The organism is Mycolicibacterium wolinskyi (assembly GCF_002101965.1).
Classification (GTDB): Bacteria; Actinomycetota; Actinomycetes; order Mycobacteriales; family Mycobacteriaceae; genus Mycobacterium; species Mycobacterium wolinskyi.
Genome location: NZ_LQQA01000006.1, coordinates 166,685 through 222,367, shown reverse-complemented (window position 1 = coordinate 222,367; position 55,683 = coordinate 166,685). Strand labels below are relative to the sequence as shown.

The window sequence follows — 55,683 nt, the reverse complement described above, 5'->3', positions numbered from 1 at the left end:
CGCCGCGATGAAGCCGATCGCCAACAGCTTCGGGCCGGTCGCACTGCCACCCACCGATCCGCGCTACGTCGACGGCGGACCGGGTTCGCAGGTGCCCAGCGTCTCGGGCCTGGACGAGAACGCCGCCCGTCAGCGGCTGCGCGACGCCGGCTTCCAGGTAGCCGACCAGGCCGCCATGGTCAACAGCAGCTCGCGCTACGGCACGGTCGTCGGCACCAACCCGAGTGGGCAGACCATCCCCGGCTCCATCGTCACGATCCAGCTGAGCAACGGCATCGCGCCGCCACCGCCGCCGCCTCCGGTCGGCTTCCCGGGCGGTCCGCCGCCCGAGATCGGCCAGACGGTCGTGAACATCCCCGGTCTGCCGCCCATCACGGTGCCGGTTCTCGGGCCGCCGCCACCGGCGCCGCCTCCGCCGCCGTGATCAGCCTTCATGATCACCGCGTCGCGATGTGCAGTTGCCCACGCTGACGCTGCGAGAATCGGTCAGCCACAGCATGTGGCAGTAGGCTGCGTGCATGTCAGCCGCATCGGTAGTCAAGAAGACAGCCGCCGTCGCCGCCGGCTCACTGGTGGCCGGGGTCGGCTACGCGTCCCTGATTGAACGCAACGCGTTCGTGCTCCGGGAGGCGACCATGCCGGTACTGGCGCCGGGCTCATCGCCACTGCGTGTGCTGCACCTCAGCGATCTGCACATGCGCCCGGGCCAGCGCCGCAAGCAGGCCTGGTTGCGCGACCTGGCGCGCCTTGAGCCCGATCTCGTCGTCAACACCGGTGACAACCTGGCGCACCCCAAGGCCGTGCCTGCCGTGGTGCAGTCACTCGGCGATCTTCTCTCGGTGCCCGGCCTGTTCGTCTTCGGTAGCAACGACTACTTCGCTCCGCGGCTCAAGAATCCGCTGAACTACGTGACCAATCCGCAGCACCGCGTACACGGCGAGCCGCTGCCCTGGCAGGACCTGCGGGCGGCGTTCACCGAGCGGGGCTGGCTCGACCTCACCCACACACGTCGCGATGTCGACGTCGCCGGTCTGCACATCGCGGTCGCCGGCGTCGACGACCCGCACCTCAAGCGCGACCGCTACGACACCATCGCGGGCAAGGCCAATTCCGCCGCGAACCTGACCTTGGGCCTCACGCACTCCCCCGAACCGCGCGTGCTCGATCGCTTCGCCGCCGACGGCTATCAGCTGGTGCTGGCCGGGCACACACACGGCGGCCAGCTGTGCCTGCCGTTCTACGGCGCGATCGTCACCAACTGCGATCTCGACCGGTCGCGGGCCAAGGGCGCGTCGCGCTGGGGCGCCAACATGCAGCTGCACGTCTCGGCCGGCATCGGCACGTCGCCGTTCGCCCCCGTGCGGTTCTGCTGCCGCCCGGAGGCGACCCTGCTGACCCTCGTCGCCGCGCCCACCGGAGGCGGCCACGTCGGGACCCGCGCCGGGCAGTCCTCGCCGACCGTATCGGCGCGGTGAGCGCACAGGCCTCCAACATCAGCGTCGACGCCGCCCGCCCTCAGCCACGACAGTGGGTCGACAACGCGGTACGGCTGATCGAGGCCGACGCCAAACGCAGCGCCGACACCCACCTGCTGCGGTATCCGCTGCCGACGGCGTGGTGCGACGGCGTCGACGTCGCGCTCTATCTCAAGGACGAATCCACCCACATCACCGGGAGCCTCAAGCACCGGCTGGCGCGGTCGCTGTTCCTGTACGGGCTGTGCAACGGCTGGATCGGCGAGAACACGACGGTGATCGAAGCGTCGTCGGGCTCGACGGCCGTCTCCGAGGCCTACTTCGCGGCGCTGCTCGGCCTGCCGTTCATCGCGGTGATGCCGTCGTCGACCAGCGCGTCGAAGATCGCGCTCATCGAAGCCCAAGGTGGCCGTTGCCATTTCGTCGCCGAATCGTCCCAGGTGTACTCCGAGGCGCAGCGCCTGGCCGAGGAGACCGGCGGGCACTACCTCGACCAGTTCACCAATGCCGAACGCGCAACGGACTGGCGCGGCAACAACAACATCGCCGAGTCGATCTACGAACAGATGCGTCTGGAGAAGCATCCGATTCCGGAGTGGGTCGTGGTCGGGGCGGGCACCGGCGGCACGAGCGCGACGATCGGCCGCTATATCCGCTACCGCAGGCATGCGACGCGGCTGTGCGTCGTCGATCCCGAGAATTCGGCCTTCTTCCCCGCGTATGCGCAGGGCCGCGACGATGTCGTCACGGGCGCGTCCTCGCGTATCGAGGGCATCGGCCGTCCGCGAGTCGAGCCGTCGTTTCTGCCCGACGTGGTGGACCGCATGATCGCGGTTCCCGACGCCGCATCGATCGCGGCGGCACACCACGTCAGCGCGGTGCTGGGCCGCCGGGTGGGACCGTCGACCGGCACCAATCTGTGGGGTGCGTTCGGATTACTGGCAGAGATGATCGAACACGGCCGCAGCGGGTCGGTGGTGACCCTGCTGGCCGACAGTGGCGACCGCTACGCGGACACCTACTTCGACGCCGAGTGGCTCGCGAGCCAGGGGCTCGACCCCTCCGGGCCTGCCGCGGTGCTGTCCGAGTTCGAACGGTCGGGCGCCTGGTCCTGATCGGCCGTCAGGAACAGCCACAATGCGGCGACGGCGAAGAACCCCAGGTAGATGGCGGCGCCCAACGCGGTCATGTCTAGCTCCAGTCGTTTTCCGATTGATGGTCGTTCGATGAACGTTTGGTTGAACTCAGTGTGTACAACACCACCGACACCCTCGTTCAATCCCGATCCGCCGCACGTCGCAGCGTGAGCTACGCCGCGGCGCGGATGCCGAGCCGTCGAGCCGCCGACTAGGTTCTCGGATATGGACCTCCGCCGCCCGGTGGTGTGGCTGGTGCCGTTGGTCGTCGCCGTCATCCAGGTGCTCGGCAGCACGGGGATGCGCCACCGCGGGCCCGACCCACACTGGGTCCCGCTCAATTGGTTCGGTTATCTGCTGCTGATCGCCGGGCCGCTGGTCCTGCTGGCCCGCATCCGCCACCCGTACCCGGTGCTGCTTGCCGTGCTGGCCATCACGATGGCCTACCTGCTGGCCGGGTTCGGCCCCGGCCCGGTGTTCTTGTCGGTCGTGGTGGCCTTCCTGCGCGCCGCCACCGTCGGCCCGCGATGGTGGACCTACCCGCTGCCGGTGCTCGGCTGGGTGGCCGCGTGGCTCGTGCCGTGGCTGCGCGGCATCCCGGGTCCTCCGCTGGAGGCGGTCGGCGCGTTGGGTTCGTGGCTGCTGGTGCTGATCGCGATCGCCGAGGGACTGCGGCAGCGCCGTTCGGTGCTCGTGGCGCGCCGCCAACGCCGCGATGCGATGGCCCTGCAGGCCCGGTCCGAGCAGCAGCGCCAGGCTTCAGCGGCCCGGCTGGCCATCGCCCGCGAGTTGCACGACGTGCTCGCCCACAGCCTGTCGATGATCAACGTGCAGTCATCGGTGGCCCTCGAGCTCCTCGACGAACAGCCCGAGCGGGCCGGACCCGCACTGGCTGCGATCAAAGAGGCCAGCCGCCAAGCCATTTCGGATGTGCACTCCCTGGTCGCAGCGCTCCGCACCGAAGGCGGCGAGCCTACCGCACCCACACCGGGCATCGCCGATCTCGATGCTCTACTGGCGCCCGCCCGGGCAACCGGGCTGACGGTCGCGACCACGGTTCACGGTGACCCGCGACCCCTGCCCGCGGTGATCGACGTCGCGGCCGCGCGCATCGTGCAGGAATCGCTGACGAACGTCGTCCGCCACTCCACGGCGGCCCACGCGGAGGTGACGGTCTCGTATGAGGCTGCGCAGCTGCGGGTTTCGGTGGACAACGACGGACGTCCGCTCAACGACGGGCCATCGGAGGGCGGCAGCGGCATCACCGGTATGCGTGAACGCGTCAAGGCACTCGGTGGCACGTTCACCGCACGGCGGATTCCCGGTGGCGGCTTCAGCGTGCGAGCGACGTTCCCTCTCGACGAAAGCGACACTTTCCCATGACGATTCGCGTGATTGTCGCCGACGACCAGGCTTTGGTCCGCGCCGGTTTCGTGGCACTGCTCGACGCGCAGGACGGTATCGAGGTGGTCGCCGAGGCCGCGACCGGGGCACGGGCGCTTGCGGCCGCCATCGAGCTGCGGCCCGACGTCGTCCTGATGGACATTCGGATGCCGGAGATGGACGGCCTGGCCGCGACCCGAGCCATCGCCGACGACCCCGCATTGACCGACGTTCGCGTGGTCGTGCTGACGACGTTCGAGCTCGACGAGTACGTGTTCGAGGCGATGCGCGCGGGCGCCAGCGGGTTCCTGGTCAAACACACCGAGCCGGCCGAGCTTGTGCGAGCGGTCCGTGTCGTGGCGGCCGGCGACGCGCTGCTTTCGCCGTCGGTGACCCGGCGCCTGGTGGCCGAGTTCGCCGCGCACGCCAAGATCCCGGCCGCCCCGGCCCTGCCGGATCTGACCGCACGCGAGCGCGAGGTGATGACCCTGGTGGCCGAAGGGCTGACCAACTCCGAGATCGGCGAACGCCTGTTCATGAGCCCGGCCACCGCCCGGACCCACGTCAGCCGCATCCTGACCAAGCTCGGCGCGCGTGACCGCACCCAGCTCGTGGTGCTCGCCTACGAGAGCGGACTCGTCCGGCCAGGATGGCAGGGCTGATGGGTACGCGCCCGCACGTATGCCGATTCACGCCTGCGGACCGATGCCCCCGGCACGTGAGCCGAGCACGCTTGATGCATGAACATCTACGAGATCACCCCCACCGCAACGACATTCCTGGCCGAGCACGGCGGGCGCTTCGCCGATCACGACTGGAACCCCTGGTTCGTCCTCATCCCGATCACGTTCTGGACGCTCGTGATCGTCGGCATCGTCTACCTGCTCCGGCGGTTCCGCGGCCGGCAAGGCGAGCGCACCCTGCGCGACGCCTACGCCAAGGGCGAGGTCAACGAGGCCGAGTACCGCGAACGCCTGGCCGTCCTGCGCGAGACCCGGCGCTAGGCGGTGAGGTAACCGTTTGGCTTTCGACCACCCTCGTGCGATACGCTGTCGTGGCTTCACACGGGGTGTGGCGCAGCTTGGTAGCGCGCTTCGTTCGGGACGAAGAGGTCGTGGGTTCGAATCCCGCCACCCCGACTCACGTTGGTAGCAGTCAAAGGCCCTGCCTGGTTATCCAGGTCAGGGCCTTTTTTCGTTCCAGTCCGCAGTTGGTCCGCAGCAGATTCCAGAGACTTAGTCGAGATCCGCGGAAACCAGCTCCAATCATCTGGGAACAAGTCGGCATAGGTGTCCAAGGTCAGCACCGCCGACGGGTGTCCCAGTATTGTCTGCACGGCACCGGCGCCGATGCTTAGAGGCACCGCAGTGTGACGGAGATCGTGCAGCGTCACCACCCGGGAAGGTCGGGCCTTCGGCGACGGGGCGCTTGACTGCTCTATTGAACACCCGATGACGCAGTTCGACACCCTCAGCACTCTGCCCTCGGGCGCGGCAAAGATGAGGTCATCGGGACTCTTCCCGATCATCAGCGCGGAGAGTTCGTCAGCGAGGACCTGCGGGAAAGGGCACCATCCGCAGCTCATAGGAGTTGGGCGATGACCACTCCAGTTGGCCTTCCACCTCCTCACGGATTCCCGTACGTGGACACGACGCCGAAGCATGTTGCCGTCGCTGACCCGCAGCGCTGCCATCTCCCCCAACACAGTCCGGTGTAGGCCAGGAAGCGCACGACCATCGCGTCCGGCCCGACTTCAATCGCGAGCCGCTCGACCTGTCGATGCGTCAGATAGCCGAACCGCAGCCGCTTGCGGTGAGGAAGCTTGATTCCCGCTTAGGGATTGCGCGCGATCCGTCGGTCCTTGATCGCCATCTCCAGCGCCTGACGCAAGATGCCGACGTCATTTTCGACTGTGGCGGCACCAGTACCGGACGACACTCCGGGGCTGGACCGGCAAACTATCGACGGACGAAATCCGGACACCTACGCGACGACACTTACCCTGCATCGCTCTTGCGAGAATGGCGAGGACTCCAACTGTTGGACATCTTGCCGCCAGACGTGCGGCTACGACGTTGCCGGAGTCTCGGTGTCGACGCTCGTTCACGATTGCCGAGCAGCGCCCGGCCGGACATAGTAGGTCACGAGGATCGCGACTGAAACACCGCATTCCACCTGGATGCTCCAAAGGCTCGCTCCGTCCAAGGCACATCCAAGGTGTTCTTGGAGCTGGCACGCACCCAGGCGTGGACGCCAATCAAATTTCGCCACGCTGAGCATATGGCAGGCGGCAAGGAGTCTGATCGTGTAGGACGTATAGCAGTTCTGGGGGTGTACTCCGTCAGGCCTTCAACCCGATAACGGAAGGCAAAATGGCAACGCATGACCCGCGTCGCGAGGTCGAGAAACTCCGCTCGCTGCTGGCATCCCATGACAAGCCGATTGCGCTGCTTATAGGCGCAGGTGCATCTTGCGCAGTCAGTGATCCTTCCGGCGAGCCGCTCATACCTGCGATCGCTCCGTTAGGCCAGTTGTGCGAGGAGGCGGTGCGCGCTCTTGGAGCCAAGTACGGCACCGCCTGGGAGAGCATCTCCGCGGACGTGGAAGCGAAGCACAAGTACTCGAATATCGAACTAATACTTACCGCTGTACGCCTCAAAATGGCTGCCGCCGGACCCTACGACACGCTAGCTGGCCTCGATGTTCCTGGACTGGGAGAGTTCGAGGCCGCGATCCGCAGGACGATTGCTCGAGTAGCTCGACCTGACGATAGTCGGGTCCCCCAATCACTACCCCACCATGCACTGGCGCGTTGGATAAGGCGGACTGACCGTCCTACTCCGATCGAGATCTTCACTACTAATTACGACACTCTGATTGAGCGCGGCCTCGAGGATGAACGCGTTGCGACTTTCGACGGGTTCGTCGGAAGCCGTCAGCCTTTCTTCCACTCGCAGAGTTTGCGGCACGACGAACTCGCTCCCGGTCGCCAGTGGGTCCGCTTATGGAAGATCCACGGCTCTGTGAACTGGTCGTGGGTCACCCTCAGAGACGGATCCCGGCGAATAGCGCGAGTACCCGAAGATGGGGAGGGGGAGCTTATTTTGCCGTCCGCCCACAAATATGATGAAAGCCGAAAGCAACCATACGTGGCGATGCTTGAACGTCTTCACCGCGTGTTGACTGAACGCGAAGACGGGATTCTGATTACTCTTGGTTATAGTTTCGGTGACGAGCACATAAATTCAGTAATTTTTGACGCACTCGATGTCCGCGATCGACTGCACGTTTTTTCGCTCCAATTTAATGACCCTCACGATGACCATGATCTGATATCCCGGGCGAAAAGTCGTTCCAACTTGGTTGTATACGGACGCCACCATGCGGTCGTCGGAGGGGTGTCCGGAGAGTGGCGACTCCACGAACCCGTGGATCGAAGACTCGCACCCCTGATGGACATCCCATTCGACTCAGATGCTTGCCTGCCAGGCGATGATAATCACAGTTTGACCGGCGGCTTCCGCCTCGGCGATTTTAAGTGGTTCGCGAGGTTCCTTGACACGATAGTTGGAAGTTATGGGTAGGCCAGTAAGTCGGCAAACAACTTTCATCGGCCAAGTCGCTTCCGTGCGCGGAGGCACCGTGACAGTACGCCTTCGAGAGACCCCGACAACCCTAATCATGGTGGATGGTCACTCGTATCGCATCGGTCAAATTGGAGCGTTTCTACGTATCCCACTAGGTTATACGCAGCTCTACGGAGTATGCACACAAGTTGGCGCTGACGCGATACCGCATGCTGAATCTGATCAGGATCCATTCCTACTCGAAAAGAACCCCGATAACCGCCTCTCGGGATTTCGGTGGTTGAGCCTAGCTCTATTTGGCGAGTCCATTGGAGATTCCTTTGACAGAGGCGTTGCGCAATTCCCCACTGTCGGTGATGAGGTTCACCTAGTTACGCCCGGGGACCTGCGACTTATCTACGCCCGCGGCACACCACGTGACGACACGATCACAATAGGCCGGATAGCCGATTCCGATGGCATTCCAGCATCGCTGCGACTGTCGACACTTGTAAGCCGCCATGCTTGCATTGTCGGTTCAACCGGCGCGGGGAAATCTAACCTGGTTTCCGTCATTCTCGAATCGGTCATAGATGGCCGATTCCCCAGTGCACGCGTACTTGTTGTCGATCCGCACGGCGAATATGGCAACACCCTCGGGGGAAGGGTTCAAAGAATCACTACCGGCCCAGAGGCCGACTCAGACCCTTCCCGGTTACGCGTGCCGTATTGGGCTCTTCCTCTTGAGCAACTGTTAGACCTGACGATGGGCCCGCTGCAGCCTGCGGTCGTAGAATCAATCCGCAGTCGAGTCCAAGATATGAAACTCACGGCTGCTCAGCACTTACCGACGCCGCTGCCTGCCGAGTCAATTACTGCCGACTCCCCAGTACCGTTCAGTATTCGGAAGCTCTGGTACGAATTGGAAGACATTGAGCGATCCACGTTTTCGGAGGCTAACAAGCAAAACGACACCACCCGCCTACCTCGCGAGAGTGACGGCGACGTCACGTTGCTGATACCGCCAACTTACCCGCCCGCATCAACCTATAATCAGGCCCCGTTTTATAATCGTCAAAGACGTAGCATTAGCCGGCAACTCGACATGCTACGCTCGCGACTCTTAGATTCGCGGTATAGTTTCATGTTCAGTGCCGCCGATCCACTGCATCCCGATGAATCAGGTATGACCGAGGAGGATCTAGGTTCCCTCGTAGCTGGGTGGATAGGCTCCGACCACCAGGTCACAGCAATCGATGTTTCAGGAATCCCTTCAGAAATTATCGGAACCATTGTGGGAACGATGATACAGATAATCTACGACACGCTCTTTTGGGGGATGAATCTATCCATTGGCAGTCGTCAGCAGCCACTTCTCATTATAGTCGACGAAGCACACCGTTTCCTGCCCACCGCTGGAACAAACCCCGCCGCGTCCATTTTCTCCCGTATCGCGAAGGAGGGCCGCAAATATGGCGTGGGGCTGCTCGTAGTCACACAGAGACCGTCCGATATTGACTCGGCAGTGCTGAGCCAATGTGGCACCATGATCGCGCTACGCGTCACCAGCCCATCAGACAAGTCTGCGGTCTCGTCTGTGATTCCGGACGATTTAGGCGGCCTTGCAGCTCAAATCCCAGCGCTCCGCACAGGAGAGGCGTTGGTCCTTGGTGAGGCGATGCACGTACCTTCGAGAATACGAGTAAATAAGGCAATTGATAAGCCGGTGGGCACTGATCCGGACCTTGCAGGAGCGTGGCGCCAAGATATTGAGCGAGCCCCTTCGCTCTATGACGCTGCAATTTTCAACTGGCGTTCACAGACCACGAATACATATCCAGAAACACCACCTGATGGATCACAAGCTGCTATCTCCGCTATTAAGACACCCAAGAACGCTGATGAAGAGGCATAGATGACACTTCCAGATATGGAGCCCGTAGACTCAAGCAATGTATCTCGAATTGGATATGATGCCGCCACGGAGGATCTATACGTAGAATTTTCTAGTGGACGAATCTATGTGTACTCTCGGGTTCCCCAGGCTTCTTACGAGGAGTTGCTTGCGGCTGACTCGAAGGGCAGCTATATGAATCGCGAGATAAAGCCAAATTATGACTATCGAGATTTCTAGGACCACTGACTAGTCCTGGCGACCGTGGGACACCTCTGGCATTTGCAACGGGATACAACGCCCATTAACGAGATGCTTCACTCGGCCCACACTAATCTTGGCGAAATGCGGCCGATACGGTGGAGCTATTGCTCGGTATAACAATGGTGGTGAGGCGTCAACCCGATACCCGACCTCGTGTGCGGTCGCTAATCCGCTGACGGAGTCTGGTTCGTACTTCATCGCGAATAGTGTCGAGGTCTCCTCGGCGGTCTCAACCGAAACGACCAGAGCGTAACGCACCGTCCCGGCGGCGCGGAGTCGCTCAGCTCAGCATCGTCCATGCACTCGACGTGGACGGGAAGCGCATCCCATCGCCAAACACCACGGCTCGCGTGCCTTGCACAACCTCGTTCCGGAGACTGCCCCGTCTGACCGCAAAGCTCGCACTCGGTCCGGTCTCCACCTGCGAGGACCATATCCGGCGTGGCGAAGTAGACCTTCGCCGCTCGATACCGCGCCAGCTCACCGACAACGATCCCAGTGCCCCGCTGGACCCGTCGGCCAACATGGGCGTGATCTATTGGGTCTATCCGAATCTCATCCTTGCCAACAGCCCCGTCGGCGTCGAGATCATCGACATGCTGCCGGCCGGGGAACCAACCCGCTGCAGCGTCCGGCACAGCTGGATGGGTCGTATCCCCGCAACCGACGATGACATGCGTGCGGCCTACGACGCCGTCTATGAAGGGGTGCACGCCGCGGTGCGCGACGAGGACTTCGCGATGCTGCCCCAGTGCGGTGAAGGTGTCCGGCACGGCCAGCACGACCACATGATCATCGGCCGCAACGAGATCGCCGTCCAGCACATGATCAAGGTGTTCGCCCAAGAACTCGGAGTGGCGCTCGCCTAGCACCGGCAACGGTCATTAAACACTTGACCAGCCCACTGGTCGAGTGTTTAAACTACTGAACATGCGTCCAGCCGAGGATGTCACCGCCCGCGCGCGTATCCGGGATGCCGCGATGCGACTGCTCGCCGAGCACGGCGTCAAGGAAACGACGATCCGCACGATCGCCGCCGAGGCGAACGTCGCGCCCGGCCTGGTCTCACACCACTTCGGCAACAAACAGGGACTGCGCGAGGCCTGCGACGGGTTCGTCATGGACTATCTGCGGCGCGTCATCGCCGAAGGGGTGGACGGCGAGGCGATCGCCGATCCCGGCTATCTGGCTGACGTCTACCGAGGCGCCCCGATCGTGCTGCGGTATGTGTCGCGGGCTTTGGTCGATGAATCACCCGGTGCGACACGGCTTTTCGACAACTTAGTCGCGCTCACCGAGGACTACCTGACGACTCATCCCCCGCAGGGCCGCGCGGCCCAGCAGGACTTGCGGACGCTGGCCGCCGTGCACGTCGCGATGAGGCTCGGGGTGTGGGTGATGCACCCCCATCTGATCCGCGTGCTCGGCGCCGACGGACTCACACCCCAGGTACTGACCCGGATCAGCGCGGCCGTACTCGACGCGATGTCGCCCGATTTGGCCGGCGCGGATCTGATGTCGTTGGCGCGCAGTGGTTTGAACCTCTATCAGCAGGAGCAGCAATGACCGAGAAAGTCGCACTCACCGGAGCGCAGGAGACGACGCTTGCCACGCTCTACGGCAAGGCCATGGAAAGCCGCCGTCCCGATTCGATCCTGCAGGACACCGAGGCCTTCGCCGCGCTGCAGCGCGTCGACTACGACTTCAGCAAGCTGCGCGTGCGCCGCAGTGACCACCTGTCGCTGGCGGTCCGCCCCAGGGCGTACGACACGTGGGCCCGCCAATTCATCGACGCCCACCCGCGCTGCACCGTTCTGCACCTCGGGTGCGGCCTGGACACGCGCGCTTTTCGGGTGGCCCCGCCGCCGTCGGTCACGTGGTACGACGTCGATTTCCCCGACGTGATTGCCTTGCGCCGCAAGCTTTTCGCCTCGGATTACGCCATGATCGCCAAGTCCGTGACCGATCCGACATTGCTCGACGACGTCGCCGGGGACACGCCGGTGCTCGTCGTGGCCGAGGGCGTGACCCCGTACCTACCCGCCGAGGAAGGCCTCGCGCTGTTGCGCCGTATCACGGGCCACTTCCCGTCGGGCGAGCTGCTGTTCGACGGCTACGACAAACGGGGCCTGTGGTTCCTGCAGCGCTACGGCTGCGTCAAGGCGTCGGGCGCGCGCCTCGGCTGGAGCATCGGGGATCCGCGCGACCTCGAGCGCGCCGTGCCCGGCCTGCGGTTCGACACCGAGCTCTGGTATTCGGATGCGCCCGGCATGGATCAGCGCCTGTCCGGGCTCACCCGCCGATTCCTGCGGGGCGTGTACCGGATCCCGGCGCTGCGCCGGCTCGGCCGGCCGCTGCGATACACCTTCGGGAACTGATGCGCTGGGGCATGCTCAGCCCATGCCCCGCTTCATCCTGGAATCCGCGGACGCCGACTTCTTCACCACGGCACCGCACATCTTCACCTACCGCAAGCGTTTCGCCGCCCCGCCGCAACAGGTGTGGGAGTCACTGGTCTCCGACGAATCCCTTGCCGCGTGGGGGCCGTCCGTCAAAGAGGTCAACTGGCTTTCGCCGCGGCCGTTCGGCGTGGGGACGATGCGCGAAGTCGTTCTCGCCCCCGGCTTCGCGCGCGTGCACGAGACATTCTTCCGGTGGGACGACGGACGCCGGTACTCGTTCACGGTGGACGAGGCCACCATCCCCTCGCTGCGCCGCTTCGCCGAGGACTACCTCGTCGAACCTGCGGGCGAGGGCCAGACGCAATTCACGTGGGTCGTGGCGATCGAGCCCAAGCCGGCGTTCGCCCTGCCGTTCCGCGTGCTCGCACCCGCGGTCAAGGCGACGTTCGGGCGGCTGGCGTCCGACGGCCAGCGGTACTTCGCACGCCGGGCGTGACGAGAGTCTCAACCAAGCGGTCGGTAGCGTCACAGCGATGACGGCCTCCACCACGAGCTGGATAAGCAAACTGCTGCGGTTCGACCGCGTCGACGCAGATGGGGACGTCTTCCGAATCCGCGAGCCGCGGCGCGGAGCGGTCGAGCGGTTGTTCGGCGGGCTGATCGCCGCCCAGTCGTTGGCGGCTGCCGGCGCGACGGTCGATGCCGGCAAGCTGCCGCAGTCGCTGCACGCCTACTTCGTCCGCGGTGGCCGCTACGACGCCGAGGTCGAGTTTCGCGTCGAGCGCACGCGCGACGGCCGCGCATTCGCGACGCGCCGCGTCACAGCCGTACAGGACGGCGCCGTCATCCTGGAGATGATCGCGTCCTTCCACCAGCCCGAGCCCGGCGTCGACTGGCAACCCGACCGCACGCCGGCGCTGGAGTTCGACGCCGCGGTGACCAAGAGCAATGTCCTTGACTTCGGCGACCTCTTCGAGCTGCGCACCAGACCCGATGACGATTCGGAGTTCGCGGTTCCGCCGTTCTGGATCAGAACCCGCGAGCCGGTCGAGGACGACCCGCTGGTCTGCGCCTGCACGCTCGCCTACATGTCGGACCTCGGGCCGGTCCCGGCCGCGCTGCCGCCGAACGTTCCGTTGTCCGCCGACCTCGGGTTCGCCGCGAGCCTCGACCATTCGATCTGGTTTCACCGCGCGTTCCGGCCCGACGCGTGGCACCGCTACGAGGTGCGTTCGGTCAATCACAACGATTCCCGCGGGCTTGCGGTCGGCTCGCTCTACGACGGCGCCGGATCCCTGGTGGCGAGCGTCAACCAGGAAGCGCTCTGGCGGATCTAACTTGAGTTGACAACTGTCAAGTTTGTGACGAACGACGCGTTGACGCGCCAAAGGCGCAGCTCAGACAATAAGGACCATGAAGACCCGATCTGAGAGCGAATTGATCGCCGATGTCCAGGATCGCCTGGTGAAACGTTTCAATACATTTCCGGCCGAACGCGTATCTGCCGCGGTCGAGACCGCACACCACCGCTTCGAGGGCAGCGTGATCCGCGACTTCGTGCCGCTGCTCGTCGAACGCCGGGTGACATCCGAACTCGAGAGCCTCAGCACCGCCGCACCGGAACTCGTCAGCGCTTAATCCGCACGTTTGTCGCCGGGTCGCCGCGGGCAACCCGTGGCAGTGAAGCTTTCCGATGCCGTCACCCTGCCGGTCCAGGTCGGCGCCTCGATGCGGCACCGCCGGTTCTTCCACCCGACCGGGGTGCTCGCGCAGGGCACCATCGAGCGGACCGCGCCGGACGGTCACGGCTTACCGATCCGATCATGCGAAATCGTCGGGCGGATTTCGAAAGGAATCGGCCTGCCCGGTTCCCTGCCCGACATCGTCGGGCTGGCCTGGCGAATGCCGCCCCAATTGTCGGGGACGCCCTGGGACATCCTGCTCGCGTCCACGTTCGCCGGTCAACGAATCTTGTTGTGCCCGGCGACTTCCTGGCGCAACGTCACGCTGTCGAGTCTGATGCCGCTCAAGTACGAGGACACCCACTGGTGGCTGCGGGCTCGGCTGACGACGCGCTTCGACGGCGGCGGCTTGGCGATGGCCAGCGTCGACGATCAACTCGGCCGGACCGGCCTGGAGTTCGATCTCGAACAAGCCCCGGGCACCGAGGGCTTTCGCCCACTGGCCCGTATCACGCTGCACAAGAAGGTTCCCCATGGCCGAGACGTGCCCTTCGATCCCGCGTTGCACATCGTTCCCGGCGTGAGCCTGACGCCCCACTGGCTGGCTGAGTTCCGCCGCGCCGCATACGAACGGAGCCGAACCGGCCGCGGGGCCGAGTGACCTCAGTCCGGCGGCTCCTGCGCGGTGCCCTCGCCGGTATCCACGTCGGGGGTGTCCTCCGGCACCTCTTTTCCCGCCGGATGTTGGCCGGCCTTATCGGCCTTCTCGGGCTTGTCGGCATGTTCCTCGTCGTAGATCCCGTCACCACGTGGCATGGCACTCGAAGTACCCGGCACCGAGCGGTTTCAACCCAACGGCCGGGGGTATGCGCACCCAACTGTTTTCCGCAGAAGGGCTTTGGACATGGATGCATTGACGTTTCTCCGTCAGGACCACAAAAGCGTGCTCGGCATGTTGGAGGTACTCGACGGCGCACCGACCGGATCGGGCGCCGAACAGAGCGGCTTGGCCACGATGGTGACCAACCTCGTCATCGCCGAATCACAGCATGAGGCAATCGAACAGCAGATCTTCTGGCCGGCGGTCCGTGACGCGCTCGACGACGGCGACGAACTCGCCGACGAGGCGATCGAACAGGAGCAGGTCGGCAAGGAACTGCTTCAGAAGCTGGAGGACGGCCGGCCGGGTGAGACCGAGTACCACGACGCACTAAGAGAATTCGTGAAGGTGGGCCGCGAACACATCGCCTACGAGGAGGATGTCGTGTGGCCCAAGTTCGAGGCGGTCGTCAGCCGCGAGGAGCTCGAGAAACTCGGCACCAAGCTCGAGCAGGCCAAGAAGATCGCCCCGACCCGCCCACACCCCGACACCCCGGCGAACCCGGCTGTCCAGAAGACGATGGGTGCCGCGGCCGCGATCGTCGACCATGTCCGTGACGCGGCAACCGGCCGGGAGAAGGACAATCCGCCCGATCCGCAGATCCACTGACCGACGGACAGACCAGCGGCCGACGCCCTCCCCGGCGTCGGCCGCTGGCGTTCAATCAGGAAGTGGCGGTGTGCTGTTCATGGGTGAACGGCTTCTCGCTGTCCACCGCCGGGCCGCCCTCGGGGTTCTTCTTCGCACCCTGATTCTGGCGCAGCCGGCCACCGAGCCATTCTTCCTCCGGCTTGTTGACGTACTTCCACTTCATGCCCTCGGGCCACGGGCCCTGCCCCTGATTCCACGGCCCGCGCGCGTCACCGGCGCCGTTGGACATGTTGAACGCCACGTTCTGGAACCGGTCATCGCCCGGCAGCTGCCCGGGCGGGAAGTTGACCGGCAGCTCGTTGAGGGCCGCGGTGAACTGCTGGTAGTGCGCGACCTCGCGGGTCATCAGGAACGTGAGCGTGTCCTGCACACCCGGATCGTCGGTGAACTGCTTGAGGTATTCGTAGACCACCTTGGCGCGCGACTCCGCGGCGAGGTTGCTGCGCAGATCGACCGACGGGTCGCCGTTGGCGTTGACGTACGAGCCCTGCCATGGCACGCCCTGGGAGTTGCTCACGTCCGGGCCCCCGCCGGTCAGGACGAAGTACAGCGGATTGACCGCGACGCTGTGCATGATCTGGTCGCGACCGTCGGCGCTGCCGACCGCGGGCATCCAATCACATCGTTCGTTGGCCATCTTCAGATCGTCGTTGAGCCCATCGAGCAGCATCGTGATCATCGAGCCGACCATCTCCAGGTGCGACAGCTCCTCGGTCGCGATATCCATGAACAGGTCATACATCTTCGGGTTCTTCTCCCGAAGCACGAATGCCTGCGTGAAGTACTGCATGGCGGCCTTCAACTCCCCGTTCGCACCGCCGAACTGCTCCTGCAGCAACGTCGCGAATCGCGGGTCGGGCTCGGTCACGCGGACCTCGAATTGCAAGTCTTTGTTGTGGATGAACATCCGGGGTACCTCCAGGGCTGTCTTGGGACTGCAGATCGGGGGCGGGTACCCGGCGCCACCGGTCTCAAACAGCTGGGAGAAGGCGATTTTCAGGTCGTGAACATGCGGCCCGACGCGGTCTCGTGACGCATCGCCCAGATCTCGAGCTCCGGGGTGGTCGAGTGCATGTCGTCCAGCGGCGTGGCCAATGCCAACCTGGCCATCTCCACCATTTGCCGGCGGGCGTCGAGCAATGCACGCTGCGCCCGGATCGGCCCGAGCCGGCCCAACCGAACCGCGGCACTCAGCACCCCGGCATAGCCGGACCTGATCGAGCCCAGCGCCGCGTCGAGTCGACCGATGCCGAGCTCGCGCTGCACCACGGCCTCCACCACGGCCAGGTTGCCGTCGGTGCGACCGCCCGTCACCGCTCCCAGGAACGGCGCGCGCACGCCGACCTGCTGTGCGACCAACGCCAGCTGCCTGCCGCAGCCGTGTGACGCCGCGCGGGCGTTGGCGGTGAGTTTGTAGGACGTGGTCAACGCATCCAGCGCCGTCAGCGCGGACAGCTCCTCGACCCCCCAGGCATGTGCGACCACGACGGCGTCGAGTGTCGCCACGCTGTGTCGCACGAAAGACTCCGCCAGCCGGCAGATCTCGCCGTCGCTCGCCGCGGGATGCGCCTGCAGCCACGATTCGACTCCGTAGCTGTGCACGAAGCGCCCGGCGGGAAACGCGTTGTCGTGCAGTTGCAGCCAGGCCAGCGCGGCGGCCGGATCACTCATGGTGATGATGGTGATGGTGATCGGCCGAGGTGGTGGTCCAGCCGCCCGCGGCCAGTTCGACCGCTCTCACCTCGCCTACCAGCCGCAGCCGCTGCAGTGTCTGCAAGGCGGTTTGGGCACCGGTGAACAGCGGTGTCCGTAGCTGTTTGTCCGAAACCTCCAGCGGTGCGTGCTGATTGCCCAACCAGTAACCCAGCAGCAGTGCGCCTCGCACACCGTCGACTCCGGCGTTGTCGGCGAAGTCCAGCACGATCGCGTCCTCCGCCGGGCGCCGCACCACACCGATCTCCTCGCCGTCATCCCACAACACCGCGCCGTCGTACAGGAAACTTCGTCGCGCCAAACGGATTTCGACGTCCCGGCCGTCAGCGGCGGTGACCATCTGGCGGTGCTTGCGGGCATCGCCCCAACCGATGTCCACCGGGCAGATCCGCCGCCCGGCCAGGGCCGGATCGGTCACGTCGCCCAGGATCGTCTCCACCGTTGTCATCGTCACATCCTCACCATCGGTTCACTGATCCGCGCCAGCGCGCACTTCGCGGCGGTGCGCAGCGCCTGTTCGGCCGCGGCGAGCACGGGCGCACGGTGCGCCAGCACCCGCACCGTGGCTCCCGCATCACCCGGCAATGCGCTGACCCCACACAGCACGTCGACTGTGACGGCCGTGCGCAGTGTCCGGATCAGCCCGGCCACCTCGCCACCCGGCGCGACGACGGTCATGACCGCGAAATAGTCGTATCCGCCGAGCATTCCGGCACCGGTGACGTCCGTTGTGGTCGGGCACAGCAACGTCCGCTCGCGCGCCACCACGGCATCGTCGCAGCGGACCGTCGTGCGCAGATCGTAGCGGTGGTAGCGGAACCGCTCACCGTGGCCGATCCGGCCCGCGGCCACCGACTCCCAGCCGATGAACACCCCGCCGGTCTCGACCGACACCGCGGTCTGCTGCCGATACCGCGACGATGCCTGCGGGATGACGGTTTTCGGGACATACTCGACGACCGCTCCGTCGCCGACATGGAAGTCGAAATCGGCGCGAGCCACGTCGTCGGCGCTGCCGGCGTGCGGTGCGAAGACCTGCGTCGCCGACTGCGAGGTCAGATACAGCCGCGTGCCCGGGCCGGCGCTCACCCGCGTGCTGAGCCGATCTCCCGGGAACACACCCGCGCTGGGGTTCTGCACACACAGGTAGGCGCGGCCCGGATCGTCAGGATCGAGGTACATGGGGGCGGTGACGCGCTGCGGAAACTGCTGCACGAGCCGCGCCACCCGGGTGCGCCCCGCCGGGTCGCCGATCAGATCGACGTGCAGCGCCCCGGCCGTCATACCCGCTGCGGTTCCAGCATCGCTCCCCGGCAGACCGTGGTGAACACGTCGTCCAGCCCGGTCCCGCTGCGCAGGTCGGTGAACACCGTGGGCTTGGTCGGCCGCGCAACCGCGCAGTCGGCCCGCATCCGGTCCAGATCCGCACCCACCATGGGCGCCAGATCAATCTTGTTGACCACCAACAGATCTGCCTGCAACAGCCCGATGCCTTTCTTGCGCGGGATGTCGTCGCCGGCGGCGGTGTCGATGACGAAGATCCAGTAGTCCACCAGGTCCGACGTGAAGGTCGCGGCGAGGTTGTCGCCGCCGGATTCGATGAGCACGACGTCCAACCCGGGATATTCGCGTTCGAGCTCGAACACCGCGGCGAGGTTCGCCGACGGGTCCTCCCGGATGGCGGTGTGCGGGCACGCGCCGGTCTCGACCGCCAGCACGCGGGCCGGATCGATCACGCCGCTGCGCCGCACCCGCTGGGCGTCCTCATCGGTCACGAGGTCGTTGGTGATGACGGCGACGTCGATCCCGTTGCCGGACAAGATCGGAACGAGTCGCTCGACCAGCCGGGTCTTACCGGATCCGACGGGTCCGCCGATACCGATCCGCACGCTCATGGGGCCTCCTACTTGATCGTGTACCGACGGCCGAGCGGCACTCGCGCCATCGGCGTGGACGTGCACAGTTCGCCGTCGACCTCGACGCGGTAGGTGTCGGGGTCGATCGTGATGTGCGGCAGGTAATCGTTGTGCAGCAGATCGGCTTTCGTGAGCGCCCGCGCGCCGCGGCAGGCCCGTAGTGGTGTCGCGAGGCCGAGCCGGCCACCGAGGTCGGCATCGATCGCGGCCTGCGCCACGAAGTTCACCGACACGTCGGCGGGCGCTCGTCCGAAGGCCGTCCACTGGGGCCGGTACCGCAGCGGTTCGCAGGTCATGAGCGACGCATTGGCTTCCCCCATCACCGACCACGCCGGGAAGCCGCCCTTGAACACCACCTCGGGATGGATGCCGAAGAACTTGGGTTCCCACAGCACGATGTCGGCCAGCTTGCCCGGCTCCAGGGAACCCACCACGTGGTCGATGCCGAACAGCCGTGCGGGGTTGATCGTCAGTTTCGCGACGTAGCGCAGGATCCGCGCGTTGTCGGCCCCGGTGCCTTCGTCGGCAGGCAGCGCACCCCTGGTGGCGCGCATGTGCGACGCGAGTTGCCATGTGCGCGCGACGGTCTCGCCGATGCGGCCCATGCCCTGTGAATCCGAACCCATGGCCGAGATCGCGCCGAGATCGTGCAGGACGTCCTCGGCGGCGATGGTCTCGCGCCGGATGCGGGATTCCGCGAACGCGACATCCTCGGGTATCCGCGGATTGAGGTGATGGCACACCATCACCATGTCGAGATGTTCGTCGAAGGTGTTGAGGGTGTAGGGATTCGTCGGGTTGGTCGACGAGGGCAGACAATGTGGCTCACCCACCACCCGCATGACGTCCGGCGCATGGCCGCCACCCGCGCCTTCGGCGTGATAGGTGTGGATCGCGCGGCCCGCGATCGCCCGCATGGTGTCCTCGTAGAACCCGGCCTCGTTCAGTGTGTCGGTGTGGATCTGGACCTGCAGGTCCAGCTCGTCACCGGCGTCCAGCGACGCCCGGATGGCGGCCGGGGTGGCGCCCCAGTCCTCGTGGATCTTGTACCCGATGGCGCCCGCCAGCCCTTGTTCCACGATCGGGGCCGGGTCGGCCGCGCTGCCGTTGCCGAGAAACCCGAAGTTCATCGGGAAGCCGTCGGCCGACCGCAGCATGCGGGCCAGGTTCGTCGGCCCGGACGACGTGATGCCGACCGTGACCGGACCGAGGCCACCGCCGATCATCGTGGTGATGCCTGCCGAGATCGCTTCTTCCACCAGACCGGCACTGTCGAAGTGGACGTGCACGTCGATGGCGCCCGGGGTGGCGATCATGCCTTCCCCGGAGCGCACGTCTGTGCCCGCGCCGATCACCATTCCAGGGTCGACACCGTCCATGGTCAGCGGGTTGCCCGCCTTGCCGACCCCCGCGATGACGCCGTCCTTGATTCCGATGTCGGCCTTGCGGATTCCCAACACCGGGTCGATCACGAGCGCGTTGGTGATGACGAAATCCAGTGCGCCGTCGGCATTGGTGATCGCGTTGTGCACTGCCATGCCCTCGCGCATGGTCTTGCCGCCGCCGAACACGGCCTCGTCGCCGTACACGGTGTGATCGTGTTCGACCATGGCCAGCAGCTCGGTGTCGGCCAGCCGCACCCGGTCACCGACGGTCGGTCCGAACAGCTCGGCGTAGTGCTTGCGCGATATCCGGATCGCCATTACGCGTCCTCTCCACTGTCGGCGAACCCGTTGGCGCGCAACCTGGTCAGCGCTTCGTCGGGACGGCGCATCAGCCCGGTCGCCATGTCGTTGAGGCCCGAGAGCTCGCGGGCTCCGCCGAACTGCGTCAATGTCACCACGCGTTCCTCGCCCGGCTCGAACCGCACCGCGGTGCCCGACGCGATGTCGAGGTGCATACCGAACGCACGGGCTCGGTCGAACCGCAGCGCGCGGTTCACCTCGAAGAAATGGAAGTGCGATCCCACCTGTACCGGCCGGTCTCCGATGTTGACCACCGACACCTCGGTCACGTCGCGACCGGTGTTGAGTTCGATGTCCCCGTGGGCGACGATCACCTCGCCGGGTTCCGGTTCTGCCGGAAGGGCTTGTGTCCCTGGGCGGATCGGGTCGTGGATGGTGACGAGCTTCTGCCCGTCCTCGAAGAATCCCTCGACCTGCACGGTGCCGACGAGCGCGGCGACCCCGGGCAGGATGTCGTCGTCGGTCAGGACGGCTGCCCCGATCGCGGCGGCCTCGGACACGCTCGCCCCGGCCCTGGCGGCTTCCATGACCTCGTCGGCGATCACCGCGCGCGCCTCGGCGTAGGTGAGCCGCAAGCCTTTCGCGCGGCGCTTGCGCGCCAGTTCGGCCGCCAGGAACAGCAGGAGCCGGTCCTCTTCCTTGGGTGTCAGATGCATGGCCCGCCCTTCCTACTTGGGCGCGATGTCAGTGGCCCACGGGTAGGTCTTGAGGTAGGGGTCGGGATCGATCGGCGTCTCGGAATCCCACACCTGATAGATGAGGCCGTCGGGCCGGATCTCGCCGATCCGGGCCGTCTTGGTGATGTGGTGCGTATCGCCGTCGACGGTCACGGCGCCCTCCGGGCCGTCGAAAGTCGTGCCGTCCGCCGCACTTTGGACGGCGGGCACGTCGAATGCGCCGGCCTTCTCCACCATGGCCTTCCACAGGTACACGCCGGTGTAGGCCGATTCCATCGGGTCCGAGGTCACCCGGTCTGCGCCGTAAGCCGTCTTGAACGCCGATACGAATTTCTGGTTGGCGGGCGTGTCAAGGGTCTGGTAGTAGTTCCAGGCCGCGAGGTGGCCCGCGACGTTCTGCACACCGATGGCCTTGACCTCCTCCTCGCCAACACACATCGACATCACCGGCATGTCCTTGGCGGTCAGGCCGGCGTTCGTGAACTCCCGGAAGAACGCCACCAGGGAATCGCCGACGACGACGTTGAACACCGCGTCCGCATCGGCGGTGCGGATCTTGTTGACGATCGTGGAGAAGTCCGTCGACCCGAGCGGGGTGTAGTCTTCGCCCTTGATCTCAATACCATTGGCCTCGGCGTATTTTCGCACGATCGCATTGGAGGTCCTTGGGAACACATAGTCGCTGCCGACCAGGTAGAGGGACTTGACGCCCTGCTCTTTGAGATAGTCCAGCGACGGGATGATCTGCTGGTTGGTGGTGGCGCCCGAGTAGAAGATGTTGCGGGAATCCTCGAGCCCCTCGTACTGCTGACCGTAGAACAGCAACGCGTTGTTGTCCTCGAACACGGGCAGCATCGCCTTACGGCTTGCCGAGGTGTAGCCGCCGAACACCGCTGCGACGCAGTCGCTGTTGATGAGTTTGGTCGCCTTCTCCGCGAACACCGTCGGCTCCGATGCGCCGTCCTCAGCGACGAGTTGAAGCTGCTTGCCCGAGACCCCGCCCGAGGCGTTGATCTCGTCGACCGCCAGCTTGATCGCGTCGCGGATGACGGTTTCGTTGATCGCGGTCGGCCCCGACAGCGAGTTGATCGCCCCGATCTTCACGGTGTCACCCGAGGTGTCGACGCACGAACTCGCTGCGGGCGTGGCGGTTTCGTCGCCGACGCGCGATCCGCAGCTCGTCAGCGCGAGCGCGGTGGTCAGCGCGAGAACGCAGGCGGGCAGGACAGGTATGCGGCGACTCATCGGTTGCCTCTCGTGAATCAAAGTGTATTGACAGTAGACATCGGTAGGCCAAATGTAGTTAGTGCCGCTGTGTTGTCAAATCGAAGCAGATACGCCCAGGTGGGCGAAAAATGTTGCGGTCTACTGTGATTGGGATGTCACGTCGCCGTAACGCCGATGACACACGGAAGGTGCGGGACGGTCAGAGCCGCGCCTTGACCGCCGCCGACAACCTCGCACCGTCGGCCTTGCCCGCGGCGATCGTCGTCGCGGCCTTCATCACCTGGCCCATCTGACGCATGCTCGGGCGTTCCCCGAGCTGTTCGGCAACCTGAGCGATCGCGGTGTCGGCGACATCGGCCAACTCGGCCTCGGTCAGTGGAGTGGGCAGGTACTCGTCGATGACGCGCGCCTCGGCGTGCTCGTTGGCGGCCAACTCGCCGCGGCCGTTCTGCGTGTAGATCTCGGCCGACTCTCCGCGCTTCTTGGATTCCCGGGCCAGCACCGCGATCACCTCGGGATCGGACAGTTCACGGGCCTGTTTGCCGGACACCTCTTCGGTCTGGATCGCGGCAAGCAGCATCCGTAACGTGGCGGTGCGCAGCTTGTCCTGCGATTTCATCGCACTGGTCAGATCCGCGCGCAGCCTGTCCTTGAGTTCGGCCATACGGCCAACCTACGCCGACGCGGCCTCCGCGCCGGCGTGAAATCGCGCATCCACCGACACCGAGACCTCGATGTCGGCGGGCGCCAGTTCCACTTCCGGGGCCGCCTTGGCGGCCATGGCTCGCATCGCGACGGGGGCGGACCCATTGACCGGCGCGCTGCCCAGCATCCCGGCGTCGGCGATCGCGACGGGTCGCACCGGCCCGAGCCCAAGGGCATCGGCGTAGCGCTGGGCCCGCACGACCGCGTCCTGTACCGCTCGCGTGTGCACCTGACTCACGAGCTCGTCGCGGTGCCGGGTGGTCAACGCCCACTCGATGTGCGACAGCTGGAACCCGCCGGTGTTGGTGATGTGCCCGCCCAGCCAGCGCGACAATTCGGTGAAATCGCTGAACTTCACCTCGACTCCGACGCTCGCGTGGTGCACCAGCGGCAGTTGTTTGCCCTCGTTGTTCCACGGCCGGTGCGCCCACGTCCGCAGCTGCTGCGTGGACCACCACGTGACCGGGCCGCCGTCGGGGTCGTGCAGCGGCTCGATCGAAGACTTCACGACATCCAGGTCGCGCACCACGCGCTCGTAGACCGATTCGATGGCCGGGCCCTCGTAGGCGACGCTCGCGTGCACGGTCCCGCGTTCGGGCGGTTCGAATGCGGAGAATGACCCGCGCACGATGATCTCGGTCGGCATACATATCACGGTATCCAAAGTGGATTCCACGGCGGTCGGGACAAACCCGGGCACGTTGTCAATTTGCTCGGTCATGGACAGGATGGTGGGCATGAGCAACCCCTCCCCATGGGCTGCCGGCGGTCCCCTGCCCTATCCCCCGCCGCCACCGAGCCCCAGTTATCCGGGGTATGCCCCAGCGGGATATCCGCCGCCGCAGGCGTATGGCGCGCCGCCGCCCGGCTACTACCCGCCGCCCGGCTATTACCCGCCGCCGGGATATCGGGCGCACCCGGCCGCGCTCAAACCCGGTGTCATCCCACTGCGGCCGCTGAGCCTGTCCGACATCTACAACGGCGCGGTCGCCTACATCCGCACGAACCCGAAGGCGACACTCGGGCTCACCACCATCGTCGTGGTGGTCGCGCAACTGATCGCCCTTCTGCTGCAGATCGGGCCGTTGACCGCGATGGGCGGGTTCGAATCGGATGCGCCGGGCGAAGTGCCGTCGACGGGCGCGATCGCGTTGTTCTCGGGGGCGACGATCGTGGGCTTTCTCGTCACTCAGCTCGCCTCGGTCCTGCTGACCGGCATGCTCACCGTCGTCATCGGCCGATCGGTGTTCGGCGGGTCCATCACCATCGGCGAAGCCTGGCAACGGTTACGGGGCCGGTTCCTGGCGTTGCTCGGTCTCACCGCCCTGCAGGGGTTCGTGGTTGTCATGGTCGCGGTTCTCATCGTGGTGGCGGTGGTCGCGGCCGACGCGGTGGGCGGTGGGCTCGCGGCGTTCGTCGTCGGAGCTCCGCTCATGGTGGCGGCGTTGCTCGGATTCCTGTACGCAGTGACGGTGCTGTTGTTCGCACCCGCATTGATCGTGCTGGAGCGGTTGGGCGTTTTCGCCGCGATCGCGCGGTCTTTCACGTTGGTGAAAAAGGACTTCTGGCGCGTGCTTGGCATCTGGCTGCTGGCCGCGATCGTCGCCAGCGTGGTCGCAACGGCCGTCGGCGTCCCGTTCAGCCTCGTCGGACAGCTGCTGTCATTGGAGCCTGAACGTGTCAGCATGTTCGTGGGCGGGCTCATCCTGGTCGCGATCGGCGGCATGATCGGACAGATCATCACCGCGCCGTTCGGCGCCGGCGTGGACGTGCTGCTCTACACCGATCGGCGCATCCGCGCCGAGGCCTTCGATCTGGTGCTGCAGACCGGCGCCGCGGGGCCTGCCGAATCCACCGATCAGCTGTGGCTGACCCGGCGGTTCTGAGGTGATCTCTGAGTGACGGGTCTGGACATCGACCGGGATGCTGCGCACGACGCTGCGCAGAACGAACTGAACAAGCCGATCTATCCGCGCGCGTCGCCGACCGAGCAGTTCATGGACTGGATCAACGAACTGCTGTATCGGCTGGCCTTCGAGGGCTCGTCGGTGCCGGGTGGCTGGTTCACGATCTCGGTACTCGCGATCCTGGTGATCGTGGCCATCTGGGTCGCCGTGCGGATCGCCCGACGCACCATGCGCACCAATCGAAGCGATCAATATTCCTTGTTCGGCAACCGCGAGCTGAGTGCTGCCGAGCACCGTGCCACCGCCGAACAGTACGCAGCACAAGGGAATTGGGCTGCCGCCATCCGGCACCGGCTGCGGGCCGTGGCGCGCCATCTTGAGGAAACCGGGGTGCTCAACCCGGTGCCGGGCCGCACGGCAACCGAACTCGCGAGCGACGCGGCCGCCGCGCTCCCGGCCCTCACCGACCAACTGTCGAGCGCGGCAACCACATTCAACGACGTCACATACGGTGAACAGCCCGGCACCGAATCCGCGTACCGGATGATCGCCGAACTCGACGGCAGGCTGCGCGAGCGCGCGCCGGGACCGGTCGGTGCGTCGGCAACGCCGGCCACCACCGACGGCTGGGCGCAGATCCGATGAGACAACGCATGCGCACGGCGCGCTGGGTCATACTCGGCCTCGTCGCGATCGTCGTGGTCGCCGGGGTGGGCACCTATCTGACCGCGCCGAGACCGGGCGGACGGATGGACGCCGAGTCGACGTCGCCCGACGGCGCCCGCGCGCTGGTCACCCTGCTCCGCGATCACGATGTCGAGGTGATCACCGCGGCGACGGCCGAGGACGCCCACCGCGCCGCGCAACCAGGAAGCCTCGTGGTCGCCGCGCAGACGCTGTTTTTGTCCAGCGACGAGCAACTGGCTCAGCTCGCCGACGCTCCCGGCGACCTGCTGCTGATCGAACCCGTGACCAAGACCAGGGAGGCACTTGCCCCGCACCTGAAGGCCGGGGAGGCGAGCGCGTTCGGTGGCGGTGAACCGGATTGCGAACTGGCCGAGGCCAACCGGGCGGGTGAGGCCCAGTTCGGCCTCACCGACACCTTCGAGGCGGCCGGTGACGTACCGGTGACGCGCTGCTACGGCGGAGCGGTGGCCCGCTATCACGATGAGGGCCGCACGGTCACGGTCGTCGGGACCGCCGACTTCATGTCCAACTCCGGCCTGCTCAAGCAGGGCAACGCCGCACTCGCGATGAACCTGGCGGGCACTGCGCCCCGGGTGATCTGGTACGCGCCGCAACGGTTCGAAGGCGAGACATCCGCTAGCGCAACACTGTCCGATCTCATGCCCGACCAGGTCAGGTGGATCGTCTACCAGCTGGTGCTCGTGGTCGCCCTGCTGGCGGTGTGGCAGGTGCGGCGTATCGGGCCGCTGGTCGCCGAATCGCTTCCGGTGGTGGTGCGCGCCTCCGAGACCGTGGAGGGGCGCGGCAGGCTGTACCGGTCGCACCGGGCCCGCGACCGCGCGGCCGACGCCTTGCGCACCGCGACGCTGCAACGCCTGCTCCCGCGCCTGGGCCTGACCGCGGCCGCCGAGCCGCCCGCGGTCGTGGCCGCGGTCGCCGCCCGCTGCGGCGGGGACAACGGTTCGTTGGGTCATCTGTTGTTCGGCCCGCCCCCCACCACAGACTCCGAACTCGTCCATCTCGCCCATCAACTCGACGACATCGAAAGGCAGGTCGCCCAGTCGTGACTCAGCCAGCGTCCACCATCGATCCCGATACCGCACGAAACGCGTTGTTGGCCTTGCGCAATGAAATCGCGAAGGCCGTGGTCGGCCAGGACGCGGTGGTCAGCGGCCTGGTGATCGCCCTGTTGTGCCGCGGGCACGTATTGCTGGAAGGCGTGCCGGGCGTCGCGAAAACACTGCTGGTGCGCACCCTTTCCGCGGCGCTGCAGCTGGAGTTCAAACGCGTGCAGTTCACGCCCGATCTCATGCCAGGCGATGTCACCGGCTCGCTCGTCTACGACGCGCGCACCGCCGAGTTCGAGTTCCGCGCCGGCCCCGTGTTCACCAACCTAATGCTCGCCGACGAGATCAACCGCACGCCCCCGAAAACCCAAACCGCGCTTCTGGAGGCGATGGAAGAGCGTCAGGTCAGCGTGGACGGTGAGCCGCGCCCGCTGCCCGACCCGTTCATCGTCGCGGCCACCCAGAACCCGATCGAGTATGAAGGCACCTATCAGCTGCCCGAAGCCCAGCTCGACCGCTTCCTGCTCAAGCTCAACGTCCCGCTGCCGCCGCGGGATCAGGAGATCGCGATTCTCGGCCGCCACGCGCACGGCTTCGATCCGCGCGACCTGTCCGCCGTGCAACCGGTGGCGGGCGCGGCCGAGCTGGCCGCGGGCCGCGAAGCCGTCCGTCAGGTGCTGGTCGCCGACGAGGTGCTCGGCTACATCGTCGACATCGTGGGTGCCACACGGTATTCCCCGTCGCTGCAGCTCGGGGTGTCCCCGCGCGGCGCGACCGCGCTGCTGGCCACCGCCCGGTCGTGGGCCTGGTTGTCCGGCCGCAACTACGTGACCCCCGACGACGTCAAGGCCATGGCCCGGTCCACGCTGCGGCACCGGGTGGCGCTGCGGCCGGAGGCTGAGCTCGAAGGCGCCACGCCCGACGGTGTGCTCGACGGCATCCTGGCGGCTGTGCCGGTACCGCGCTGATGGTTCTCACCGGCCGTGCCGGCCTGGTCGCGCTGATCTGCGTGCTGCCGATCGCGTTGGCGCCTTGGCCGGCAATCGCTTTCACCGTGCTGCTGGGCTTGTTGGTGGCCGCCGTCATGGTCGATGTCGTGCTGGCGGGCAGCCCGGGAGCGCTGCGGCTTGAGCGCAGCGGCGAGCGCGCGGCCCGGCTGGGGCAGACGGTCGAGGCGGTGCTCACCGTGCACAATGCGGGTCGCCGTCGCGTGCGCGGCCGGATCAGGGACGCCTGGGCGCCCAGCGCCGTCGCCGAACCGCGCACCCAGCCGGTGAATGTCGCTGCGGGTCAGCAGGTTCGGATCGTCACGCGGCTGCGCCCGGTACGCCGGGGCGATCAGCGCTCGGACGTGGTCGCCGTCCGGTCGGTCGGTCCGCTGGGACTGGCCGGGCGGCAGCGGGTCCACCGCATCGCCGGTGAGGTGCGCATCCTCCCGCCGTTCCTGTCGCGCAAACATCTGCCGTCCCGGTTGGCACGCCTGCGCGAGCTGGACGGCTCGATTCCGGTGCTCATCCGCGGTCAGGGCACCGAATTCGACTCGTTGCGTGAGTATGTCGTCGGCGACGATGTGCGCTCGATCGACTGGCGGGCGACCGCGCGGCGCGCCGACGTCGTCGTGCGGACCTGGCGGCCGGAACGGGATCGTCGCGTCGTGATCGTGCTCGACACGAGCCGGACGTCGGCGGGCCGGGTCGGGGTCGATCCGACCTCCCGGGACCCGGGTGGCTGGCCCCGGCTCGACTGGTCGATGGACGCCGCACTGTTGTTGGCGGCGTTGGCCTCCCGCGCCGGCGATCACGTCGACTTCCTGGCGATCGACCGGGTGACCCGCGCCGGGGTGTTCAACGCGTCGCGCACCGAGCTGCTCGCGCAACTGGTCGGGGCCATGGCGCCGTTGCAACCGGCACTGGTCGAATCCGATGCGACAGCTCTGGTCTCGGCGGTCACCCGCCGGGTGCGGGGCCGCGCGCTCGTGGTGCTGCTGACCGATCTCAACGCCTCAGCCCTCGACGAGGGCCTCATGAAGGTGCTGCCCCAGCTGTCCACGCGTCATCAGGTGCTGCTCGCGGCGGTGTCCGATCCGCGCGTCGACCAGCTTGCCGCAGGCCGGTCCGACGCCGCACAGGTCTATGACGCCGCCGCGGCCGAGCGGTCCCGCAACGATCGTCGCGCAATCGCATCGCGGCTGCGCCGCCACGGGGTCGACGTCGTCGACGCTCCTCCGGGGGATCTCGCGCCGGCGCTGGCAGATCACTATCTGGCCATGAAGGCCGCGGGCAAGCTCTAACCCGTGGGCACCACGTCCGGCGCGTCTTCGACGTCTCCGGTCTCGCCGGCCCGAACCGCCTTGCGGCCGAAGTAGATGACATAGGCCAGGAACGCGACCTCGACGGCGACGCCGATCGCGATCCGCACGAACGTCGGTAACGGCGACGGCGTGACGAACGCCTCCACAAGACCCGAGATCAGCAACACGACCACCAGGCCGATCGCGACCGACACCACGGCCCGGCCCCGCTCGGCGAGCACCTGACCGCGGGGCCGGTCCCCGGGTGAGATCACCGACCAGCCCAGCCGCATGCCCACCGCGCCGGCCAGGAACACCGCCGTCAGCTCCAGCAGCCCGTGCGGCGTGATCAAACCGAGGAACAGATCGCCCTGACCGGCATGGAACATCAGGCCCGCGATCAGGCCGAGGTTCGCCGCGTTCTGGTACAGCACGTACGGGATCGGCAGGCCGAGCAGGATCGCGTACACGATGCACTGGGCGGCGACCCAGGCGTTGTTGACCCACACCTGCAGCGCGAACGATCCGGCCGGGTGCTCGCTGTAGTACGAGGCGAAGTCATGGTTGACCAATTCCTCGATCTCGCTTGGGGTTCCGATGGCCGAGTGCACCTCGGGGTTGCCCGACACCCACAGCGCCAGCGCGACGGTCACGATGAAGAACCCGATGGCGGTACCCAGCCACCACCGCCACGCCTGGTAGGCCACCACGGGGAACGACACCGTCCAGAAGCGGACGAACTCACGCCAGAGCGGCGCGTGTGCGCCCGTCACCGCGGCGCGTGCCCGGGCCACGAGCCCCGAGAGCCGGCCGACGACGACGGAATCCCCCGAAGCCGACCGCACCATCGAAAGATGCGTGGACACCCGCTGATAGAGGTCGACCAACTCGTCCACCTCGGCGCCGGTCAACCGGCGCCGTCGTTTCACCAGCTGGTCCAACCGATCCCAGGTGGCTCGATGGGCCAGAACGAACGCATCGACATCCACCCGGCAAATCGTAGTCGGTAGCGTGTGACGGTATGGTCTCCCAGCCTGAGCCGGTGGTGACCGGGGATGCCGTGATCCTCGATGTGTCGATCGCGCAACTGCCGGTGCGGGCACTGGCCGTACTCATCGACATCGTGGTCGTGTTCGTCGGTTACCTGGTCGGGGTGATGCTGTGGGCGATCACGTTGAGTCAACTCGATGACGCGCTCTCGGCGGCCATCCTGATCATCTTCACGGTGCTCACGATCGTCGGTTATCCGGTCATCATGGAGACCGCGACGCGTGGCCGCTCGCTGGGCAAGATGGCCTTGGGGCTGCGCGTGGTATCCGACGACGGCAGCCCGGAACGCTTCCGGCAGGCCCTGTTTCGGGGTCTGTCCGGGTTCATCGAGATCTGGATGTTCACGGGCGGCCCCGCGGTGATCTGCAGCCTGCTGTCCCCCAAAGGCAAACGCATCGGCGACATCTTCGCGGGCACCGTGGTGATCAGCGAGCGCGGCCCGAAGTTGACCCCACCCCCGGCAATGCCGCCGACGCTGGCGTGGTGGGCCTCGTCGTTGCAGCTGTCCGGTCTGCGCGCCGAGCAAGCCGAGCTCGCGAGGCAGTTCCTGTCCCGGGCCAACCAGCTCGATCCGCGTGTGCGCGACGACATGGCCTATCGAATCCTCGGTGAGGTCGCCGCCCAGATCTCCCCACCACCGCCGCCGGGTGCGCCACCGCAATACGTGCTGGCCGCCGTGCTGGCCGAGCGGCACCGCCGCGAACTGGCCCGGCTGACACCGGCCGGGCCCCCGCCGCATCCCGGCCCGCCGCCCACGTTCGCTCCGGTGCCGCAGCCTCCGATCCAGCCGCCGCCCGCACCACCGGTCCAGCCGCCGCACCCGGCACCGCCGACCAGCGGGTTCACTCCGCCCAGCTGAGATTTGGGACACCACTGTCTCATTTTGGTCAATTCGTGCTATATTTTGACGCATGACCAGCCAGGTATCGATGGAGAGCGGTGTGCGCGAACGCACCCGTAAGGCGATCCTCGATGCCGCGATGACCGTGCTCGCAGACCAGCCCGCGGCGGCGCTGAGCGATATCGCCGCGGCGGCGGGCGTCGGCCGCAGTACCGTGCACCGGTACTTCGCCGAACGCACCGATCTGCTGCGCGCGCTGGCCCGCCACGTGCACGAGCTCAGCAATGCCGAGATCGAGCGTGCCGACCCCACCCACGGACCGGCCGACGCGGCGCTGCGCCGGGTCGTGGAGAGCCAACTCGACCTCGGGCCCATCGTGCTGTTCGTCTACAACGAGCCGACGATCCTGGCCGACCCCGAGTTGGCGGCCTACCTGGACACCGGGGACGAGGCGATCGTCGAGGTGCTCAACCGGGCTTCGACCGAAAGGCCCGAATACCCCCCTGGATGGGCCCGACGAGTGTTCTGGGCGCTGCTGCAGGCCGGCTACGAAGCCGCCAAGCAGGACGGCACCCCACGCCACCAGATCGTCGACGCCATCATGGCCAGCCTGACCACGGGCACCATCCACCTGCCGCGCGCCTGAATCCGCTGATTCGCAAGCGCCACAAAACTTTCCGAACCCAGGAGACCCTTCTCATGTCGACCTGTATCGACGGTGCGCCGTCGACTCCGACCCAAACGCCCAGACGGGCGTGGCTCGCGCTGGCCGTACTCACGTTGCCAGTGCTGCTGATCGCCATCGACAACACCGTGCTGGCGTTCGCGCTGCCCTCCATCGCCGAGGACTTCCGCCCTGCGGCATCCACCCAGTTGTGGATCGTCGACGTCTACTCACTGGTCCTGGCCGCACTGCTGGTCGCGATGGGCGGCCTCGGCGACCGGTTCGGCAGGCGCAGGCTGCTGCTCATCGGCGCCACCGGTTTCGCCGTCGTGTCGGCGCTGGCGGCCTTCGCGCCCAGCGCCGAGTACCTCGTGGCCGCGCGCGCCCTGCTCGGTGTGTTCGGCGCGATGTTGATGCCATCGACGCTGTCACTGATCCGCAACATCTTCACCGAAGCCTCCGCGCGGCGGCTCGCGATCGCGATCTGGGCCTCGTGTTTCACGGCCGGATCCACGCTCGGTCCCATCGTGGGCGGTGCTCTGCTGCAGCATTTCCACTGGGGCTCGGTGTTTCTCGTCGCGGTACCGATCCTGCTGCCGTTGCTCGTCCTCGGGCCCAAGCTCGTCCCGGAATCCCGTGACCCGAATCCGGGCCCGCTGGACCTGACCAGCGTCATGTTGTCGTTCACCGCGATGCTGCCGTTGGTCTGGGCCATCAAGACCGCGGCACACGACGGTCTGTCGATCGCCGCCGCGGCCGCCTTCGCCGCGGGCATCGCGTCGGGCGCGTTGTTCGTGCGGCGCCAGAAGCGCAGCGCGACGCCGATGCTCGACATCGGGCTGTTCTCCTATGCGCCGTTCAGCTCGTCGATCCTCGCGAACTTCCTGTCGATCGTCGGCCTTATCGGGTTCATCTTCTTCATCTCGCAGCACCTGCAGCTGGTGCTCGGCTTGTCTCCGCTGACCGCGGGTCTGGTCACGCTGCCGGGCGCGGTGGTGTCGATGATCGCGGGCCTGGCCGTGGTGAAGGCCGCCAAACGCTTTGCGCCGCAGACACTGATGATCTTCGGCCTGGTGTTCGTCGCGGCCGGGTTCATCTTGATCCTGCTGTTCCGCCACGACCTCTCGGTGGCCGCGATCATCGCGTCGTTCGTGGTGCTCGAGCTCGGTGTCGGCGTATCGCAAACGGTGTCCAACGACACCATCGTGGCGTCCGTGCCGGCGGCGAAAGCCGGTGCGGCGTCCGCGGTCTCGGAGACCGCGTACGAGCTCGGCGCCGTGGTCGGCACGGCCACCCTCGGCACGATCTTCACCGCGTTCTACCGCGCGAAGGTCGAGGTTCCGGCCGGGCTCACGCCCGAGCAGGCCGGTGATGCCGCCGAGAGCATCGGTGGCGCGACGTCGGTCGCCGCGGATCTGCCCGCCGCGACGGCCGCCCAGCTCATGGACTCGGCACGTGCGGCGTTCGATTCGGGTATCGCGCCGACGGCGATCATCGCCGCGACGCTCGTGCTGACGGCCGCGGCGGTCGTCGCGATCACGTTCCGGGGTCAGGGACGGACGTCGGCCCGGTAACCGCTTGGCGTCGTGCCGAACCACCGTCGGCACGACCGGGTCAGCACGCTCTGTTCGGCGTACCCGAGCTGGCGGCAGATGTGGTCGAGGGTCAGCTCCTGGTCCAGCAGCAGTTTCTCGGTGATGTCGCGCCGGGTCTGATCGGCGATCTGCTGGAACGTCGCACCCTCGGCACGCAACCGCCGCTGCAAGGTCTTGGGGTGCAGGCCCATCTGGAGTGCGATGTCGGCCAGCGTGGTCGCGCCGGTCGGCAGCAGCTGACGGATGAGTGTGCGCACCACATACGTCGTTGGATGCGAGCGACCGGCGCGGGTCCTGGCGAGGTAGTCGACGGCCGTTTGGTGGGCCAGGCGGTCGGTGGGCAGTGTGCGCTGCAGGTCGACGGCGCGCAGGGTGAATCCCGCGACCGGCTCGGAAAAGCATGGAACACAACCGAAATAGCCCTGGTACTGCGCCGTGACGGTGAGCGCCGGGTGCGGCAGGTGCACGGCCACCGGCCGGTACCGGCCACCGAGGAAGTGGTGTAAGACGCGCAGGGTGACACCCAGCGATAGCTCGATGGCCTGCGCCTGCGGCGGGGTCGGATCGAGGAGATATTCGAACTCGAACCGGCGCAACGCCGGGTCGGGGTGCGCGGCGATGCGCACGCTGATGGCCGGGCTGTAGGCGGCCATGAACGTGTCGAAGATCGCGAAGGCCTCGGCCACGTTCGCCGCCGTGCGCGCCGCGAGCCCCACCGGACCGAGGATGTCGATGCCCTGGCGCAACGCGAGCTGACGGCCGAAGTCGGGAGTCTCGAGCTCGGCGGCGGTCTCCTCGAGCAGTCGAGCGCCGTTGGCCAGTGAGATGAACCGATCGTGCCTGCCGACATCGCCGAACGGGATGTGAACGCCGGCCAACAATCGCTTGCTGTCACCGCCGAGTTCGGCAACGAGTTGGTGGTAATTCGTCAGTGCAGTCCCACGGATCACCGCCATGTCCCAGACTGTCAATTATCTGTCCCCAAGTGTCAAGACGAGAGTTTGCCGCGTCCTGCAGAGTTGTACGTTCGGTCGCCAGGGATTCGCCAGGGAAAGGAACACAGTTGTCTGACGGTGTAGATGTGGTTGCGCCAGTCCTGCCGGGCGGAGGAGTCTTGCCGTTCGCGCCGATTCCGTCGGCCAGCATCGCGGGCCGGACCCTGCAGGAATCCACCTACGCGCAGCGCGCCACCCCGCGCCGGCTACACGAGGACACGCCCAACATCGTCATCGTCCTGATCGACGATGCCGGGCCGGGGCTGCCGTCGACGTTCGGCGGCGAGGTGACCACCTCGACACTCGACCGGGTGTGCGCGGAAGGCGTGTCCTACAACCGTTTTCACACCACGGCGATGTGTTCGCCGACGCGGGCGTCCCTGCTGACCGGCCGCAACCACCACGAGATCGGCAACGGGCAGATCGCCGAGCTCGCCAACGACTGGGACGGCTACGCGGGCAAGATCCCGCGCAGCAGCGCGACCGTTGCCGAGGTGCTCAAGCAGTACGGTTACGCGACGTCGGCATTCGGCAAATGGCACAACACCCCGGCCGAGGAAACCACCGCGGCGGGCCCGTTCGAGAACTGGCCGACCGGGCTCGGTTTCGAGTACTTCTACGGCTTCCTCGCCGGTGAGGCGTCACAGTACGAGCCTCATCTGGTCCGCAACACCACGGTCGTGGCCCCGCCCAAGACACCGGAAGAGGGCTATCACCTCTCGGAGGATCTCGCCGACGACGCGATCGGCTGGCTGCGCCGCCACAAGGCGTTCAACGCCGACAAGCCGTTCTTCATGTATTGGGCCAGTGGATGCCTGCACGGGCCGCACCACATCATGAAGGAGTGGGCGGACCGCTACACCGGCAAGTTCGACGACGGTTGGGACGCGTACCGGGAACGGGTCTTCGCACGCGCCAAGGAGAAAGGCTGGATTCCCCAGAACTGCGCCCTGACACCGCGCGACGCGGCGATGGCGGCATGGGAGGACATCCCCGATGACGAGAAGCCGTTCCAGCGCCGCCTGATGGAGGTCGCGGCCGGATACGCCGAGCATGTCGACGTCCAGGTCGGCCGGATCGCCGACGAACTCGAGCAACTGGGCTACGCCGAGAACACCTTGTTCTTCTACATCTGGGGCGACAACGGCTCGTCCGGTGAAGGGCAGAACGGGACCATCGCGGAACTGTTGGCGCAGAACGGGATTCCGACGACCGTGCGCCAGCACATCGACGCACTCGACGAGCTCGGCGGCCTGGATGTGCTCGGCTCACCGCTGGTCGACAACCAGTACCACGCCGGCTGGGCATGGGCCGGCAGCACACCGTACAAGGGGATGAAGCTCCTGGCCTCACACCTCGGCGGTACCCGTAACCCCGTCGCGGTGAAATGGCCGAGGAAGATCACGCCGGATCCCGCGCCGCGCGACGTGTTCCTGCACTGCAACGACATCGTCCCGACGATCTACGAGATCCTCGGGATCGAGGCGCCGCGCGTCGTCAACGGCGATCCGCAGATCCCGCTGGCCGGCGCGAGTTTCGCGCGCACCCTGGTCGACCGCTCGGCGCCGGGCGGCAAGAAGACCCAGTACTTCGAGATCATGGGTAGCCGAGCCATTTATCACGACGGATGGGTGGCTTGCGCGCGTGGCCCCCGATTGCCGTGGGTGCCGGGCACACCCCCGGGGATCGCGACGTGGACGCCCGACAACGACACCTGGGAGCTCTACCACCTCGACGAAGATTGGTCGCAGGCAAGCGATCTCGCCGAGCAGGAGCCGGAGAAGCTCATCCAGATGCGCGAGATGTTCGCGATCGAGGCCGCCCGCAACTCCGTGCTCCCCGTCGGCGGCGGGTTGTGGGTGCCCGTCTACCATCCCGAGCTCCGCATCGCTCCGCCGTACAAGGAGTGGGAGTTCACCGGCGACATGGTGCGGATGCCCGAGTTCTGCGCACCCGCACTCGGCAACAAGAACAACACGGTCACCATCACTGCCGACATCCCGGCGAACGCGAACGGGGTGCTGTACGCACTCGGTGCCGCGGCGGGCGGTTTGACGTGCTACTTCGACGAAGGTTATCTCTGCTACGAGTACAACCTGTTCATCCTGTCGCGCACCAAGATCCGCTCCGCGGCCAAGGTGGCGCCGGGTACGGCGACCATCACGGTGCGCACCCAGTACGCCGAGCAGCGCCCGGCCGGACCACTCGACATCACGATGTCGGTGGGCGACGAGACCGTCGCGTCCGGCCAGGTACCGATCAGCGCCCCGCTGCTGTTCACCGCCAACGACTGCCTCGACATCGGCACGTGCCTCGGTTCACCGGTGTCACTGGACTACCGCGAACGCGCGCCGTTCCCGTTCGAGGGGCGTATCCACCGCGTCCGCGTGGCCTACACCTGATCAGCGGTGGGCGAGGCCGGCCAGCATCAGCACCGCACCGATGAATCCGGTGCCGGTGCGGACGTGGTTCCACGCCGTCCAGGCGGTGAAGTAGGACTGCCACTCGGCCGCCGCGTCGGCGATGTCGGCGCGGTCGAGCCGGTTGTTGAGCGGCACGTTGAACACCATCGTGATGACGAAGCCGAGGATGCCGAAGATCGCACCCGCCAGCAGCAGCCAGCTGCCCGGCCTGCCGATCTGAATCAGCGCGACGACCCCGACGGCCAGCGCCAACAGGGCCGATCCGACGAAGAACAGCAGGAACGCCGGGTTGGCGTTGGCCTCGGTGTTGATGCCGCGCATGGCCGTGAACGCGTCGGTCGGTCCGGTTCGGTTGAGGCCGCGCATGACGAAGGTCGAGAACGCGTAGAAGATACCGCCGACGGCGGCGCTCGCCAGAGCGGCGACCGCGGTCAGCACGATGACTGGGCTCGGATTCATGTCTGCAGTCAACTGTCGATGGGCCTGCGACTCCATGGCCCGCCGTCCCGTTTCCATACGCAGCAGTCTTGGCACGATGGGACCATGACGTGCGATTTCGATGCACTCGTCGCCGAGGCCGCAGCGGCTCCCGTCGATGGCTGGGATTTCTCCTGGCTGTCCGGCCGAGCCACCGAGCAACGGCCGTCGTGGGGCTATCAGCGGCTCATGAGTCAGCGCCTGGCGCAGGTTTCGTCGGCCCTCGACATCCAAACCGGCGGAGGTGAGGTCCTCGCCGGGGCAGAGAAGTTTCCGCTCACGATGGCCGCTACCGAGTCCTGGCCGGCCAACGTCGCGCGGGCGACCCGGCTGCTGGGCCCACGCGGCGTCGTGGTCGTCGCGACGCCCGATGACCCGCCGCTGCCCTTCGGCGACGCGGCGTTCGACCTCGTCGTCAGCCGCCATCCCGCCACGGTGTGGTGGGCGGAGATCGCCCGCGTCCTCGCGCCGGGCGGCACCTACTTCGCCCAGCACGTCGGGCCCGCAAGCGTTTTCGAACTGGTGGAGTTCTTCCTCGGGCCACAGGAGCAGGCCCGGATGAAGCGTCATCCCGACGATGAAACGGCGGCCGCGCGCACGGCGGGCCTCGACGTCGTCGACGTGCGATCCGAGCGGCTGCGGATGGAATTCGGTGACATCGGCGCCGTGGTGTACTTCCTGCGCAAGGTGATCTGGACCGTGCCGGATTTCACCGTCGAGGCCTACCGCGACCGTCTCCATGCGCTGCACCGCCGGATCGAGGCAGGCGGGCCGTTCGTCGCGCACTCGTCGCGTCATCTGATCGAGCTACGAAAACCGCGGTGAGCGCTACGCTACCGACGTGGACGCCCTGGCCGGACTGCTGGACGGGGTGCGGGCGCGCGGCGCCTTCGTGCTGCGGTTGCGTATGGATCCGCCGTGGTCGATGCGGATCGCGGACGACGCACCCCTGACCCTGATCTGTCAGACCGCGGGCAGTGCGGTGATCGTCGGCGACACCAGCGGCATCACCCGGTTGGAGCCCGGCGACGTCGCGTTGACGCGCGGCACCGATCACTATGTGTTCGCCGACGATCCGGCGACGCAGCCGACCGTGGTGATCCATCCCGGTCAGCGCTGCACGACGCTGTCCGGTGAGAGCCTGCGCTTCGCGATGTCGCTGGGGGTGCGGACGTGGGGCAACTCGGCTTCCGGTGCGGCGCAGGCCATCGTGTGCGCCTACGAAGGTCGCAGCGCGGTCAGCGCGCGATTGCTCGACGTGCTGCCGCCCGTAGTCGTGGTGCGCTTCACCGAATGGGATTCGCCGCTGGTCGGGTTGCTCGCGGCGGAGGCCGGGCAGGACGGGCCGGGCCAGGAGGTCTATCTCGACCGGATGCTCGACCTGCTGCTCATCGCGGTGCTGCGCTGCTGGTTCGGTCGCGACGGCAACGCCCCGGCGTGGTGGCTGGCCGAGCAGGATCCGATCGTCGGGCCCGCGCTGCGGCTCATCCACCACAATCCCGCCCACCCCTGGACCGTCGCCAATCTCGCGGCGGCCGTTGGATGTTCGCGTGCGGTGTTCGCGAGGCGGTTCACCGAACAGGTCGGTGAACCGCCGATCGCGTTCCTCACCGGGTGGCGGCTCGCGCTGGCCGCCGACCTGTTGCAGACGAGCCGGGCCACGGTCGCGTCCGTGGCCCGGCAGGTCGGCTACTCGACGCCGTTCGCGTTGAGCAGCGCGTTCAAGCGTGCCTATGGCATCAGCCCGAACGAGCACCGCGCACTGGCCGGTTAGGCGCTGATCCAGTTGCCGTGGAAACCGTAGGGAACACGCTGCGGCAGTTTGATTCTCGCGACGGGCTTGCCGCTGAAGTCCGAGGCGTCGAGGATCACCAGATCGCTGCCGTTGCGGGCCGGGTCGTACACGTAGCCGAGATACCAACCGTTGCTCTCGTCGGCCGGGCCGGACCCGGGGACGAACACCGCTTCCCCCGGTCCGCCCGATCCGAGTTCGTGGCGGACCGATTCACCGGTGGTCAGGTCGTAACGCACCCAGGTGTTGTCCCCCACCGCGATCGAGTACCGGGCATTTAGCCCGGCGAGCCGATCGTCGATGCGCGGGAATTCCACGCCGTAGTCGTCGAGCTGGCGCTCGGCGACCGTGCCCGCCGACAGGTCGAGGGTCCACTCCCACATCACCGCGGGCACATCGAAATCACCGTCCTTGCGCCACAGCTCGGGGTACCGAACAGCTTGCAGCACAACCTTGTTGCCGTGCTCGTAGGCGTTGGCGACATGGAACACATAGCACGGGTCGATGTCGAACCAGCGGATCTCGCCGAACGGATCGTCGCGACGCAGCAGCCCCAGCCGGGCACCGTAGGTGTCACTCCAGCGGTAGGGCATGTCGCCCCCGTTGATGGCGATGTCGAGGTCGAACACCACGGGCAGGTCCATGAAGATCACGTGCCCTGGGGTCATCGCGAAGTCGTGCATCATGGTCTGCGCCTTGACATCCACGGGCCGGTTGATGGTGAGTTCGCCGTTCGCGTCGGCCCGGTGATAGGTCACGTACGGCTCGAATATGCTTCCGTAGCCGAAGAAATGAAGTTCGCCGGTGGTCGGGCAGATCTTGGGATGCGCGGTCATCGAGTCGACGAGCTTGCCGCCGAAATCGTAGGCCCCCACGGTCTCCAGATCGTTGGTGACCTCGTAGGGCAGCGAGGATTCCACCAATGCCAGCGTCTTGCCCGCGTGGTTGACCACATGCGTGTTGGCGAGTGAGGACCGCAGGTTGCGCGTGCCGTCGGGGTTGTAGACCGGGAAGTCCTTGATGAAGCTCTCGGTTCGCACCCACCGGTTGCGGTACCACTTCGCCGCACCGTTTTCGATGCGCACGCCGTGGATCATGCCGTCACCGGTGAACCAGTGCGCGCTGGCCTGGCGGGGATTGGGACCGTTGCGCAGGTACCAGCCGTCGAGCTCGGGCGGTATCGCGCCGTCGACGGGCAGGTCGTATTCGGTGAGCTCGTCGGCGACGGGTGCGTAGTTGCCTTTCGTGAAGAAGGCACCTTCGCCGGGCAGTCCGTTGTTGATTTCGGTCTCGGTCATCCGGGTCTCCTGAGGCTGGGCGGGACAGACCCAACCCTGACATTCCACAACTGACATGTCAAGAGTGGAAGCTAAGATGCCCGCATGAGTTTGCGCATGGCGGCCCTCGGCCTGCTCGTCCAGCACCCAGGCAGTGGGTATGACCTGCTCAAGAGGTTCGAAAAATCCATGGCCAACGTGTGGCCGGCGACGCAGAGCCAGCTCTACGGCGAGCTCAACAAGCTCGCCGCAGCCGGGCTCATCGAGGTTTCCGACATCGGGCCGCGCGGCCGCAAGGAGTATCGGGCCACCCCCGCGGGCCGCGCCGAACTGCTGCGCTGGATCGCCAACCCGCAAGACGATCCGCCCGAGCGCAGCGCCGAATTGTTACGGGTCTTCCTACTCGGAGAGCTACCGGTCGACGAAGCGCGCAGCCACCTCGCGGCCCTGGCCGACTACTCCGACCGCGAGGTCGAACGCCTGAAGGCGCTGGAAGCCTCGGTCGACTGGACCAATGCCGACGACTTCTTCGGGCATGCCGCGCTGGAGTACGGCCTGCGCATGAACGCCATGCAAGCCGAGTGGGCCCGCTGGGTGGTGGCCGAGCTGAAGAAGCGCCGAATCTGACTTCATCGTTGCATCGCGATAGTTTTCGATATATCGTCAACGTATCGGAAGCGCAGCCCGTGCTTCCTCCGACAGTGAGGACTCGCCATATGAGCACTCCATTCACCCCACAACCAGGCGGTTTCGGTTTCGGCTTCGGCCCGGGTTTCGGGCCGGGCGATCGCCGGGCCATGCATCACCAGCGCCGCGCAGCGCGGCGTGAGATGCGCGATCAGATGCGCGCGCACTTGCACGAAGCCCGCGAACAAGCCCTCGACCCGCGCTGCGAGACCGGCTTCGGCGGCCCGGGCTTCGGTCCCGGGCGCGGCTTCGAGTTCGGATTCGATCCGCGCGGCGGCTTCGGCTTCGGATTCGGCGGCCCGCGCGGCGGACGTCGCGGTGGCCGCGGCGGTCGCGGTCGGCGCGGGGATGTCCGTGCCGCCATCCTGACGCTGCTCGCCGAGCGGCCGATGCACGGCTACGAGATGACTCAGGAAATCGCCGCACGCAGCAACAACCTGTGGAAGCCGAGCCCCGGCTCGGTCTACCCGACGCTGCAGCTGCTGGTCGACGAGGGACTGATCGTCCCCGCCGAAAGTGAAGGCAGCAAGAAGACGTTCGAGCTCACCGACGAGGGCCGTGCGGCCGCCGAGAAGATCGCGACCGCGCCCTGGGACGAGATCGTGGAGGACGCCGACCCCAACGCCGTCAACCTGCACGGCGCGGTCGCTCAGCTGATGGGCGCGGTGGCCCAGTCCACCCACACCGCCAACGAGGATCAGCAGCAGCGCATCCTCGACGCCGTCAACAACGCGCGCCGCGAGATCTACCAGATCCTCGGCGAGCAGTGAGCTGCCCGTAGGCTGCCCACGTGGACAGCCTCGTCACAACCGTCGTGCCGGCGCTCGTCGCGGTCCTCACCGCGGCGGGCGCCGTCATCGGAATCCAGTTCCGCGATGTCGATGCCTACGAACGCAGGCGCGGCGTCTGGCAGTGGTTGCTGGTGCTGCTCGCAACGGTGGCCACGATGGGCGCGACCAGCTCCGCGTCCGGTGTCGGGCAGCTGATCGAGGCCGGCGTGATGGCGGTGCTCGCGGTGGCTGCGATCGTCCTCGCCCACGTGATGTGGCGGCGGCGCGTCCCCGATCCCGAACCTCGCACCTTGGCCATCGCGACGGCCGCCGCAATCTCCGCGGTAGTGGTCGTCCTCGGCTCGACTGCGTTCGCCTACATCTCGAACAAGAGCTGCCGTCAGGTCGAACCGCTCGTCGGGCTGAGCCACCAAGCCTTCATCCTGCCGGTCTTCGACGCGAGCAAGGGCCCGACTCCCGGCGATTTCGGGGACTGGGCCAAGGCCGTCCGTGACCAGGCGGAGCAGGTCAGCCCCGGCGAAGTCGCCGACCAGGCCGGTAAATTGGCCGACCTGGCCGACCAGATCGCCGACACGGCCCGTAACAACGACAAGGCCAAGCACGCGATGCTCGGCACTCAGTACTACGAGGAACTCAAGCCCATCCTCGCCAAGTGCCACATTCAGATGTGATTTGTGCACATCCACCGGCGCTGACCGCCTGTCGATGTGCACAAATCACTCGATGTCGACCCAATCAAGCGTGCGGCCAACGGCTTTCTGCCAGCCGGCGTAACCCGTCGACCGCTGTTCGTCGCTCCAGTTCGGCGTCCAGCGCTGGCCTTCCTGCCAGTTGGCCCGCAGATCGTCAGGGTTCTCCCAGAAGCCGACGGCCAGGCCGGCCGCATAGGCCGCGCCCAGCGCGGTCGTCTCGGCGACGACGGGTTTGACCACATCCACGCCGAGCACGTCGGCCTGAATCTGCATACACAGCGAGTTGGCCGTGATCCCGCCGTCGACCTTCAAAACCTCAAGGTGCACACCGGAATCGGCTTCCATGGCATCGACGACGTCGCGGCTCTGGTAGCAGATCGCCTCCAGCGTCGCGCGGGCCAGGTGCGCGTTGGTGTTGTACCGCGACAGCCCGACGATCGCGCCGCGGGCATCCGAACGCCAGTACGGCGCGAACAGCCCGGAGAACGCAGGCACGAAATACACCCCGCCGTTGTCGGAAACCTGACGGGCCAGTGCCTCACTCTGCGCGGCTCCGCTGATGATGCCGAGCTGGTCGCGCAGCCACTGCACGGCAGACCCCGTCACCGCGATCGAACCCTCAAGGGCGTAAACGGGTTTCGCGTCCCCGAACTGGTAGCACACCGTCGTGAGGAGTCCGTTGTCCGAACGCACGATCTTCTCGCCGGTGTTGAGCAGCAGGAAATTGCCGGTGCCATAGGTGTTCTTGGCCTCACCCGCGTCCAGGCACACCTGACCGACCATCGCGGCCTGCTGATCGCCGAGGATGCCCGTCAACGGCACCTGCCCGGCCAACGGGCCGTCATCGCGCGTGATCCCGAACGAGGCCGGATACGACGAGGGCTTGATCTCGGGAAGCATCTGGCGCGGAATCCCGAAGAACGACAACAGCTCGTCGTCCCAGTCGAGCGTCTCCAGGTCCATCAGCATCGTGCGGCTGGCGTTGGTGACGTCGGTGACGTGCACGCCGCCGCGATATCCGCCGGTGAGGTTCCACGTCAACCAGGAGTCGGTGGTGCCGAAGATCGCGTCACCGTTCTCGGCATCGCGGCGGACACCGTCGACGTTGTCGACAATCCACTGGATCTTTCCGCCCGAGAAGTACGTTGCGGGCGGCAGGCCGGCCTTGCGCCGGATGACGTCGCCGCGGCCGTCGCGATCGAGTGCTGCCGCGATCCGGTCGGTGCGCGTGTCCTGCCATACGATGGCGTTGTGATAGGGCCTGCCGGTGTGCTTGTTCCACACCAGCGCGGTCTCCCGCTGATTGGTGATGCCGAGGGCGGCCAGATCCGACGCGGACAGATTGGTCCGGTTGAGCGCGGTCATGATGACCGACGCCGTCCGTTCCCAGATCTCGACGGGATTGTGTTCCACCCATCCGGCCCTCGGCAGGATCTGCTCGTGTTCGAGCTGGTGACGGCCCACCTCGGCACCGTCGTGATCGAAGATCATGCATCGGGTGCTGGTGGTGCCCTGGTCGATCGCTGCGACAAAATCGGCCACTGTGCTCCTTTCCCGGGTCGCGTCGCTCCTGCCTTCCGAAACGTCCATCATGGCCTACATGGGTAGCGAGACCGCCGATATCGAGCACATGCCCCGTGGCGGGCCGAAGGCATCCTGCCTGGACCGGCTACTGGAGACCGATCGGCTGGAGTATCTGGATCGCGACGACGTCGACGAGGCACGCAAGCGCAGCGTGATCCGCGCACTCGAATGGACCGGCGAATTCTTCGGCAACCACGAGAAATTCGCGGCGATCGCCCTCGAGCTGGTGGCCGACGCGCCGGACCCGGCAATCCTCGAGCTCGGTGCCGGCCACGGCGGTGTGTCGCGCAAGCTGCTGGAGAACCACCCCACCGCACGGGTCACGGTCACCGACGTCAATCCGGTTTCGGTAGCCGACATGGCCGCAAGCGATTTGGGCCGCCATCCGCGCGCGGTGGTGCGCGAGATGGATGCGACCGCGATCGACGCCGCCGACGCAAGCTTCGACCTGGCGGTCTTCGCGTTGTCCTTCCATCACCTGGCACCCACCCAGGCCTCTCAGGTTTTCGCCGAGGGCACCCGGGTGGCGCGCAAGCTGCTGATCATCGACCTGCCGCGGCCGCCTGCCCCGTTGCACCTGCTGCGGCTGGCCACGATGCTGCCGCTGGCACCGGTGGTGCCGTTCGTGCACGACGGCGTGATCAGTTCGCTGCGCTGCTACAGCCCGTCCGCGCTGCGCGCGCTCGCCGCCCACGCGGACCCCGCCATCACCGTGGAATTGCGCGGCGGCCTTCGGATTCCGCAGATCGTGATCGCGGGCCGCGGCTAGCGTCGTGGCCGGGTCAACCGGTGCAACAGCCAAGCCAACGGCACCGTGAACACCAGTGTCACCACGAAGAGCACCGCCGCCGATCCGGTGTAGATGTGCCAGCCCAGTACCAATTCCATGACCAGGCCCATCACGACCACGTGCAGCAGGAAGATCTCGTAGGAGATCTCGCCGAGCCACACCATGGGCCTGCTGCCCATCAGCCGCCGGTACCGGCTCTCGTCGCGAAGTGCGAGCGGGGCCACGACGAGCGTCGCGATCACCGCGTAGAAGATCGTCTTGAAAAGCTCCTCCGACAGACCGAGCGTTCTCGCGGTCGTGGTTCCGGCGATCGGCGTCGACACCACCAGATAACACGCAAGCGCCAAGGGCAGCGCGGCAAGCGCATAGCACCGCACCCCCATGGCGGCCAGCACCGCCAACATCATGCCGCCGACGAACCAGCACAGGTAGTGCGGCAACCACGATCCGGCACCCACCGGCAGCAGGTCGGTCGCGTGCAACACCACCAGCCAGGCCGGGCTCACCGCGGCGAGCGCGCCCAGGCCGGTGAGCAGCAGTACGGGCCGAAAACGTCGGCGGCACAGCACCACCAACAGCAGATAGGCGAGTAGCGGCAGCACCGCGTAGAACGCGACCTCGACTGCCAGGCTCCACATCTGCGACAACCCCTGGTGCAGGTAGACCGTGAAGTAGTCGTCGCTGTAGATCTGGGTCAGGGTCAAATTGCGCACCAGACCTGCCCACGTGTGGCCGGGATTCGGCGTCACGGGGCGCAATTCGTACACGCCGTACACCACCAGCACCGTCACGACATACGCAGGCATGATGCGGCGGAAGCGATTTCGCGCGTACCGCCATACGCTCGGCTCGTCGCTGCCGTCGACAGCGGCCTGCACCCACGGGCGGAACAGCAGCAGACCCGACAGCACGAAGAAGATCGCGACGCCGATCTCCAGGCGGGCACTCATCAGGCCGACATAGCCCGCCGTCAGCAGTCCCGTGCCGTAGGCGGCGTGGGTGCCCATCACCGTCAGTGCGGCCACGGCACGTACCCCGGTCAGTGCCGCTATTCGGTCAGCGCGCGAAACCTGTTCGAGCCCGCCTTGATCTGCCTCCGCCGATGAGGTCATCGCAAGTTCCGACACTACCGGGGTCGATGACCCGGCCCGGTCTGATTTCACAGGGTTGTCGACGCGCCGCGGTCCAGTTCGACGATGCGGCCGCCCATGCCCCGGTGCTTCATGTCGTCGACGAAGTCGGACAACGGCGACGCGAAAACCCCGTAATCGTCGAAGTGCACCGGGATCACTCTCGGCAGGTTCAGCCGCTCGACCAGATCGGTGCCCTGGCGTCCGTCCATGGTGACGGTCAGGCCGAACGGCAGGTGCCTGCCGAACGGCAATCGGGTGCCGCCCAGATGCAAGACGCCGGCATCGATCGACGAGAATCGGGTCGGTATCTCGTCGAGTTCCTCGACCAGCAGGGTATCCCCCGAAATGTAGAGGCGCCGTACGGCCGTTCCGTCGGTGAACTCGAGCATGGATCCCATCACCGGCGGCAGCAGCCGGTCCACCGGAGTGGGGGCATGCCGCCCGGGCAGCGCCGTGACGGTGACCGACGAACCGCCTTTGGCAATCCGGTGGCTCTGCCACGTCGACATGCCGACGGCGTGGACGAATCCGCGGCGGGCCAGCCGTTTGGCGGCGTGCGGCGTGGTCAGGATGGGTAGCGTACGGTCGAGTCTGCGCTGCGTCACCCGGTCCCAGTGATCACCGTGCATGTGCGAGAGCACGACCGCGTCGACCGGCGGCAGCCGCTCAATCGACAGCGCGGGCTCACGCAGGCGCTTTGATACCAAGCCATATCCGAGATACGCGTGCTGGCCTTGGTGCAGGAAGTTCGGGTCGGTCAGCAAGGTGATGCCGTCGGCGGTGACGAGCGTGGTGGCATTGCCGACGAACGTGACGGTGATCTGCATGGGACCCGGCTACCCGCCGTGACGATGATTATTCGCGATTCTGTTGCGCGAAGGCCGCTCGACGTTGTTGCATCGCGGTGTGGGCGAAGAGGTCAAGCGGACCGAGTACACGCGGGCGCACCGGCAGGAGTACCGCCGCAAGGTGCAGCTGTGCCTCGACGTGTTCGAAACCATGCTCGCCCAGTCGAAATTCGAGTTCGAGCGCCCGCTGACCGGCATGGAGATCGAGTGCAACCTGGTCGACAGCCAGTACCAGCCGGCCATGTCCAACCGCGAAGTGCTCGATTCGATCGCCGATCCCGCGTACCAGACCGAATTGGGCGCGTACAACATCGAATTCAACGTGCCCCCGCGGCCGCTGCCCGGCCGGGCCGCCCTTGAGCTCGAGGACGAGGTCCGCGCCAGCCTCAACGCGGCCGAGGCCAAGGCCAACGAGGACGGCGCGCACATCGTGATGGTCGGTATCCTTCCGACGCTTATGCCCGAACATCTTTCGGGCAGCTGGATGAGCGAATCGACGCGATACCAGGCGCTCAACGACTCGATCTTCACCGCCCGCGGCGAGGACATGGCGATCGACATCGCCGGGCCCGAACGGCTGAGCATCCAGGCCGCGTCGATCGCGCCGGAGTCGGCGTGCACCAGCATGCAACTGCACCTGCAGGTCTCGCCCGCCGATTTCGCCAGGAACTGGAACGCCGCCCAGGTACTTGCCGGGCCGCAGCTCGCGGTGGGCGCCAACTCGCCGTACTTCTTCGGTCACCAACTGTGGGCCGAGACGCGTATCGAGTTGTTCACGCAGGCCACCGACACCCGGCCCGACGAACTCAAGACACAGGGCGTGCGGCCAAGGGTGTGGTTCGGCGAGCGGTGGATCACTTCGATATTCGATCTGTTCGAGGAGAACGTCCGGTATTTTCCGTCGCTGCTGCCCGAGCTGTCCGACGAGGACCCAGTCGCCGAGCTCGCCGCTGGCCGCGCCCCAACGCTGTCCGAGCTGCGGCTGCACAACGGCACCATCTACCGGTGGAACCGGCCGGTGTACGACGTGGTCAACGGCCTGCCGCACCTGCGGGTCGAGAACCGGGTGCTGCCTGCCGGGCCGACGGTGATCGACATGATGGCCAATTCCGCGTTCTACTACGGGTTGCTGCGGACCTTGTCCGAAGAGGACCGGCCGCTGTGGACGAAGATGAGTTTCGCTGCGGCGCACCACAATTTCACGGCAGGCGCCCAGCACGGGATGGATGCCCGGTTGTACTGGCCCGGTCTGGGCGAGGTGACACCCGACGAGCTGATCCTGCGCCAGCTGCTGCCGCTCGCACACGACGGCCTGCGGCGCTGGGGCGTGTCCGGCGAGGTGTGCGATCGCTATCTCGGCGTGATCGAGGGCCGGGCCAAGACCGGCCAGACGGGCGCGGCCTGGCAGGTGTCCACGGTGCAGGACTTCCAGCAAAGCGGACGGTCGCGACCCGAGGCGTTGGCCGAAATGTTGCGGCTGTATGTCCAGCGGATGCACAGTAACGAGCCCGTCCACACATGGGACTGAGACGCGTACGTTGGTTGGCATGACATCACAAGACGTCTTGGACTGGGATGGCGCCTACCGGGGAGAATCCGGTTTCGAAGGCCCGCCGCCCTGGAACATCGGTGAGCCGCAGCCCGAGCTCGCGGCGCTGCACCAGGCCGGGAAGTTCCGCAGCGATGTGCTTGACGCAGGTTGCGGGCACGCCGAGCTGTCGTTGGCGCTCGCGGCCGACGGCTACACCGTCGTCGGCATGGACCTGAGCCCGACCGCGATCGCCGCGGCCAACCGCGCCGCCCAGGAACGCAACCTGAGCACCGCGAGCTTCGTCCAGGGCGACATCACCTCGTTCACCGGCTACGACGGCCGGTTCAACACGGTCATCGACTCGACGCTGTTCCACTCGCTGCCGATCGAGGGCCGCGACGGCTACCTCAGCTCGATTCACCGGGCGTCGGCACCCGGCGCCAGCTACTTCGTGCTGGTGTTCGCGAAGGGCGCGTTCCCCTCCGAGATGGAGGTCAAGCCGAACGAGGTGACCGAGGAGGAACTGCGGGCGGCGGTCTCCAAGCACTGGGAGATCGACGACATCCGGCCTGCGTTCATCCACGCCAACGCGATCGCGATCCCCGATGCGCCGTTCGATCCGCCGCCGCACGGCGTCGACGAGAAAGGCCGCATCAAGTTCCCGGCCTTCCTGCTCACCGCGCACAAGGCCGGCTAGGCATCCCGTAGGCGGCTGAACCCATCCGGGATAGCCGCCTACAAAAACTCGCGCGTCAGGCGCACGTCGCGCACCCGCTTGGGCCGGGCACTCACCACGCGTGCTGGAGGCAACGGGTCAGGCGGGGCGTGGCTTGCGGCGTGTTGTCCGGTGTCGGGGGTGTCGACCTCGACGGCATCGTTGCGATCGGACATCAGGACCTCCCGGCGTCACGGATACCACCGACGCTATGACAGCTCATCGCCGGACGACACTGGCCGAACGGGCAGTTGCAGAACCACCCGGTCAGACGACGTTCACGACCGATTGGGGCGGGCTAACCCACGCCTGACCCGAATAGCGTTGTCCAGCATGGCAGTTACCGTACTCGGGCCGGCACCGGTCGATCCGCTGGCACCGGCACCGCGGGGTGTGTGGAGCGGAAACGGGGTGCGGGTACGCCGGCGTCGTGGGCCACACCGTGACCACGCCGGCACGGTCTGCACACCACGGTTCTGCGCTCAGCGCCGCGGCAGCGCCCTGACCGTTGAACACGATCTCACCCCGGATGAACTGTCCGACGAACTCGCCATCCTGCTGACCGACGAACTCGGCGCGAGCGGAGTACTGCGCGGTCAACCCGACTTCGAGCTCGTGTTCACCGGCATCGTGCGGTCCACGGTCGACGGCGGAATGCCCGCGTGGTCACGGTTCTACCGCAACTCGCTGGCCGCGCTCGAATCCGGCCGTGCGGCATTCGCGCCGGTCCACGAGCGGGCCATGCAATTGACCGCCGGCTCACAGGTACTCGACCTCGGCTCGTGCTTCGGGTTCTTTCCGCTGCGCATGAGCCGGGCCGGATTCGAGGTGACCGCAACAGATCTCAGTGCGCCCACGATGGATCTGCTCAGCCGCGTGAGCTTCCAGTTTTGCCGGCCGGTGCACACCTTGGCCTGCGACGCCGCGCACGTGCCAGTTGCCGACGGCGCGGCCGACACCGTCACCGCCCTGCATCTACTGGAGCATCTGAGCCCGGCGGCCGGCGATGCGGTTCTCGCCGAGGCGCTACGGCTGGCCCGGCGCCGAGTGATCGTCGCGGTGCCGTTCGAAGACGAACCGCAGGCCTGCTACGGGCATGTGCGCCGATTCGATGTCGCCGAGCTGGTTCGGTTGGGTGAACGGCTTAGCCACACTCATCCGGGTGTGCGCGTCACCGTCTCCGAGCATCACGGCGGTTGGCTTGTGCTCGATCAGGCGACGAAACGGTCGAGGGCCCGCACGCCCAATTCCCCCATCGCCCCACCGGATTCATGTCCCATGCCGGGCACGATGTGAAGCTCGGCGGCCGGCCAACGCTGAGCGAGCTGCCACGCGATGTCGGGTGGACCGCTGACATCGAGCCGGCCGTGGATCAACGCCGCCGGTATGTGCGCGATCTTGTCGACGTCGCGGAGTAGTTCGCCCTCGGCCCGCCACGCGGCGTGGCGCCAATAGTGAGTGACCAAGCGCGCGAAGCACATCCGGTCCTCGGGCGCCATCTCGACGTGCCATGGTCGAGGCTCGGGACCGAGGTTGATGTGCGAGTCCTCCCATTCACACCAATCCCATGCCGCCTTGTCCCGCACGCCCGGGTCGTCGTCGGCGAGCAGGCGCGCATACGCGTCGACGAGGCTGCCGTCCCGGTCGGCCGCGGGCACGCCGTCACGAAACCGCGCCCACTCGGCCGGAAACAACCGCCCGACATCGCGCGTGATCCACCGCACCTCGCTCGGCGTCGTGGTGGTGACCGCCGTCAACTTCATCGCCGCGACGCGCTCGGGATGCCGTTCGGCGTAGGCCAACGCCAGCGTCGTACCCCACGACCAGCCGGCGACCACCCACCGACCCACGGCCAAATGTGTTCGCAGCACCTCCATGTCGGCGATCAGGTGATCGGTCGTGTTGACTGCGAGATCAACCGATGGATCGCCTGCGTGGGGTGTGCTGCGGCCGCTGCCCCGTTGGTCGAACAGCACGATGCGGTACCGCTGTGGATCGAAATACCGCCGCATGCCGGGCTTCGAACTCGACCCCGGACCACCGTGCAGTGCGACGGCCGGGAAGCCGGACGGGTTCCCGCAGGCCTCCCAGTAGATCGAGTTGCCGTCGCCGACGTCGAGCATGCCGGACTCGTAGGGTTCGATCGGCGGGTACCACTCGCGACCTTGCCCCATGCCGCCGACCGTACTAGATCGCTAGATCAACCCGCGCTTGCTGGCGGCGTAGACCGCCTCGGCCCGGCGGCTGACGTCGAGCTTGCGCATGATGTTGCTGACGTGGAATTTCGCCGTCGTCGCGGAGATGAACAGCTTCTCGCCGATCTTGATGTTGGACAACCCCGCCGCCAACAGCCGCAACACTTCGATCTCGCGGTCGGTGAGCTGCTCGCGGGGCTCGGTGCGTCCGCTCAGCGAGCGCACGACCGCGGCCGCGCTGCGGGAATCGAACGCGCTGTCGCCCGACGAGATCGCGCGGATCGCGCGCACGAGTTCGGTGGTGTCGACGTCCTTGACGACGTAGCCGCGGGCCCCGGCGTGCACGGCCCGTACCACGAGATCCTCGTCGAGGAACGTCGTCAGCACCAGCAGCCCGACCTCGGGGTGCGCGGCAGACAGCTTGGTGCACAACGACAAACCTTCGAAGTCCGATCCGGCGGACAGTTTGAGGTCGAGCAGCACGACGTCGGGTTTGACGGCCGCCACCATCGCCTCGGCCTCGGGTTCGCTCGATGCCTCGCCGACCACGATCAGGTCCTGTTCGCGTTCCAGCAGTGAACGCAGGCCCTGCCGCAGGATGGCGTGGTCGTCGACGAGTGCCAATCGAATCACGTCAGTGCCTCCTGGGTATCGTCGCGACCACGCGGACCCCGCCGATCCGGGACCGCTGCACCGCGAACGTGCCGCCGTGTTCCCGGCAGCGGGCGAGCATGTTGGCCAGGCCGCGGTGGTGGCCGTCGACATCGGTCGCGTCGGCAAGCCGCAGCATCAGGCGCAGCTTGTCCGGATCGCCGGTGCCGTCGTCGGAGATCGACAGTGTCACCAGGTCTTGCCGGTAGCGCAGCCGGACGATCGCGCGAGTTGCGTTGCCGTGCATGGCCGTATTGAACAGGGCCTCGCCCGCCACACGCAGGAGTGCGTGCTCGACCTCGCTGGGCAGTTCGGCAACCGCGCCCTCGACGCGCAGCGTCACGCGCAGATCCTCGGGCATGTGCACGGTCGCGAGCTGTTCGAGCAGTTCGGGCAGCGTGGAGCGGCTGGCGTCTTCGGGATGGTTGAGCGCGTAGATCGCCGACCGCAGCTGCTCGGTCGCCGACCGGGTCAGGGTCTTGGCCATGTCCAGTCGATCGACGAGATCGCCTGCGCCCAGCGACATGACCTCGCTGCGGCACACCTCGATCTGCATGCCTGCCGACAGCACGGTCTGGGTCACGCTGTCGTGCAGTTCGCGCGCGATGCGGTGGCGTTCGTTGTCGAGCACCTGATGCCGTTGCGCCGCACCGAGTTCACGCTGGGTGGCCAGCAGCTCGGCGTTGCGGGCCTCCGACTGCGCGAGCAGGGTCTGTGAACGCTGGAACAGTTCGCAGTTGTGCAGCGCGACGGCGGTCTGGCTCGACAGGATGCGCATCACGGTCTCGTCGGTGCCGTCGAGGGTGCGATGGCTGGGCGTCCATGCCGCGAACGCGCCGATCACGCCGCCGTCGAGTTCGATCGGCACATGCGCGTGATGTGGTTCGATGACCGGAAGCCGGAACTGGGCCAGCTGGCCACGCAGAATATCGTTGAGCCGATTGAGCACCGCGTCGGGCAGGTGCGGCACCGGATGCTTTGCGCCGGAAAGCCCTTCGAATGAGTAGGCATGGCCATCTGCGTCGAGGATCAGGTGGCGCGGCCGGGCTTCGGGCAGGGCGCCGTCGGCGAGGGCGAGCAGCACCCAGTCGGCACCGAGATGGGTGCGGGCCGCCTCGGCGACCGCACGCACGAGTTTCTCGGGACCGTTGACGGTCTGCACGAGGGCGCGCGATATCGCTTCGAGCGCGGCGATGACCCGTTCGGTGCGCTGCGCGGCGACCCGGAACTCGGGATAGAACGTGGGCTTGCCGGACCGAACCCCGGTGAGTCGCTCCAGATCCGGTGCCCTCATAGCGCGGCCCGGAACAGCGCACGCAACTGGGCCTCGTCGGCCGGGCGAGGATTGGTGGTGATGCACGCGTCGGCCATGGCGTTGCGCGCCAGCACCGGCACGTCCTCGTCACGCACACCCAGATCGGCGAGCCCGCGCGGCACCCCGACCTGCCGCGCGAGCTCTTGGAGTCGATCCGCCAGCGCCAGCGCGGATTCCAGCTCGGGTGCGCGTTTGTCGGCGATTCCGAGACAGGATGCGATGGTCGCGAACGGCGCCGGGTCGGCCTCGGCGTTGAACCGCACCACATGCGGCAGCAGCACCCCGTTGATGACGCCGTGCGGCAGGTCGAGCAATCCACCGACCTGATGGCTCATCGCATGCGCGGCACCGAGGATGGCGTTGGTGAAGGCGAGACCTGCTTCCAGCGCGGCCTGCGCCATCAGCACGCGGGCAGGCATCGCCTGTGGGCGCTCGATGGTGGTCACGAGGTTTTCGGTCACCATGACCACCGAGCGCAGTGCGTGATGGTCGGTGAGCTGGTTGTGCCCGAGCGAGACGAATGCCTCGATGCCGTGCGTCAGGGCGTCCAAACCGGTTGCGGCGTTGAGCCATTCGGGCATGGTCGTGAGCAGCCGGGGATCGATGACGGTGATGTCGGGCACCAGCGCGCGGCCCAGGATCGTGATCTTGGTGTTGCGCGTGGTGTCGGTGACGATGCAGAACTGCGAGACGTCGGCCCCGGTGCCCGACGTGGATGGCAGCACCACGAGCGGCGGGATCGGCATGGTGGCCTTGTCCACGCCGGCGTAGTCGAGGATGTCGCCGCCGTTGGCCGACAGGATCGCGATGCCCTTGGCCGCGTCGATCACCGACCCGCCGCCGAGCGCGATCAGGACGTCGCAGCCGTGCGACCGGTAGAACTCGTGCCCGGCGGTGATCTCGTGATCCTTGGGGTTCGGGGTCAGCCCGCTCCATACATGCGCCGTCACGCACTGCGCGCGCAGGTGCCCGACGAGTTCGTCGACCCAGCCGGCCTCGATGAGCCCGGGATCGGTGACGAGCAGCGGCCGCAGCCCGCCGAGGCGCACTGCGGCGTGCGCGGCTTCGGCCATCGAGTCGATACCGAACACGATCTCCGGCGCGTGAAATTTCAACAGCCGGGTCGGCACGCCCGACCTACCCACGGGCACCGTCATCGGCGCGATCTCTGCCTGCGCTATCACGTCGCGCACTCCCTGCTGTGTGATCCACGTAACACGACCACCCTACGTGGACCGGCAGGCACAACCAATGTGCAGGTGGACAGGTGCGTACCTACCCGATCGGGTAGGTAGTGCGGTCAGGACAGGCCGTGCGCGAGCTGCCCGGCGCGCGCCGTGAGCTGCTCGGCATCGCGCGCAACCACGACCTTGTCGCAGACTTGCGCGTACTCGGGCATCGCGCAGGTCGCCTGGTGCCAATACCGGGTCGGCTCGGGTGTCACCCACGCCACCCGGTGTACGCGGCGGCGCAGCGCCCGCAGCCGCTCGACGCCGGACGGCAGCCCGCCGCTGCGGCCGTCGCCGACCACCAGCACCGCGGTCCGGGAATCCAGCGCGTCGGCCTGCCCGGCGAGCATCTCGTCGAACACCTGCCCGTAGTCGCTGCTGGCCTCCAGGTCGAGCTGCGCCTCGGCGAGTACCGCGGCCAGCGCGTCGTCGCCGCCGGCGCGCAGCAGGATCTCGGTGACGTCGACGGGACGGTCGACGAATGCCATCACCCGGCAGCGGTGCGCCCGCCGGTGCATCGCCTGCGCGAGCCGCAGTGTGAACGCGGTGACCGGCCGCACCGACAGCGACACGTCGGCGATGACGAGCAACCGGATGCGGTCCGGCAGCGGCGTGCGCATCACCAGGTGGAACGGGACGCCATCGGTGCGCAGGCTCGCCCGCGTCGTGCGGCGCATGTCGAGCCGGCCCCGCCCGCGCTCGCGGGGCCGCGGTCGCGGCGCACCCCGCATCCGGCGCAACACCTCGTGGCAGGCCAGGTCGATGTCGGCGGCGAGCCCCACGTCGGCAGGCCCGTCGGGACCCTCGGGCTCGGCTGCCAGCCCACAGCGGTCGGCCAGCGCAGCGACGAACCCCTCGACCGCCTGGCTGAGCTGGCTCAGCTGTTCGGCCGTCAACGGTTGATCGCCGGCGTCCTCGCCATAGGTTCGGGTGGGATCGTAGGCGTCCAGCCACGCCAGGATCGATTCCGGATCGTCCCAGTGCAGGCCACCGGCGACGACGGGTGCCACCGAGTCGGCGAGGTCGCCTGCCATGCTCGACGCCGCCCGGTCCACCTCGACGGTATAGCGCACACCCCTTCTGCCGCTGTCGGTTTCGGCCGACACGGTCAGCTGGTTGTCGGCGCCCGTCACACTGAAAT

At 66.8% G+C, this 55,683-nt stretch carries 58 protein-coding genes, 1 tRNA gene and 1 pseudogene (2 of these 60 only partly in view); 36 read left to right on the top strand and 24 right to left on the bottom strand.

Going from position 1 to position 55,683, the window contains the following annotated elements; translation table 11 throughout:
- From ponA2 to AWC31_RS04760, 17 genes and pseudogenes are all read left to right on the top strand, one after another.
- Positions 1–424, top strand: partial view of a transglycosylase/D,D-transpeptidase PonA2 gene (ponA2, locus tag AWC31_RS04845; protein ID WP_067850358.1) — the 3' portion only. Its footprint begins 2,024 nt before the window's first position; 424 of the gene's 2,448 nt are visible here — the last part of the coding sequence; the start codon falls outside the window, past its left edge; it ends in the stop codon at positions 422–424.
- 94 nt (positions 425–518) lie between these two features.
- On the top strand, positions 519–1,475 hold the full coding sequence (locus AWC31_RS04840) for a metallophosphoesterase (protein WP_067850360.1): 957 nt from the start codon (positions 519–521) through the stop codon (positions 1,473–1,475).
- A gap of 17 nt (positions 1,476–1,492) precedes the next feature.
- Positions 1,493–2,590, top strand: a complete 1,098-nt coding sequence (gene cds1, locus AWC31_RS04835) for an L-cysteine desulfhydrase Cds1 (RefSeq protein ID WP_085143427.1) — start codon at positions 1,493–1,495, stop codon at positions 2,588–2,590.
- Between the two features lie 246 nt (positions 2,591–2,836).
- Positions 2,837–3,994, top strand: a complete 1,158-nt coding sequence (locus AWC31_RS04830) for a sensor histidine kinase (RefSeq protein WP_085143187.1) — start codon at positions 2,837–2,839, stop codon at positions 3,992–3,994.
- Positions 3,991–4,656 carry a response regulator transcription factor gene (locus tag AWC31_RS04825; protein ID WP_085143185.1) on the top strand — a complete coding sequence of 222 codons (666 nt, stop codon included), beginning with the start codon at positions 3,991–3,993 and terminating at the stop codon, positions 4,654–4,656. Before AWC31_RS04830 ends, AWC31_RS04825 begins: the two co-directional genes overlap by 4 nt.
- Before the next feature lie 78 nt (positions 4,657–4,734).
- On the top strand, positions 4,735–4,998 hold the full coding sequence (locus tag AWC31_RS04820; RefSeq protein WP_067850366.1) for an SHOCT domain-containing protein: 264 nt from the start codon (positions 4,735–4,737) through the stop codon (positions 4,996–4,998).
- Between the two features lie 61 nt (positions 4,999–5,059).
- Positions 5,060–5,133 (top strand) — tRNA-Pro (locus tag AWC31_RS04815).
- Positions 5,134–6,366: 1,233 nt separating this feature from the next.
- Complete coding sequence (locus AWC31_RS04810) at positions 6,367–7,578, top strand: SIR2 family protein (RefSeq protein ID WP_085143183.1); 1,212 nt, start codon at positions 6,367–6,369, stop codon at positions 7,576–7,578.
- Positions 7,579–7,636: 58 nt separating this feature from the next.
- Positions 7,637–9,475 carry an ATP-binding protein gene (locus AWC31_RS04805; RefSeq protein WP_207626289.1) on the top strand — a complete coding sequence of 613 codons (1,839 nt, stop codon included), beginning with the start codon at positions 7,637–7,639 and terminating at the stop codon, positions 9,473–9,475.
- A complete protein-coding gene (locus AWC31_RS04800) occupies positions 9,476–9,694 on the top strand; it encodes a KTSC domain-containing protein (protein WP_085143179.1) in 219 nt (72 codons plus the stop codon).
- 515 nt (positions 9,695–10,209) lie between these two features.
- Positions 10,210–10,587, top strand: a pseudogene (locus AWC31_RS04790) (SRPBCC family protein); the annotation flags it as partial.
- Between the two features lie 61 nt (positions 10,588–10,648).
- A complete protein-coding gene (locus AWC31_RS04785) occupies positions 10,649–11,284 on the top strand; it encodes a TetR/AcrR family transcriptional regulator (RefSeq protein ID WP_085143177.1) in 636 nt (211 codons plus the stop codon).
- Entirely contained in the window at positions 11,281–12,096 is an 816-nt protein-coding gene (locus AWC31_RS04780; RefSeq protein WP_085143175.1) for a class I SAM-dependent methyltransferase, read from the top strand. Before AWC31_RS04785 ends, AWC31_RS04780 begins: the two co-directional genes overlap by 4 nt.
- Before the next feature lie 22 nt (positions 12,097–12,118).
- Complete coding sequence (locus AWC31_RS04775) at positions 12,119–12,616, top strand: SRPBCC family protein (protein ID WP_085143173.1); 498 nt, start codon at positions 12,119–12,121, stop codon at positions 12,614–12,616.
- 37 nt (positions 12,617–12,653) lie between these two features.
- Entirely contained in the window at positions 12,654–13,457 is an 804-nt protein-coding gene (locus tag AWC31_RS04770; RefSeq protein ID WP_085143171.1) for an acyl-CoA thioesterase, read from the top strand.
- 76 nt (positions 13,458–13,533) lie between these two features.
- Complete coding sequence (locus tag AWC31_RS04765) at positions 13,534–13,758, top strand: three-helix bundle dimerization domain-containing protein (protein ID WP_085143169.1); 225 nt, start codon at positions 13,534–13,536, stop codon at positions 13,756–13,758.
- Between the two features lie 42 nt (positions 13,759–13,800).
- On the top strand, positions 13,801–14,463 hold the full coding sequence (locus tag AWC31_RS04760; RefSeq protein ID WP_110774908.1) for a phosphodiesterase: 663 nt from the start codon (positions 13,801–13,803) through the stop codon (positions 14,461–14,463).
- Between the two features lie 2 nt (positions 14,464–14,465).
- On the opposite strand, the gene AWC31_RS37325 is transcribed toward AWC31_RS04760, so the two are convergent.
- Entirely contained in the window at positions 14,466–14,618 is a 153-nt protein-coding gene (locus AWC31_RS37325; RefSeq protein WP_165765913.1) for a hypothetical protein, read from the bottom strand.
- Positions 14,619–14,706: 88 nt separating this feature from the next.
- On the opposite strand from AWC31_RS37325, the gene AWC31_RS04755 reads away from it, so the two are divergent.
- Positions 14,707–15,291, top strand: coding sequence for a hemerythrin domain-containing protein (locus AWC31_RS04755; protein WP_085143164.1), 585 nt, complete (start codon positions 14,707–14,709; stop codon positions 15,289–15,291).
- Positions 15,292–15,346: 55 nt separating this feature from the next.
- Here the strand turns inward: AWC31_RS04755 and AWC31_RS04750 are convergent, their stop codons facing one another.
- The 10 genes from AWC31_RS04750 to AWC31_RS04705 all read right to left on the bottom strand — a co-directional run bounded on the left by AWC31_RS04750 (position 15,347) and on the right by AWC31_RS04705 (position 24,037).
- Positions 15,347–16,240: a manganese catalase family protein gene (locus AWC31_RS04750; protein WP_085143162.1), complete on the bottom strand. Its 894-nt coding sequence runs from the start codon at positions 16,238–16,240 to the stop codon at positions 15,347–15,349.
- Between the two features lie 89 nt (positions 16,241–16,329).
- On the bottom strand, positions 16,330–17,004 hold the full coding sequence (locus AWC31_RS04745; protein WP_085143160.1) for an urease accessory protein UreF: 675 nt from the start codon (positions 17,002–17,004) through the stop codon (positions 16,330–16,332).
- Positions 16,997–17,494 (bottom strand): urease accessory protein UreE, encoded by a 498-nt coding sequence (locus tag AWC31_RS04740; RefSeq protein WP_085143158.1) that lies wholly within the window; start codon positions 17,492–17,494, stop codon positions 16,997–16,999. Before AWC31_RS04740 ends, AWC31_RS04745 begins: the two co-directional genes overlap by 8 nt.
- A gap of 2 nt (positions 17,495–17,496) precedes the next feature.
- Positions 17,497–18,330: an urease accessory protein UreD gene (locus tag AWC31_RS04735; protein WP_085143156.1), complete on the bottom strand. Its 834-nt coding sequence runs from the start codon at positions 18,328–18,330 to the stop codon at positions 17,497–17,499.
- Positions 18,327–18,941 (bottom strand): urease accessory protein UreG, encoded by a 615-nt coding sequence (gene ureG / locus AWC31_RS04730; RefSeq protein WP_085143154.1) that lies wholly within the window; start codon positions 18,939–18,941, stop codon positions 18,327–18,329. The genes AWC31_RS04735 and ureG overlap by 4 nt, the downstream gene beginning before the upstream one ends.
- Before the next feature lie 8 nt (positions 18,942–18,949).
- Positions 18,950–20,665 (bottom strand): urease subunit alpha, encoded by a 1,716-nt coding sequence (gene ureC, locus AWC31_RS04725; protein WP_085143152.1) that lies wholly within the window; start codon positions 20,663–20,665, stop codon positions 18,950–18,952.
- Positions 20,665–21,363: an urease subunit beta gene (ureB, locus tag AWC31_RS04720; RefSeq protein ID WP_085143150.1), complete on the bottom strand. Its 699-nt coding sequence runs from the start codon at positions 21,361–21,363 to the stop codon at positions 20,665–20,667. The genes ureC and ureB overlap by 1 nt, the downstream gene beginning before the upstream one ends.
- A 12-nt stretch (positions 21,364–21,375) precedes the next feature.
- Positions 21,376–22,629 carry an urea ABC transporter substrate-binding protein gene (gene urtA / locus AWC31_RS04715; protein WP_085143148.1) on the bottom strand — a complete coding sequence of 418 codons (1,254 nt, stop codon included), beginning with the start codon at positions 22,627–22,629 and terminating at the stop codon, positions 21,376–21,378.
- 181 nt (positions 22,630–22,810) lie between these two features.
- Positions 22,811–23,275, bottom strand: a complete 465-nt coding sequence (locus AWC31_RS04710; protein ID WP_085143146.1) for a GatB/YqeY domain-containing protein — start codon at positions 23,273–23,275, stop codon at positions 22,811–22,813.
- Between the two features lie 9 nt (positions 23,276–23,284).
- Entirely contained in the window at positions 23,285–24,037 is a 753-nt protein-coding gene (locus AWC31_RS04705) for an SIMPL domain-containing protein (protein ID WP_085143144.1), read from the bottom strand.
- A 7-nt stretch (positions 24,038–24,044) separates the two neighbouring features.
- On the opposite strand from AWC31_RS04705, the gene AWC31_RS04700 reads away from it, so the two are divergent.
- The 5 genes from AWC31_RS04700 to AWC31_RS04680 are packed head-to-tail and all read left to right on the top strand — an operon-like array spanning position 24,045 to position 29,267.
- Positions 24,045–25,202 (top strand): DUF7847 domain-containing protein, encoded by a 1,158-nt coding sequence (locus tag AWC31_RS04700; protein WP_085143426.1) that lies wholly within the window; start codon positions 24,045–24,047, stop codon positions 25,200–25,202.
- Between the two features lie 12 nt (positions 25,203–25,214).
- Positions 25,215–25,868 (top strand): DUF4129 domain-containing protein, encoded by a 654-nt coding sequence (locus AWC31_RS04695; RefSeq protein ID WP_085143142.1) that lies wholly within the window; start codon positions 25,215–25,217, stop codon positions 25,866–25,868.
- Positions 25,865–26,977: a DUF4350 domain-containing protein gene (locus tag AWC31_RS04690; RefSeq protein WP_085143140.1), complete on the top strand. Its 1,113-nt coding sequence runs from the start codon at positions 25,865–25,867 to the stop codon at positions 26,975–26,977. The genes AWC31_RS04695 and AWC31_RS04690 overlap by 4 nt, the downstream gene beginning before the upstream one ends.
- Complete coding sequence (locus AWC31_RS04685) at positions 26,974–27,945, top strand: AAA family ATPase (RefSeq protein WP_085143138.1); 972 nt, start codon at positions 26,974–26,976, stop codon at positions 27,943–27,945. Before AWC31_RS04690 ends, AWC31_RS04685 begins: the two co-directional genes overlap by 4 nt.
- The gene (locus tag AWC31_RS04680) at positions 27,945–29,267 is read left to right on the top strand and encodes a DUF58 domain-containing protein (RefSeq protein ID WP_085143136.1); all 1,323 of its coding nucleotides are present in this window, start codon (positions 27,945–27,947) and stop codon (positions 29,265–29,267) included. The genes AWC31_RS04685 and AWC31_RS04680 overlap by 1 nt, the downstream gene beginning before the upstream one ends.
- Here the strand turns inward: AWC31_RS04680 and AWC31_RS04675 are convergent.
- Positions 29,264–30,256: a stage II sporulation protein M gene (locus AWC31_RS04675; RefSeq protein WP_067850141.1), complete on the bottom strand. Its 993-nt coding sequence runs from the start codon at positions 30,254–30,256 to the stop codon at positions 29,264–29,266. The two genes, AWC31_RS04680 and AWC31_RS04675, sit on opposite strands and share 4 nt — an antisense overlap.
- Before the next feature lie 32 nt (positions 30,257–30,288).
- Here AWC31_RS04675 and AWC31_RS04670 point away from each other — a divergent pair, with 32 nt between their 5' ends.
- From AWC31_RS04670 to lfrA, 3 genes are read left to right on the top strand one after another with little or no spacing between them, the layout of a single operon-like run.
- Positions 30,289–31,176: an RDD family protein gene (locus AWC31_RS04670; RefSeq protein ID WP_085143134.1), complete on the top strand. Its 888-nt coding sequence runs from the start codon at positions 30,289–30,291 to the stop codon at positions 31,174–31,176.
- 52 nt (positions 31,177–31,228) lie between these two features.
- Positions 31,229–31,804: a TetR/AcrR family transcriptional regulator gene (locus tag AWC31_RS04665; protein WP_067850137.1), complete on the top strand. Its 576-nt coding sequence runs from the start codon at positions 31,229–31,231 to the stop codon at positions 31,802–31,804.
- 53 nt (positions 31,805–31,857) lie between these two features.
- Positions 31,858–33,396, top strand: coding sequence for an efflux MFS transporter LfrA (gene lfrA / locus AWC31_RS04660; RefSeq protein ID WP_067850135.1), 1,539 nt, complete (start codon positions 31,858–31,860; stop codon positions 33,394–33,396).
- On the opposite strand, the gene AWC31_RS04655 is transcribed toward lfrA, so the two are convergent.
- Positions 33,372–34,373, bottom strand: coding sequence for an AraC family transcriptional regulator (locus tag AWC31_RS04655; RefSeq protein ID WP_085143133.1), 1,002 nt, complete (start codon positions 34,371–34,373; stop codon positions 33,372–33,374). The two genes, lfrA and AWC31_RS04655, sit on opposite strands and share 25 nt — an antisense overlap.
- A gap of 125 nt (positions 34,374–34,498) precedes the next feature.
- On the opposite strand from AWC31_RS04655, the gene AWC31_RS04650 reads away from it, so the two are divergent.
- Positions 34,499–36,814 carry an arylsulfatase gene (locus AWC31_RS04650; RefSeq protein WP_234816727.1) on the top strand — a complete coding sequence of 772 codons (2,316 nt, stop codon included), beginning with the start codon at positions 34,499–34,501 and terminating at the stop codon, positions 36,812–36,814.
- Here the strand turns inward: AWC31_RS04650 and AWC31_RS04645 are convergent, their stop codons facing one another.
- A complete protein-coding gene (locus AWC31_RS04645) occupies positions 36,815–37,294 on the bottom strand; it encodes an anthrone oxygenase family protein (RefSeq protein ID WP_085143129.1) in 480 nt (159 codons plus the stop codon).
- 84 nt (positions 37,295–37,378) lie between these two features.
- On the opposite strand from AWC31_RS04645, the gene AWC31_RS04640 reads away from it, so the two are divergent.
- Positions 37,379–38,137 (top strand): class I SAM-dependent methyltransferase, encoded by a 759-nt coding sequence (locus tag AWC31_RS04640; RefSeq protein ID WP_085143127.1) that lies wholly within the window; start codon positions 37,379–37,381, stop codon positions 38,135–38,137.
- A 16-nt stretch (positions 38,138–38,153) separates the two neighbouring features.
- Complete coding sequence (locus AWC31_RS04635; RefSeq protein ID WP_085143125.1) at positions 38,154–39,086, top strand: AraC family transcriptional regulator; 933 nt, start codon at positions 38,154–38,156, stop codon at positions 39,084–39,086.
- Here the strand turns inward: AWC31_RS04635 and AWC31_RS04630 are convergent.
- A complete protein-coding gene (locus tag AWC31_RS04630) occupies positions 39,083–40,402 on the bottom strand; it encodes a carotenoid oxygenase family protein (RefSeq protein ID WP_085143123.1) in 1,320 nt (439 codons plus the stop codon). The two genes, AWC31_RS04635 and AWC31_RS04630, sit on opposite strands and share 4 nt — an antisense overlap.
- Before the next feature lie 84 nt (positions 40,403–40,486).
- Between AWC31_RS04630 and AWC31_RS04625 the strand changes: the two genes are divergently transcribed.
- The 3 genes from AWC31_RS04625 (at position 40,487) to AWC31_RS04615 (ending at position 42,530) form a co-directional block, all read left to right on the top strand.
- Complete coding sequence (locus AWC31_RS04625) at positions 40,487–41,008, top strand: PadR family transcriptional regulator (RefSeq protein WP_067850122.1); 522 nt, start codon at positions 40,487–40,489, stop codon at positions 41,006–41,008.
- 89 nt (positions 41,009–41,097) lie between these two features.
- On the top strand, positions 41,098–41,838 hold the full coding sequence (locus AWC31_RS04620; protein WP_085143121.1) for a PadR family transcriptional regulator: 741 nt from the start codon (positions 41,098–41,100) through the stop codon (positions 41,836–41,838).
- Between the two features lie 20 nt (positions 41,839–41,858).
- Positions 41,859–42,530: a hypothetical protein gene (locus AWC31_RS04615; RefSeq protein ID WP_085143119.1), complete on the top strand. Its 672-nt coding sequence runs from the start codon at positions 41,859–41,861 to the stop codon at positions 42,528–42,530.
- A gap of 45 nt (positions 42,531–42,575) precedes the next feature.
- On the opposite strand, the gene glpK is transcribed toward AWC31_RS04615, so the two are convergent.
- Positions 42,576–44,093 (bottom strand): glycerol kinase GlpK, encoded by a 1,518-nt coding sequence (gene glpK / locus AWC31_RS04610; RefSeq protein ID WP_085143117.1) that lies wholly within the window; start codon positions 44,091–44,093, stop codon positions 42,576–42,578.
- Positions 44,094–44,142: 49 nt separating this feature from the next.
- Between glpK and AWC31_RS04605 the strand changes: the two genes are divergently transcribed.
- Positions 44,143–44,904: a class I SAM-dependent methyltransferase gene (locus AWC31_RS04605; protein WP_067851823.1), complete on the top strand. Its 762-nt coding sequence runs from the start codon at positions 44,143–44,145 to the stop codon at positions 44,902–44,904.
- Here AWC31_RS04605 and AWC31_RS04600 read toward each other — a convergent pair.
- Together AWC31_RS04600 and AWC31_RS04595 are read right to left on the bottom strand one after the other, a co-directional pair.
- On the bottom strand, positions 44,901–46,037 hold the full coding sequence (locus tag AWC31_RS04600; protein ID WP_085143115.1) for an acyltransferase family protein: 1,137 nt from the start codon (positions 46,035–46,037) through the stop codon (positions 44,901–44,903). The two genes, AWC31_RS04605 and AWC31_RS04600, sit on opposite strands and share 4 nt — an antisense overlap.
- A gap of 47 nt (positions 46,038–46,084) precedes the next feature.
- Positions 46,085–46,885 (bottom strand): MBL fold metallo-hydrolase, encoded by an 801-nt coding sequence (locus AWC31_RS04595; RefSeq protein ID WP_085143113.1) that lies wholly within the window; start codon positions 46,883–46,885, stop codon positions 46,085–46,087.
- Positions 46,886–46,964: 79 nt separating this feature from the next.
- Here AWC31_RS04595 and AWC31_RS04590 point away from each other — a divergent pair, with 79 nt between their 5' ends.
- Positions 46,965–48,434 (top strand): glutamate-cysteine ligase family protein, encoded by a 1,470-nt coding sequence (locus AWC31_RS04590; protein WP_067851822.1) that lies wholly within the window; start codon positions 46,965–46,967, stop codon positions 48,432–48,434.
- Positions 48,435–48,453: 19 nt separating this feature from the next.
- Positions 48,454–49,134 carry a class I SAM-dependent methyltransferase gene (locus tag AWC31_RS04585; RefSeq protein WP_085143111.1) on the top strand — a complete coding sequence of 227 codons (681 nt, stop codon included), beginning with the start codon at positions 48,454–48,456 and terminating at the stop codon, positions 49,132–49,134.
- A gap of 38 nt (positions 49,135–49,172) precedes the next feature.
- Here the strand turns inward: AWC31_RS04585 and AWC31_RS37320 are convergent, their stop codons facing one another.
- Positions 49,173–49,328, bottom strand: a complete 156-nt coding sequence (locus tag AWC31_RS37320; RefSeq protein ID WP_165765912.1) for a hypothetical protein — start codon at positions 49,326–49,328, stop codon at positions 49,173–49,175.
- A 157-nt stretch (positions 49,329–49,485) separates the two neighbouring features.
- Here AWC31_RS37320 and mftM point away from each other — a divergent pair, with 157 nt between their 5' ends.
- On the top strand, positions 49,486–50,448 hold the full coding sequence (gene mftM / locus AWC31_RS04580; RefSeq protein WP_085143109.1) for a mycofactocin oligosaccharide methyltransferase MftM: 963 nt from the start codon (positions 49,486–49,488) through the stop codon (positions 50,446–50,448).
- On the opposite strand, the gene pip is transcribed toward mftM, so the two are convergent.
- From pip to madC, 5 genes are all read right to left on the bottom strand, one after another.
- Complete coding sequence (gene pip, locus AWC31_RS04575) at positions 50,364–51,326, bottom strand: prolyl aminopeptidase (protein WP_085143107.1); 963 nt, start codon at positions 51,324–51,326, stop codon at positions 50,364–50,366. The two genes, mftM and pip, sit on opposite strands and share 85 nt — an antisense overlap.
- A gap of 21 nt (positions 51,327–51,347) precedes the next feature.
- Positions 51,348–51,980 carry a two-component system response regulator MnoR gene (mnoR, locus tag AWC31_RS04570; protein ID WP_067851786.1) on the bottom strand — a complete coding sequence of 211 codons (633 nt, stop codon included), beginning with the start codon at positions 51,978–51,980 and terminating at the stop codon, positions 51,348–51,350.
- Position 51,981: 1 nt separating this feature from the next.
- On the bottom strand, positions 51,982–53,292 hold the full coding sequence (locus AWC31_RS04565) for a MadS family sensor histidine kinase (protein WP_085143105.1): 1,311 nt from the start codon (positions 53,290–53,292) through the stop codon (positions 51,982–51,984).
- Positions 53,289–54,470, bottom strand: coding sequence for an iron-containing alcohol dehydrogenase (locus AWC31_RS04560; RefSeq protein ID WP_085143425.1), 1,182 nt, complete (start codon positions 54,468–54,470; stop codon positions 53,289–53,291). Before AWC31_RS04560 ends, AWC31_RS04565 begins: the two co-directional genes overlap by 4 nt.
- A gap of 143 nt (positions 54,471–54,613) precedes the next feature.
- Positions 54,614–55,683, bottom strand: the 3' portion of a protein-coding gene (madC, locus tag AWC31_RS04555; protein ID WP_085143103.1) for a MadC family VWA domain-containing protein. The gene runs 427 nt beyond the window's last position; the window shows 1,070 of its 1,497 coding nt (coding positions 428–1,497); its start codon lies off the right edge, out of view; it ends in the stop codon at positions 54,614–54,616.

Excerpts from the sequence above, each read along its gene's own strand:
- AWC31_RS04775 (WP_085143173.1), top strand. The coding sequence starts at position 12,119 with ATGCCCCGCTTCATCCTGGAATCCGCGGACGCCGACTTCTTCACCACG.
- pip (WP_085143107.1), bottom strand. The coding sequence starts at position 51,326 with ATGGGGCAAGGTCGCGAGTGGTACCCGCCGATCGAACCCTACGAGTCC.
- AWC31_RS04755 (WP_085143164.1), top strand. The coding sequence starts at position 14,707 with ATGGATGCATTGACGTTTCTCCGTCAGGACCACAAAAGCGTGCTCGGC.
- AWC31_RS04665 (WP_067850137.1), top strand. The coding sequence starts at position 31,229 with ATGACCAGCCAGGTATCGATGGAGAGCGGTGTGCGCGAACGCACCCGT.
- mftM (WP_085143109.1), top strand. The coding sequence starts at position 49,486 with ATGGCAGTTACCGTACTCGGGCCGGCACCGGTCGATCCGCTGGCACCG.
- AWC31_RS04825 (WP_085143185.1), top strand. The coding sequence starts at position 3,991 with ATGACGATTCGCGTGATTGTCGCCGACGACCAGGCTTTGGTCCGCGCC.
- lfrA (WP_067850135.1), top strand. The coding sequence starts at position 31,858 with ATGTCGACCTGTATCGACGGTGCGCCGTCGACTCCGACCCAAACGCCC.
- AWC31_RS37325 (WP_165765913.1), bottom strand. The coding sequence starts at position 14,618 with ATGCCACGTGGTGACGGGATCTACGACGAGGAACATGCCGACAAGCCC.
- AWC31_RS04735 (WP_085143156.1), bottom strand. The coding sequence starts at position 18,330 with ATGACGGCCGGGGCGCTGCACGTCGATCTGATCGGCGACCCGGCGGGG.
- AWC31_RS04655 (WP_085143133.1), bottom strand. The coding sequence starts at position 34,373 with ATGGCGGTGATCCGTGGGACTGCACTGACGAATTACCACCAACTCGTT.
- AWC31_RS04560 (WP_085143425.1), bottom strand. The coding sequence starts at position 54,470 with ATGACGGTGCCCGTGGGTAGGTCGGGCGTGCCGACCCGGCTGTTGAAA.
- AWC31_RS04595 (WP_085143113.1), bottom strand. The coding sequence starts at position 46,885 with ATGCAGATCACCGTCACGTTCGTCGGCAATGCCACCACGCTCGTCACC.
- AWC31_RS04700 (WP_085143426.1), top strand. The coding sequence starts at position 24,045 with ATGGTGGGCATGAGCAACCCCTCCCCATGGGCTGCCGGCGGTCCCCTG.
- AWC31_RS04780 (WP_085143175.1), top strand. The coding sequence starts at position 11,281 with ATGACCGAGAAAGTCGCACTCACCGGAGCGCAGGAGACGACGCTTGCC.
- ureG (WP_085143154.1), bottom strand. The coding sequence starts at position 18,941 with ATGAGCGTGCGGATCGGTATCGGCGGACCCGTCGGATCCGGTAAGACC.
- AWC31_RS04810 (WP_085143183.1), top strand. The coding sequence starts at position 6,367 with ATGGCAACGCATGACCCGCGTCGCGAGGTCGAGAAACTCCGCTCGCTG.
- AWC31_RS04820 (WP_067850366.1), top strand. The coding sequence starts at position 4,735 with ATGAACATCTACGAGATCACCCCCACCGCAACGACATTCCTGGCCGAG.
- AWC31_RS04830 (WP_085143187.1), top strand. The coding sequence starts at position 2,837 with ATGGACCTCCGCCGCCCGGTGGTGTGGCTGGTGCCGTTGGTCGTCGCC.
- AWC31_RS04840 (WP_067850360.1), top strand. The coding sequence starts at position 519 with ATGTCAGCCGCATCGGTAGTCAAGAAGACAGCCGCCGTCGCCGCCGGC.
- AWC31_RS04670 (WP_085143134.1), top strand. The coding sequence starts at position 30,289 with ATGGTCTCCCAGCCTGAGCCGGTGGTGACCGGGGATGCCGTGATCCTC.
- ureC (WP_085143152.1), bottom strand. The coding sequence starts at position 20,665 with ATGGCGATCCGGATATCGCGCAAGCACTACGCCGAGCTGTTCGGACCG.
- AWC31_RS37320 (WP_165765912.1), bottom strand. The coding sequence starts at position 49,328 with ATGTCCGATCGCAACGATGCCGTCGAGGTCGACACCCCCGACACCGGA.
- AWC31_RS04770 (WP_085143171.1), top strand. The coding sequence starts at position 12,654 with ATGACGGCCTCCACCACGAGCTGGATAAGCAAACTGCTGCGGTTCGAC.
- AWC31_RS04630 (WP_085143123.1), bottom strand. The coding sequence starts at position 40,402 with ATGACCGAGACCGAAATCAACAACGGACTGCCCGGCGAAGGTGCCTTC.
- AWC31_RS04765 (WP_085143169.1), top strand. The coding sequence starts at position 13,534 with ATGAAGACCCGATCTGAGAGCGAATTGATCGCCGATGTCCAGGATCGC.
- AWC31_RS04750 (WP_085143162.1), bottom strand. The coding sequence starts at position 16,240 with ATGTTCATCCACAACAAAGACTTGCAATTCGAGGTCCGCGTGACCGAG.
- AWC31_RS04740 (WP_085143158.1), bottom strand. The coding sequence starts at position 17,494 with ATGACAACGGTGGAGACGATCCTGGGCGACGTGACCGATCCGGCCCTG.
- ureB (WP_085143150.1), bottom strand. The coding sequence starts at position 21,363 with ATGCATCTGACACCCAAGGAAGAGGACCGGCTCCTGCTGTTCCTGGCG.
- AWC31_RS04705 (WP_085143144.1), bottom strand. The coding sequence starts at position 24,037 with ATGACCGAGCAAATTGACAACGTGCCCGGGTTTGTCCCGACCGCCGTG.
- AWC31_RS04800 (WP_085143179.1), top strand. The coding sequence starts at position 9,476 with ATGACACTTCCAGATATGGAGCCCGTAGACTCAAGCAATGTATCTCGA.
- AWC31_RS04710 (WP_085143146.1), bottom strand. The coding sequence starts at position 23,275 with ATGGCCGAACTCAAGGACAGGCTGCGCGCGGATCTGACCAGTGCGATG.
- AWC31_RS04745 (WP_085143160.1), bottom strand. The coding sequence starts at position 17,004 with ATGAGTGATCCGGCCGCCGCGCTGGCCTGGCTGCAACTGCACGACAAC.
- AWC31_RS04625 (WP_067850122.1), top strand. The coding sequence starts at position 40,487 with ATGAGTTTGCGCATGGCGGCCCTCGGCCTGCTCGTCCAGCACCCAGGC.
- AWC31_RS04585 (WP_085143111.1), top strand. The coding sequence starts at position 48,454 with ATGACATCACAAGACGTCTTGGACTGGGATGGCGCCTACCGGGGAGAA.
- AWC31_RS04605 (WP_067851823.1), top strand. The coding sequence starts at position 44,143 with ATGGCCTACATGGGTAGCGAGACCGCCGATATCGAGCACATGCCCCGT.
- AWC31_RS04680 (WP_085143136.1), top strand. The coding sequence starts at position 27,945 with ATGGTTCTCACCGGCCGTGCCGGCCTGGTCGCGCTGATCTGCGTGCTG.
- AWC31_RS04690 (WP_085143140.1), top strand. The coding sequence starts at position 25,865 with ATGAGACAACGCATGCGCACGGCGCGCTGGGTCATACTCGGCCTCGTC.
- AWC31_RS04620 (WP_085143121.1), top strand. The coding sequence starts at position 41,098 with ATGAGCACTCCATTCACCCCACAACCAGGCGGTTTCGGTTTCGGCTTC.
- AWC31_RS04640 (WP_085143127.1), top strand. The coding sequence starts at position 37,379 with ATGACGTGCGATTTCGATGCACTCGTCGCCGAGGCCGCAGCGGCTCCC.
- AWC31_RS04785 (WP_085143177.1), top strand. The coding sequence starts at position 10,649 with ATGCGTCCAGCCGAGGATGTCACCGCCCGCGCGCGTATCCGGGATGCC.
- AWC31_RS04645 (WP_085143129.1), bottom strand. The coding sequence starts at position 37,294 with ATGAATCCGAGCCCAGTCATCGTGCTGACCGCGGTCGCCGCTCTGGCG.
- AWC31_RS04565 (WP_085143105.1), bottom strand. The coding sequence starts at position 53,292 with ATGAGGGCACCGGATCTGGAGCGACTCACCGGGGTTCGGTCCGGCAAG.
- AWC31_RS04600 (WP_085143115.1), bottom strand. The coding sequence starts at position 46,037 with ATGACCTCATCGGCGGAGGCAGATCAAGGCGGGCTCGAACAGGTTTCG.
- urtA (WP_085143148.1), bottom strand. The coding sequence starts at position 22,629 with ATGAGTCGCCGCATACCTGTCCTGCCCGCCTGCGTTCTCGCGCTGACC.